Source organism: Pontibacter pamirensis (assembly GCF_010015475.1).
In the GTDB taxonomy this organism is placed as follows: Bacteria; Bacteroidota; Bacteroidia; order Cytophagales; family Hymenobacteraceae; genus Pontibacter; species Pontibacter pamirensis.
Map to the genome: position 1 here is coordinate 1 of NZ_SSNI01000037.1, position 56,026 is coordinate 56,026.

The 56,026-nt window shown below is 48.2% G+C and carries 43 protein-coding genes and 3 tRNA genes; 17 read left to right on the forward strand and 29 right to left on the reverse strand.

Features of this window, described 5'->3' with window-relative positions; translation table 11 throughout:
- Positions 1-231: 231 nt before the first annotated feature.
- Positions 232-588, forward strand: a complete 357-nt coding sequence (locus E1919_RS21785; protein WP_162055535.1) for an endonuclease domain-containing protein — start codon at positions 232-234, stop codon at positions 586-588.
- A 200-nt stretch (positions 589-788) separates the two neighbouring features.
- A complete protein-coding gene (thiL, locus tag E1919_RS21790; RefSeq protein WP_162055536.1) occupies positions 789-1,814 on the forward strand; it encodes a thiamine-phosphate kinase in 1,026 nt (341 codons plus the stop codon).
- A gap of 252 nt (positions 1,815-2,066) precedes the next feature.
- Here thiL and E1919_RS21795 read toward each other — a convergent pair whose 3' ends face one another.
- Together E1919_RS21795 and rlmD are read right to left on the reverse strand one after the other, a co-directional pair.
- Positions 2,067-2,435, reverse strand: a complete 369-nt coding sequence (locus E1919_RS21795) for a hypothetical protein (RefSeq protein ID WP_115564926.1) — start codon at positions 2,433-2,435, stop codon at positions 2,067-2,069.
- A gap of 188 nt (positions 2,436-2,623) precedes the next feature.
- Positions 2,624-4,033, reverse strand: a complete 1,410-nt coding sequence (gene rlmD / locus E1919_RS21800) for a 23S rRNA (uracil(1939)-C(5))-methyltransferase RlmD (RefSeq protein WP_162055537.1) — start codon at positions 4,031-4,033, stop codon at positions 2,624-2,626.
- A 438-nt stretch (positions 4,034-4,471) separates the two neighbouring features.
- Between rlmD and E1919_RS21805 the strand changes: the two genes are divergently transcribed.
- Positions 4,472-5,284, forward strand: a complete 813-nt coding sequence (locus E1919_RS21805; RefSeq protein WP_162055538.1) for an SDR family oxidoreductase — start codon at positions 4,472-4,474, stop codon at positions 5,282-5,284.
- Positions 5,285-5,463: 179 nt separating this feature from the next.
- On the opposite strand, the gene E1919_RS21810 is transcribed toward E1919_RS21805, so the two are convergent.
- Positions 5,464-6,087 (reverse strand): SH3 domain-containing protein, encoded by a 624-nt coding sequence (locus tag E1919_RS21810; RefSeq protein WP_237144751.1) that lies wholly within the window; start codon positions 6,085-6,087, stop codon positions 5,464-5,466.
- Between the two features lie 181 nt (positions 6,088-6,268).
- Between E1919_RS21810 and E1919_RS21815 the strand changes: the two genes are divergently transcribed.
- From E1919_RS21815 to E1919_RS21830, 4 genes are all read left to right on the forward strand, one after another.
- Positions 6,269-6,341: transfer RNA gene (locus E1919_RS21815), tRNA-Lys, on the forward strand.
- A 158-nt stretch (positions 6,342-6,499) separates the two neighbouring features.
- A tRNA-Lys gene (locus E1919_RS21820) sits at positions 6,500-6,572 on the forward strand.
- A gap of 140 nt (positions 6,573-6,712) precedes the next feature.
- On the forward strand, positions 6,713-7,330 hold the full coding sequence (locus E1919_RS21825; protein ID WP_162055540.1) for a DUF4403 family protein: 618 nt from the start codon (positions 6,713-6,715) through the stop codon (positions 7,328-7,330).
- 543 nt (positions 7,331-7,873) lie between these two features.
- On the forward strand, positions 7,874-11,677 hold the full coding sequence (locus E1919_RS21830; protein ID WP_162055541.1) for a DUF5689 domain-containing protein: 3,804 nt from the start codon (positions 7,874-7,876) through the stop codon (positions 11,675-11,677).
- 113 nt (positions 11,678-11,790) lie between these two features.
- Here the strand turns inward: E1919_RS21830 and E1919_RS21835 are convergent, their stop codons facing one another.
- Complete coding sequence (locus tag E1919_RS21835; RefSeq protein WP_162055542.1) at positions 11,791-13,155, reverse strand: hypothetical protein; 1,365 nt, start codon at positions 13,153-13,155, stop codon at positions 11,791-11,793.
- A 10-nt stretch (positions 13,156-13,165) separates the two neighbouring features.
- Entirely contained in the window at positions 13,166-13,924 is a 759-nt protein-coding gene (locus tag E1919_RS21840; RefSeq protein WP_162055543.1) for an ABC transporter ATP-binding protein, read from the reverse strand.
- Between the two features lie 298 nt (positions 13,925-14,222).
- Here E1919_RS21840 and E1919_RS21845 point away from each other — a divergent pair.
- Positions 14,223-14,304: transfer RNA gene (locus tag E1919_RS21845), tRNA-Leu, on the forward strand.
- A gap of 108 nt (positions 14,305-14,412) precedes the next feature.
- On the opposite strand, the gene E1919_RS21850 is transcribed toward E1919_RS21845, so the two are convergent.
- The 5 genes from E1919_RS21850 to E1919_RS21870 are packed head-to-tail and all read right to left on the reverse strand — an operon-like array spanning position 14,413 to position 22,646.
- Complete coding sequence (locus E1919_RS21850; protein ID WP_162055544.1) at positions 14,413-15,984, reverse strand: NFACT RNA binding domain-containing protein; 1,572 nt, start codon at positions 15,982-15,984, stop codon at positions 14,413-14,415.
- Complete coding sequence (locus E1919_RS21855; protein ID WP_162055545.1) at positions 15,985-16,746, reverse strand: MBL fold metallo-hydrolase; 762 nt, start codon at positions 16,744-16,746, stop codon at positions 15,985-15,987.
- A complete protein-coding gene (locus E1919_RS21860; protein WP_115564936.1) occupies positions 16,743-17,018 on the reverse strand; it encodes a hypothetical protein in 276 nt (91 codons plus the stop codon). Before E1919_RS21860 ends, E1919_RS21855 begins: the two co-directional genes overlap by 4 nt.
- Positions 17,019-17,399, reverse strand: a complete 381-nt coding sequence (locus tag E1919_RS21865; protein ID WP_115564937.1) for a response regulator — start codon at positions 17,397-17,399, stop codon at positions 17,019-17,021.
- A gap of 3 nt (positions 17,400-17,402) precedes the next feature.
- A complete protein-coding gene (locus E1919_RS21870; RefSeq protein ID WP_162055546.1) occupies positions 17,403-22,646 on the reverse strand; it encodes a PAS domain S-box protein in 5,244 nt (1,747 codons plus the stop codon).
- A gap of 330 nt (positions 22,647-22,976) precedes the next feature.
- On the opposite strand from E1919_RS21870, the gene miaA reads away from it, so the two are divergent.
- The gene (gene miaA, locus E1919_RS21875) at positions 22,977-23,897 is read left to right on the forward strand and encodes a tRNA (adenosine(37)-N6)-dimethylallyltransferase MiaA (protein ID WP_394351805.1); all 921 of its coding nucleotides are present in this window, start codon (positions 22,977-22,979) and stop codon (positions 23,895-23,897) included.
- A gap of 119 nt (positions 23,898-24,016) precedes the next feature.
- On the opposite strand, the gene tamL is transcribed toward miaA, so the two are convergent.
- From tamL to pfkA, 3 genes are all read right to left on the reverse strand, one after another.
- Positions 24,017-26,389, reverse strand: coding sequence for a translocation and assembly module lipoprotein TamL (gene tamL, locus E1919_RS21880; protein WP_237144753.1), 2,373 nt, complete (start codon positions 26,387-26,389; stop codon positions 24,017-24,019).
- A 21-nt stretch (positions 26,390-26,410) separates the two neighbouring features.
- Positions 26,411-31,519, reverse strand: a complete 5,109-nt coding sequence (locus E1919_RS21885; RefSeq protein ID WP_317168259.1) for a translocation/assembly module TamB domain-containing protein — start codon at positions 31,517-31,519, stop codon at positions 26,411-26,413.
- 206 nt (positions 31,520-31,725) lie between these two features.
- Positions 31,726-32,697, reverse strand: a complete 972-nt coding sequence (gene pfkA / locus E1919_RS21890; protein WP_162055550.1) for a 6-phosphofructokinase — start codon at positions 32,695-32,697, stop codon at positions 31,726-31,728.
- Between the two features lie 307 nt (positions 32,698-33,004).
- On the opposite strand from pfkA, the gene E1919_RS21895 reads away from it, so the two are divergent.
- Positions 33,005-33,433 (forward strand): TerB family tellurite resistance protein, encoded by a 429-nt coding sequence (locus E1919_RS21895; protein ID WP_162055551.1) that lies wholly within the window; start codon positions 33,005-33,007, stop codon positions 33,431-33,433.
- Between the two features lie 151 nt (positions 33,434-33,584).
- On the opposite strand, the gene E1919_RS21900 is transcribed toward E1919_RS21895, so the two are convergent.
- The 6 genes from E1919_RS21900 to E1919_RS21925 all read right to left on the reverse strand — a co-directional run bounded on the left by E1919_RS21900 (position 33,585) and on the right by E1919_RS21925 (position 40,477).
- The gene (locus E1919_RS21900) at positions 33,585-34,208 is read right to left on the reverse strand and encodes a hypothetical protein (RefSeq protein ID WP_162055552.1); all 624 of its coding nucleotides are present in this window, start codon (positions 34,206-34,208) and stop codon (positions 33,585-33,587) included.
- 52 nt (positions 34,209-34,260) lie between these two features.
- Positions 34,261-36,018 (reverse strand): SLC13 family permease, encoded by a 1,758-nt coding sequence (locus E1919_RS21905; protein ID WP_162055553.1) that lies wholly within the window; start codon positions 36,016-36,018, stop codon positions 34,261-34,263.
- A gap of 215 nt (positions 36,019-36,233) precedes the next feature.
- Positions 36,234-37,424: an aspartate aminotransferase family protein gene (locus tag E1919_RS21910; protein WP_162055570.1), complete on the reverse strand. Its 1,191-nt coding sequence runs from the start codon at positions 37,422-37,424 to the stop codon at positions 36,234-36,236.
- Between the two features lie 92 nt (positions 37,425-37,516).
- Positions 37,517-38,551 (reverse strand): tetratricopeptide repeat protein, encoded by a 1,035-nt coding sequence (locus tag E1919_RS21915; protein ID WP_162055554.1) that lies wholly within the window; start codon positions 38,549-38,551, stop codon positions 37,517-37,519.
- Between the two features lie 284 nt (positions 38,552-38,835).
- Positions 38,836-39,645, reverse strand: coding sequence for an SDR family NAD(P)-dependent oxidoreductase (locus tag E1919_RS21920; RefSeq protein WP_162055555.1), 810 nt, complete (start codon positions 39,643-39,645; stop codon positions 38,836-38,838).
- A 103-nt stretch (positions 39,646-39,748) separates the two neighbouring features.
- Positions 39,749-40,477 carry a Dph6-related ATP pyrophosphatase gene (locus E1919_RS21925; RefSeq protein WP_162055556.1) on the reverse strand — a complete coding sequence of 243 codons (729 nt, stop codon included), beginning with the start codon at positions 40,475-40,477 and terminating at the stop codon, positions 39,749-39,751.
- 326 nt (positions 40,478-40,803) lie between these two features.
- Between E1919_RS21925 and E1919_RS21930 the strand changes: the two genes are divergently transcribed.
- A complete protein-coding gene (locus E1919_RS21930) occupies positions 40,804-40,992 on the forward strand; it encodes a hypothetical protein (protein WP_162055557.1) in 189 nt (62 codons plus the stop codon).
- Positions 40,993-41,052: 60 nt separating this feature from the next.
- Here E1919_RS21930 and E1919_RS21935 read toward each other — a convergent pair whose 3' ends face one another.
- A complete protein-coding gene (locus E1919_RS21935) occupies positions 41,053-42,123 on the reverse strand; it encodes an MBL fold metallo-hydrolase (RefSeq protein WP_162055558.1) in 1,071 nt (356 codons plus the stop codon).
- A 288-nt stretch (positions 42,124-42,411) separates the two neighbouring features.
- On the opposite strand from E1919_RS21935, the gene E1919_RS21940 reads away from it, so the two are divergent.
- The 4 genes from E1919_RS21940 to E1919_RS21955 all read left to right on the forward strand — a co-directional run bounded on the left by E1919_RS21940 (position 42,412) and on the right by E1919_RS21955 (position 45,898).
- The gene (locus tag E1919_RS21940; RefSeq protein ID WP_237144756.1) at positions 42,412-42,642 is read left to right on the forward strand and encodes a hypothetical protein; all 231 of its coding nucleotides are present in this window, start codon (positions 42,412-42,414) and stop codon (positions 42,640-42,642) included.
- Positions 42,643-42,731: 89 nt separating this feature from the next.
- Positions 42,732-42,992 carry a hypothetical protein gene (locus E1919_RS21945; protein WP_162055559.1) on the forward strand — a complete coding sequence of 87 codons (261 nt, stop codon included), beginning with the start codon at positions 42,732-42,734 and terminating at the stop codon, positions 42,990-42,992.
- Between the two features lie 108 nt (positions 42,993-43,100).
- The gene (gene pepE / locus E1919_RS21950; RefSeq protein ID WP_162055560.1) at positions 43,101-43,835 is read left to right on the forward strand and encodes a dipeptidase PepE; all 735 of its coding nucleotides are present in this window, start codon (positions 43,101-43,103) and stop codon (positions 43,833-43,835) included.
- Positions 43,836-44,134: 299 nt separating this feature from the next.
- Positions 44,135-45,898 (forward strand): DUF885 domain-containing protein, encoded by a 1,764-nt coding sequence (locus E1919_RS21955; RefSeq protein WP_237144764.1) that lies wholly within the window; start codon positions 44,135-44,137, stop codon positions 45,896-45,898.
- A 72-nt stretch (positions 45,899-45,970) separates the two neighbouring features.
- On the opposite strand, the gene E1919_RS21960 is transcribed toward E1919_RS21955, so the two are convergent.
- The 9 genes from E1919_RS21960 to E1919_RS22000 all read right to left on the reverse strand — a co-directional run bounded on the left by E1919_RS21960 (position 45,971) and on the right by E1919_RS22000 (position 54,059).
- Positions 45,971-46,426, reverse strand: coding sequence for a hypothetical protein (locus E1919_RS21960; protein WP_162055562.1), 456 nt, complete (start codon positions 46,424-46,426; stop codon positions 45,971-45,973).
- A gap of 7 nt (positions 46,427-46,433) precedes the next feature.
- Complete coding sequence (locus E1919_RS21965) at positions 46,434-46,868, reverse strand: hypothetical protein (RefSeq protein ID WP_237144770.1); 435 nt, start codon at positions 46,866-46,868, stop codon at positions 46,434-46,436.
- Between the two features lie 44 nt (positions 46,869-46,912).
- Positions 46,913-47,452 (reverse strand): RNA polymerase sigma factor, encoded by a 540-nt coding sequence (locus E1919_RS21970; protein WP_162055563.1) that lies wholly within the window; start codon positions 47,450-47,452, stop codon positions 46,913-46,915.
- 129 nt (positions 47,453-47,581) lie between these two features.
- On the reverse strand, positions 47,582-48,541 hold the full coding sequence (locus E1919_RS21975; protein ID WP_162055564.1) for a transketolase family protein: 960 nt from the start codon (positions 48,539-48,541) through the stop codon (positions 47,582-47,584).
- Positions 48,542-49,894: a vWA domain-containing protein gene (locus tag E1919_RS21980; RefSeq protein ID WP_237144772.1), complete on the reverse strand. Its 1,353-nt coding sequence runs from the start codon at positions 49,892-49,894 to the stop codon at positions 48,542-48,544.
- Positions 49,895-50,013: 119 nt separating this feature from the next.
- The gene (locus tag E1919_RS21985) at positions 50,014-50,871 is read right to left on the reverse strand and encodes a transketolase (protein ID WP_162055572.1); all 858 of its coding nucleotides are present in this window, start codon (positions 50,869-50,871) and stop codon (positions 50,014-50,016) included.
- A 228-nt stretch (positions 50,872-51,099) separates the two neighbouring features.
- Positions 51,100-51,552 carry a thioredoxin-dependent thiol peroxidase gene (bcp, locus tag E1919_RS21990; RefSeq protein WP_162055566.1) on the reverse strand — a complete coding sequence of 151 codons (453 nt, stop codon included), beginning with the start codon at positions 51,550-51,552 and terminating at the stop codon, positions 51,100-51,102.
- A gap of 7 nt (positions 51,553-51,559) precedes the next feature.
- A complete protein-coding gene (locus E1919_RS21995; protein ID WP_237144774.1) occupies positions 51,560-53,488 on the reverse strand; it encodes a M23 family metallopeptidase in 1,929 nt (642 codons plus the stop codon).
- Complete coding sequence (locus E1919_RS22000; RefSeq protein ID WP_162055567.1) at positions 53,448-54,059, reverse strand: fumarylacetoacetate hydrolase family protein; 612 nt, start codon at positions 54,057-54,059, stop codon at positions 53,448-53,450. The genes E1919_RS21995 and E1919_RS22000 overlap by 41 nt, the downstream gene beginning before the upstream one ends.
- A gap of 367 nt (positions 54,060-54,426) precedes the next feature.
- On the opposite strand from E1919_RS22000, the gene E1919_RS22005 reads away from it, so the two are divergent.
- Positions 54,427-55,227: a M48 family metallopeptidase gene (locus tag E1919_RS22005; RefSeq protein WP_162055568.1), complete on the forward strand. Its 801-nt coding sequence runs from the start codon at positions 54,427-54,429 to the stop codon at positions 55,225-55,227.
- Between the two features lie 14 nt (positions 55,228-55,241).
- The gene (locus E1919_RS22010; protein WP_162055569.1) at positions 55,242-55,871 is read left to right on the forward strand and encodes a hypothetical protein; all 630 of its coding nucleotides are present in this window, start codon (positions 55,242-55,244) and stop codon (positions 55,869-55,871) included.
- Positions 55,872-56,026 lie beyond the last annotated feature (155 nt).

The window sequence follows — 56,026 nt, forward strand, 5'->3', positions numbered from 1 at the left end:
GCTGGGAGGATGGAAGCCACATGAAAAGAGAGCAGGTGTTATCACCCTCCACCGCGGATACATGGAATTCTGTAAAATCTTCGATGGGTGGATGCTCGCGCAGAAATTTGTGTCCTAATCGTAGCCTCGGAGGGGCAGGGGAGCCTGCTGTTCCTGATTCAGACTGCTCTCGTTTATTGCAGCCTTCATCCAGTTTATACACCTAATAGAGGTAAATTAGTATAATAGATTATGGCGCTGCATAACAGGAAATACTTAAAAGAGAATCGAAGAGAACTGAGAGGTAGTTTAACACCCGATGAGGCGGAACTTTGGAAATACCTAAAGGAGGGCCAGCTTTTAGGTCGCAAATTCAGGAGACAACATAGTATTGGAAATTATATTCTAGACTTCTACTGCCCATCTGAAAGAATAGCCATTGAACTTGACGGCCAGGTTCACCTAAACTCTAATGCTGAATACTTTGATGAGAAACGGGACCAAGCACTTAAAAGCTTAGGCATGAAGGTGCTGCGCTTTAAGAATAAGGAGGTGTTCGAAAATCATGATGCCATGCTACAGGAAATCAGCAGTAGCTTCAGTAAGTAAAACTCCCCTCCTTAGAAAATGAGGGGCAGTGGTGGTTGGACCCAGTACCGCAAATTATGAACTGTAGCAAAAGCGGCAACTAAAGCAATTGACTTCACAAAACAACTGGCTAACTTACAGAGGTGCAAATCCTGTAAACAACACCAAATTACTTCTTGCCTCAATTTCCGTATCTTTGCACATCCAAAAGAGATAATATTATGAGTGACTATACCCCGCTTAGCGAACTCGGTGAGTTTGGCTTGATTAAGCGAATAAAAGAGAAGTTTGAGTTACAAAATGCGTCTTCAGTGAAAGGCATCGGCGACGATGCCGCCGTGCTGGAGCCGCAGGAGAAGCAACTGGTGGTGACAAGCGATATGCTGCTGGAAGGGGTGCATTTCGATTTGACGTTCTGCCCGCTGAAGCACCTGGGCTATAAGGCTGTGGCAGTGAATGTGTCTGATATTGCGGCCATGAATGCAAAGCCAACCCAGATTACAGTGAATATTGGTTTAGGCGCACGCTTTACCGTGGAAGCCGTGGAAGAACTGTACGAGGGCATTCGCCTGGCCTGTGAAAACTATAAAGTAGACTTAATTGGCGGCGATACCACCTCGTCCAGAGCGGGGCTGGTGATTAGCGTGACAGCGATAGGGGAGGTAGCCAAAGGAGAAGCCGTGCTGCGCAGCGGTGCCCAGGTGAACGACCTTGTGTGTGTGACAGGCGATTTAGGTGCGGCTTACTTAGGACTTCAGGTGCTGGAGCGGGAGAAGCAGGCGTTTATGGCCAACCCCGACATGCAGCCGGAACTGGAGAACAAGCAATACATCGTGGGCCGCCAGTTGCGGCCAGAGGCCCGTATGGATGTGGTGTATGAGCTGAAGGAGCTGGGTGTTAAACCTACTTCCATGATAGATATTTCGGATGGCTTAGCCTCTGAACTGATGCACATCTGCAGCCAGTCGGGAGTGGGCGCTACGGTTTACAAAGACAACCTGCCTGCCGATGGGCAGATGCTGGAGACGGCTGTGGAGTTTAACCTCGACCCAATTACGTGCATCATGAACGGCGGTGAAGACTACGAATTGCTCTTTACTATACCACTAACTGACCATGACAAAGTGAAGAATCACCCCGACATCACCATCATCGGCAAAATAACAGAAGCCAGCGAGGGCGTGAACATTGCCAACAAGCACGGGCAGGCTTTCCCGCTAAAGGCGCAGGGCTGGAGTCATTTTTAAGGATTGAAAGATAAAGGACTGTTTGACAAAGTACTAAAGACTTCTCAAAAACAAGAAAAGCAGCCAGTGTGGCTGCTTTTCTTGTTTTACAGTTCTTGTAACAGGACAACAACACTAGCATCACACTACAGACTACTGCTATTCTGCTACATGAAGATTTAGCGTATGCCTTCGTTAAAATAATGTTCTTTGTCTTGTATCCTTCCTTCCTTCCTTCCTTCCTCCTTTGTCCAGTAGTCCTTCGTCTTCAAACTAATCCTCCGGAAAAGGGATAAACACGAAGTTCTGGAAGTCTTCGTCTACCACGAAGAGGCAGCAGTATTCATCAGGGTCTTTATAGGCGGCTTTAAAATCGTCCACTTTATCAGGCATGACCAGCTGCCGCTGCACGAAGTCTTCTAAGTAAGAGGCATTGATGTGCCACTCAAGCGCCGCTTCCTCTTTTGCCAGGAAGACAGAGCCCACCGGCACCTGTGTGCGGCTGAACACGAAAATCGGGTACTCTGATATTTTGCGTTTACGCACCTGGTATGATGCTTCTTTCAGCGTCTCGGCCACCACTACAAAATCTTTGGAGATGGTGCCAAGGTATTTACCATTTAATTCCGGATCGTTTTCCATATTTCTTTCTGCGTATCAGGTAGCTTTTATCACGTAGCTCAATACTTGTATCAGGTAGTTCGACTTTAGGGTTAAGGATTATGTATCAAAAGACTTTCATACCTTTTCCTGTAGTTTTCTGTCAGAAGTCTTTCAGTCAAGCGAAAGTATCGTCGTGCTACTTGTTACGTGCTTCGTGATACGCGTTTTTATTTAGCGGTTAACAATACAATATTTTCAACGTGGTGCGTTTGCGGAAACATGTCTACAGGTTGCACGCGCGCCACCTTGTACTTTGGAGAGAGCAACTCAAGGTCACGGGCTTGTGTGGCTGGGTTACAGCTTACATACACAATGCGCCCTGGGTGCACCTGCAATAGCTTTGCTATCACATCCTCGTGCATGCCGGCACGTGGTGGGTCCGTAATCACGACATTAGGGCGTCCATGGCGCTCCACCAGTTCATCGGAAAGAATATCTTTCATGTCTCCTGCATAAAACGTGGTATTGGTGATGTTGTTGATCTGGGAGTTAATTTTGGCGTCTTCTATTGCACTCGGCACATACTCAATACCGATTACCTCACGACACTGTCGGGCCACAAAATTCGCAATCGTTCCGGCGCCGGTATAGAGGTCATACACCAGTTCGTCTCCTGTCAAGCCTGCAAGCTCCCTTGTCAGTTTGTAAAGTTCATACGCCTGGTCTGCATTGGTCTGATAAAAAGACTTTGGCCCCACACGGAATTGAATACCCTCCATCTCCTCGTGTATATAAGGCAAACCATGGTAGCACACTACCTCCAGGTCGTGGTAAGTCTCATTGCCTTTGGAATTCACCACATACTGCAGCGAGGTAATTTCCGGAAAAGTCACCTTCAGGTGCTCCATAATTCCCAGAATCGCCTCCCGGTCATTTCGGAAAACCTGCAAAATAACCATCAGTTCTCCGGTATTGGCTGTCCGGATGATGAGGTTGCGCAGGAAGCCTGCCTGCTTCACCACATCAAAGAACTCCAGCCCATGCTCCCGGCCATACCGGCGCACTTCCAGGCGAATGGCATTCGACGGGTCCGGCTGCAGGTAGCAGTGCTGTATGTCCAGGATCTTATCGAAGCGGCCTGGTATGTGGAAGCCCAGCGCATTGCGGTCGAACTCTTCCACTGACTTTATCTGCTCGTTTGTAAGCCAACCGTTAGGGGAGAACGTAAATTCCAGCTTATTTCGGTAGTACCTGGTTTTGGCAGAACCCAGGATAGGGCCAAACTCCGGCAGCGCCACTTTGCCGATGCGCTCCAGGTTGTCCTTCACCTGCTTTTGCTTGTAGTGCAGCTGTGTGTCGTAGCCAATGTGTTGCCACTTACAGCCGCCGCATACCCCGAAGTGCTCACAGAAAGGTTCCACGCGCAGCTCTGAGTACTCCCGGAAAGCAACAGGCACGGCCTCTAGAAAGCTTTTCTTTTTGCGGGTAACGCGCAGGTCTACCACGTCGCCGGGAGCCACACCGGCCACAAAAATCACCATGTTGTTATGGCGCGCCAGGCATTTACCCTCCGCCACCATCTCCTCGATTCTTATATTTTCGAGTATCTCGAATTTATTTTTCTTCTGTTTTCTCACAATGCTGCAAAATTAATCAAAATAGAGGAGAAAAGGGCAGGAGTGTAGTTCTGATAATGAGGTAATCGCCTTTTGTGGCTGAACTTGCGCATAAGTGTCAGCGGAGCGAACTGTCGATAGATATAAAATTTATGGAATTTTTTAGCTCCAGAGGAGCGACCTATTGGAGGTATGTGTACAGGCCGCTCCTCCGGAGCTAAAGTCGTTCTGAGGACATTGGTCCATCAACAGGTCGTCCCGCTAGGACTTAAAACATTTTTTAAATAATTTTTTGTGATATCTGAACAGAGATGTATAACCATCTTCTGATGGCTTCAAAACTATAGGATTGCTTTAGAAGGATATACCAGTTACGGTAGTTCCATCACCTAACTATCAACAAAAAGCTATCAACAATAACCTTTATCTTTGTAACTCTAATTAAGTGATTTCATCAGTATGAAAGACAAGGTAGTATTAATCACAGGCGGCACGTCCGGTATTGGAAAGGCCTGTGCCTTTGCTTTTGGCAGGGCAGGGGCAAAAGTGGTCTTTACGGGGCGTAACCTTCAGAACCTGCAGCAGACTTCGCAGGAACTAACAGCGGCAGGCATCAACAACCTGCCTGTGCAGGCAGATGTGAGCGTGGAGGAGCAGTGTGAGCAAATGGTGCAGAAAGCTGTGAACAAGTACGGTCGCTTGGATGTGCTGGTAAACAACGCAGGAATCTCGATGCGCGCCCTTTTTGAGGATCTGCACCTGGATGTTATTCGAAAAGTGATGGACATTAACTTCTGGGGCACTGTATACAGCACAAAGTATGCGCTGCCTTATATCAAAGCAGGCAAAGGCTCTATTATAGGTATTTCTTCTATAGCCGGCTACCGGGGGCTCCCTGCCCGCACAGGTTACTCCGCTTCCAAGTTTGCGATGCACGGTTTCCTGGAGACACTGCGCACCGAATTGCTGCACCAGGGGGTGCACGTAATGGTAGCATGTCCGGGTTTTACGGCCTCCAATATTCGGAACACTGCGCTGGCAGCAGACGGGCTCCAGCAGGGGGAGTCGCCACGGGAGGAGGGAGACATGATGACGGCAGAAGAAGTAGCAGAACGCATCCTGAAAGCCACCCAACAACGCAAGCGCGACCTGGTGATGACCTTCCAGGGAAAGTTGACGGTATTCCTGAACAAGTGGCTACCCGGCCTTACCGATAAGTTGGTGTTCAATGTAATGGCGAAGGAGAAAGATTCGCCGCTGAAAAAAGGATGAAAGACAAAGAATTTTGGATAAAAGAGTATTTAAAAATAGGAAAAGCAGCCATATTGGCTGCTTTTCCTATTCTATAACTCATAATTACACTTCTGACAATAAGTACTGAGTTGTTAATGAATGTGCGTCTGTCTGTTTGTTAAGGTAGTCCTTTGTCCTTCTTCTTTCATCCAAAAGAACTAAGGCAACTCCAGCAGATTGCTTTTCCGGATAAAGGCTTTCTGGCCCTTCCATTCAATTTCGTACCAAATGTCCTGCTCTCCTCTGATAGGTACTTTGTGCCCTTCCGTAGCCGTAGCCAGCCAGGAGCCACCTGCAGAGGGAGCCGACATAATGGCTACGTGGTTTTTCGTGATGATACCTGCATCCCCTAAGTTCAGGAAGTTAATATAGTAGAGTATAAACAGCAAGTACAGTGTATAACTGATTTGAAAGGTTTTGCTGAACCGGTGACCCTTGCGCCATTTGAAGAACATGACTGTGGCCGTGACAACGGCAGCGAGCAGCATAAGCTCCAGCATACGCATATAGTGTTTACTGAACTGCGTTTTGAAGAACAGCAGGTCGTTGTACTCATAGCCCTGGAGACGATGCGCCTGCGCTAGTTCTTCCATCTTTCGCAGTACCGATCGGCTGGGTTCTTTCGTATAAAAAAGATGCAGGTAATACATAGCACCGGTATAGTCGTGCAGGCCTTCTTTGATGTAAGCCATTTTCAGGAGCATCTGGGGTGAATACAACTGCTCATGTAAGATTTGCTCGTATAAATCAAAAGCATCGGTGTAGTGCTGTTTTTGAAACAAAGAATCTGCCGTTGCCAGTGTTGTTTTATCTGCTTGAGCGTTAGCTGGTTTAACCAGAAACGTCAAAAAAATGACTAAAAATGCAGATATTTTAAACCAAAGGTTTTGCATTTAAGAACTTAGCTGTTAGTTTTGCATCGCAATTCAGGGAAACGCCCTGAGAAACGCAAGTTAATAAAAAGATTCTGTAGCTCAGCTGGTAGAGCAATACACTTTTAATGTATGGGTCCTGGGTTCGAATCCCAGCGGGATCACAAATAAAATAAAAAGCCTTTTCTGAATGAAAAGGCTTTTTATTTCTACTCTTGCTGAAGAGAAAGCAGGATGAATTTATAGCTAAAACGGAAAATAACTTTTGGCTGTTAAAAATTATTAACTACCTTTGCACTCCCAAATAACGGGAACTAGTACTGATTCTGTAGCTCAGCTGGTAGAGCAATACACTTTTAATGTATGGGTCCTGGGTTCGAATCCCAGCGGGATCACTTTTAACGCCTCAAACAACTGTTTGAGGCTTTTTTTTTCTACTTTTGGTAATATTAGTATATTGCTATAAAACTTAGGAAAGCATTCAGCAGGAAGCCTTATCTTTCCCTCACAAACAACTACACGGGTAGGTATATCTATGGAGAACGCTATTAAAATTCATCTGCCGGTATCTGTTTCATACCCAGCTTTGGAAGGGCTAATGCAGAAAAAAATGGTTGGTGACTTTATTCCCAGGCCAGAAGCAGGTGTAGACACACCACCATACGCCCAGATACTGGATGTTGGACTTGCAGGAAGCAGCACAGGTGACAATGATGTTATCCTCCGGATCAAACTGAAAATTCTCCGAACAGTTCTGAAGCGGGATCAGGTTGATTTATATGTTCTGGCAACACTCGGTTACGACAATGCGGCGCAGCAACTGTTTGTCCGGAAGTTTTCGATGGATGCCAAAACCTCCAGCGGTTTCTATAATACGGCTTTAGAGGTGCTGGTCAATAAAGTAGCCTATAATCAAATCATAAAAAAAGCAAGGGTCAACCTGAGCGAGATTATATCAGCAGAGCTGCTAAAAGCCAACGGCATGTTAGAAACAGGACTGGATCTGAAGGGCAATAAACTAGTGGGAGCAGTTCAGGAGGTTCGTGTACAGCATGTCATGCCTCAGCCCAAACAGGTTTCTCTTTCGTTTGAACTACTGGCGGATTTGAAGCTTGAGGTTCTTGATCTGATTAGCCTCATGCCACCAAAATAGGTGCTCATGCTTTTCCCTTAGCAAATTAAGATAGAATAAACTAACTCATATAGAAGCCCGGCTAATCACCCTGATTAGCCGGGTTTCTTGTATTCAAAGCTATTAGCGCTACGTTAGCTGCACTGTCCAGAACAGGCTGGAGTTAGAGAAACAGGTGAAAAATCTTCTAAGGGATAGCAGGTAGAGAGTTAATTCAAAAAGCGGTAAGTGTACCTGAAGCCTGATGAGGAATCTGTTGAAGCTGTGTTGGCTTTCAGGACCAGCAGATAAGAAAGCAGGAGAAAGTTAAAGGTGTTAAATATAATTATTATAATAAAAAAAGAAGTTTTATCACTGTGGAGTTACTTCAATGCAAAGGTACTAAAAATATGCAGCCTACCTCTTGACAAGCAAATAATGCCCATTTACATGCTTATTTGAAGCTTTGGCCTTGCTTTATTGCTGAACCGCCATAAATAAAGATTAGATAATACTTTCTATCCTAAGTTATTAGCTATAGTAGCTAATTTTGTACTTGTTCTATGTATTATCAAATCTTACAAAATGAAAAAACTTTTACAAAGTATGTATGGCTTTGGCATACTCGCTTGTCTGGGAATGACAAGCGAGGCGCTGGGCCAGGATGTATTTATTAATGAAATCCATTATGACAACGCAAGCGCAGACGTTAATGAAGCCATTGAAGTTGCCGGACCTGCCGGTACAGACCTCACAGGTTGGAGCCTTATGCTCTATAACGGCAACAACGGTGCGGCATATGACACCGAGGCGCTTACTGGTGTCATCCCGGACCAGAGCAATGGGGCTGGCACACTCTATTTCCCAGTAGCAGGCATACAGAATGGTTCACCAGATGGTATAGCTCTTATTGATGCTGCCGGAAACGTGGTGCAGTTCCTGAGTTATGAAGGAGCTTTTGCGGCAATAGGTGGTCCTGCTGATGGCATGAGCAGCACTGACATCGGTGTAAGCCAGCCAGGTACTGGTCCTGCCGACTTTTCACTTCAGTTAACCGGGACCGGCCGTACGTACAGTGACTTTACCTGGGCTGCAGAGACCTTAAACACTTTTGGAGCAGTAAACACAGGCCAAAGCTTTGGAGAAGGCGGTGGCACTAACCCTGAACCAGAGCCAGACCCAGAACCTGAGCCATCTACCACCATCGTTTTTATAAACGAAATCCATTACGATAATTCAGGTACTGACGAAGGAGAGGGTGTAGAAGTAGCTGGTTTAGCTGGCACTGACCTGACAGGCTGGCAACTGGTGCCTTACAATGGCAACGGTGGTGGTGCTTATAGCACCCTTACCTTATCCGGGACTATTCCGGACCAGCAGGCAGGTTTTGGGACCATTTTCTTTCCTATTAGTGGCTTGCAGAATGGAGCTCCGGATGGCGTTGCCCTTGTGGATGCCGCTGGAAATGTCATACAGTTCCTGAGTTATGAAGGGACTTTTGCAGCTACCAACGGTCCTGCCACCGGCTTAACCAGCACAGACATAGGTGTGGAAGAGGGTGGTAGCACGCCGGTTGGTTTCTCACTTCAGCTAACAGGTACAGGTTCAGCTTATGAGGATTTCACCTGGGCTGCCGAAAATACCGCAACGTATAGTGCAGTAAACAACGGACAGGTGTTTTTGCCTTTGCAGGACATTGTCTTCATCAACGAAATACACTATGATAATGATGGGGCAGACACTGGTGAGGCTATTGAAGTAGCCGGACGTGCAGGTACAGACATTTCAGGATGGAGTCTGGTATTGTATAATGGTAACAACGGTGCACCTTACAACACAACCGGACTTACAGGCATTATTCCTGACCAAAACAACGGCTTTGGCTTTGTAAGTGTTACCTATCCGGCTAACGGCATACAGAATGGAGCTCCGGATGGAGTAGCCCTAGTTAACGCCGATGGTGAGGTAGTGCAGTTCTTAAGTTACGAAGGAACGTTTACCGCTGTCGGTGGACCTGCCGACGGTCTTGAAAGTACGAATATAGGAGTGGAAGAAGCCAGCACAACTGCAATTGGCTACTCTTTGCAGCTTACCGGAACTGGTTTTACTTATGAAGACTTTACCTGGAGCGAACCAATCAACAGTACCTTTGGTGCAATAAATGCAAGCCAGGACTTTGGTGGCGGAACGACGAACCCGGAGCCAGTTGAGCCACAGGAAGTAACCATCGCAGAAGCACGCGGCCTACCTTTGGGAACACCGGTTATCGTGAACGGCACCCTGACTGCGACTGACCAGCTTGGAGGCCCTGCCTTTATCCAGGACGGCACGGGTGGTATCGCCCTGTTCGATTACCAGGTACAAGCCGAGGATGCCTTCAGCATCGGGGACTCTATACAGGTAACAGCTTCTATCGGGGCCTTTAACCAGCAAGTGCAGTTAATAGAGGTAACCAATATGGAGAGCTTTGGTGCGGCCACGCAACCTATAGCGCCTGTGCAGGTAACTATTGCAGAGCTGAACAGTGCGCTGGAGGGCCAGCTGGTGACAATTCCGAATGCATCATTTACTGACATCAGGGGCCTGCTTTTTCCGGAGAGCAATTACACCATCAAAGATGGCACCGCTACCATAGACCTAAGAATAGACGGAGACGTGGAAAGCCTGGTGGGCCGTGAGGTTCCGGATAACACCGTGAACATGACAGGTGTGGTCGGAAGCTTCAGAGGTACGCTGCAACTGCTGCCGCGCTTTATCGAAGACCTGCCGGGCACCACGCCTTATGAGCCTGCAGGAACTGAGATTCCTATCTCGAGAACGCTGGACGTCATGACCTGGAACATGGAATTCTTTGGTTCTACCATTCCTACCTTCGGGCCAACGGATGTGCAACTGCAGCTGCAGAACGCTGCCCGCCTGATAGACAGTGTGCATGCAGATGTAATAGCCGTGCAGGAAATATCAGATGAGAACCTGCTGCAGCAACTCGTGGACATGCTGCCAGGCTATGCCAAAGTATGCTCCGACCGCTTCTCTTATTCTTATAACGGGCCAGATCCTACCTTCCCTGAGCAGAAACTTTGCTTTATCTATAACACAGAGGTAATCACGCTTGTAGATGAGCGCGTTATTTTTGAAGAACTGTATGATGCTGCCCGCTCAGGTGTCAGCACCCCACTGGATATGTATCCTACCTCTCCTTCTTCTTTCTGGTCAAGCGGAAGGCTTCCGTACATGATTACAGTAGATGCTACCGTAGAAGGTGTAACGGAGCGGGTGCAACTTATTAACATTCACGCAAAGTCTGGCGCCGCCAGCGCCGACCTCATCAGGAGAAGTTTTGATACGCAGGCGCTGAAAGACACCCTGGAACAGTATTATCCTGATGCCAACATTATTCTGTTAGGTGACTACAACGATGATGTGGATGAATCGATTGGTGGAGGACCATCTACTTACAGCAACTTTGTGCAGGCGGAAGACTTTAGAGTGGTTACGTCGACATTAAGTGAAGCCGGCCTCCGCTCTTTCATTGCGCGGGATAATGTGATTGACCACATCACCATCAGTAACGAATTGTACGATGATTACCTGGTGGGCTCTGCTTCATTAGTCATACCGTTCAATTGGATTGAGAATTACGCCAGCACCACGTCCGACCACTTGCCGGTTTTCACAAGGTTCGAGTTTACGGAGCCACTTATGATGGATGCCGGTGCTGATAAAACAGTATATTATGGTTATGCTCCTGAAGCCTGCACCACGCTATCAGCCAGTGCAGCTACGGGCGGTGTGGCAGGTTATACCTATACCTGGAGCAATGGCCAAACAGGCCAGACAATAGAGGTTTGCCCGCAGGAATCAACTACCTACACCCTAACGGTGACAGATTCAAGAGGTGTTTCTGTTACCGATGAAGTGCAGGTGTGTGTGGTGAATGTTAGCTGCGGTGATACGAACAATCCGAAAGTGCAGGTATATTACAACCCGACTGGTAAAGAAGGAAAAGGCCATAGCCTGTGTATATCAGAAAATGCGGTTCCGGCGCACCTTGCCTTGGGCGCTGTTTTAGGAGACGGCACTGCAACTTCCTGCGATGGCAGCCTAGTTACACCTGGAGCGGTTAACCTGAAGGAACTGTTTTCGCTGGTGGTATACCCGAACCCGGTCTCAGATTACCTGAACATCATTTCAGATAAAGTAGCAGACTGTGCAGTAGAGGTAATGCTCTATGACATAAACGGAAACGAGGTGTATAAAAACAGCCACAGCATCCAAAACAGTAGCCTGAGCATCGACATCCGAAATGTGCGCCTGAGCAAAGGTCTCAATTACCTGAAAGTGAGCAGCGAGTACGGCACCCAAACCATGCGTATTATTAAGAACTAACTTAATACAAAACAGAATTACAAAAAGCCCCGGCCTCAGAAGCCGGGGCTTTTTGTTTATAGCAACAGGGTGTACAGCTGTCAGTAAAACATTTAAAACAAAATTTTAAGCGGCTAAGCTTCGGTCTTATATAAGGTTTCGAAGAGTTTGTGCTTGTAAGTGGAATATTCCTTCAGTACGGCAACCAAGGCAAACATCGCACCGCCTATCAGCAATGGATAGAGCAGGTACAGCAGCGGGTGTATGCGGGGCAGAAACAGCATGCTGAACAAAAAAATCGCAATGAAATTGAACAGGTAAGAGGTTTTTGTACTGAAACTGAACATGCCCCCTTTCACAGCTATCGGACTCACAATAGAGGCGATAATGCCGAGGGGCGTCAGCACCAGAATAGAAGCAACATACATTAGCACGATGAACAGCGCATTCTCATGGTTAAAGAAGGTGACATACATAAACGTCAGCACAGCATCCATTAGCAGGGGCACACGCAGCGGTAGCAGGCTTGCTTTGATGAAATCTTTATAACTGCCGCTGCTGCGCTCAATCGTTAACCACAGGTTGCGGTAAAAGCCCCACACGTTGTTGAACACATAAGAGAATATCACCAACGGCCCCACAAAAATCCACAGCGACAGTATATCGTCAAAGATGTGATTTCCCTTTTTTAGGTAAGACACTGCATCAACTGCTAAAATGAGGGCCTTGAACACCATTCCAAAAATAAGCATCTGCCTGGCCATCTTGTGGTTCTTAAAGAGGCGCCATCCGAGGCTACGGCGGGCATTGCTGCTGTCGTTTACTACCTTATGACGGGCATCTGCTGCGGCATGCTCTAAGAAATAACTGGCCGTGATAAAGAAGCCAAGTGCCGCAGCATGTACCACCAGCATCAGCCAGTATGAAGTGGGCCTGAACATGGGTACCCGCACCTGTAGCGCCACAAAAGCAGCCGCCATTACTGCAGCCATAAAAAAGTAGCTGTGGGTCCAGCGTATTCTGCGCTCCACAAACACCTGCAGCGAGCGGAGGGTGACGTGAGCTGTCAGCATGACCAGTAGACTCTGCAGGAGATGCACAAAGTCATAGGCCGGTGCCATCAGGAACAGGAATATCAGGAAGTTAAGTGCTATAAAGTAAAAAGGTGAAACCAGTTCTACTGCCAGTTCCGTCCAAAATTTCTGTAGCGGCGGAATAGGGTATATGCGCTGTATAACCCCCGACTTGGGCACATACGCCGGGAAGAAGCCCCGTAGGATAATGATGACCAGCAGAAACAGGTTAGCATACTCCAGCACTTGTTCTGGGCTTTGGCGTATGGTGCCGCCTTCCTGGGCCTGCTGCAGCAGATAAGAAAACATCAAACTGTAAATACCAGCTAACAAAATGCCTAAACCAAGCAAAAGTCCCCGCTGCTTTGGTTTCTGTCTGAAAAAACCATCAATTCTTGCGCGGCAGGAGAAAAGTATTAAATCCATCGGCATCGCCTCAGTTAAACATCCAATCCATGTTCGTGTCAGCGTTGTGGTGCGGCAGCAGTAACTGGAACAGGGCTTGGTCTATCAAATTGGCACCGTTCATGGTAAATTCCTGCACCGAGCCATTATACATGAGCAGGCCATCGTTGAGAACACCGATATGGGAGGCCACTCTCTCCACATAGTTCAGGTCGTGTGAGGATATCAGGATAATGCGGTTCATGTTGCGGTAGCTGCGGATCAGGTTTACCAGTAGTTGGGCTGCGATAGGGTCGAGGCCCGTAAAAGGTTCGTCCAGGATGAGCACCTGCGGTTTGTGCAGGATAGCAGCAGCAATGCCCACCTTCTTCTTCATGCCTGTGGAGTAGCCGGCAATATTCTTGTACAGTGAATTTTTGTCTGTGAAAAAGTAATTTGTGAGGCTGGAGATACGTTCTGCTGCCTCTTTAGAGGAGAGGCGGTAGAGCTTTGCTACAAAGTTTAGGTACTCTAATCCTGTGAATTCTTCAATTAAAGGATTGTCTTCGCAGAGCGCTCCAAGGTTCTGCTTTAACTCGAGTGGGTGGTGTTTGTAGTTTTTGTCGAATAAAGAAATGGTGCCTGCATCTGGCTTCATCAGGTCCAGGATGCAATTTAGTAAAGTACTCTTGCCAACACCGTTTTTGCCGAGCAGGCAATAGCACTGGCCTTTTTCTATACTTAGATGAAGCTCTTTTAAAACATGCTTTTTCCCGAATGCTTTCGTTAACCCACTTATCTCGATGCTCATATGCTTTCTCGTACGAATAAACCACCAAATTAATGCGCCACAATATGCCGCACCAGTATTAAGTTCGGTATAAATACTTTATAGTCCTAAACTAACAAAAGCAATACCTAACCAGCTTCCCCGACTCCAAAGCTATGGCTTCTTCATCAGGGTGTCTGTTTAAATTTAAACACAGATGCTGATTTAAAGTTCTGTTATAATGCAATTTAAGCTGAATTATAAAGTATTTATTAGTTTTTGTAGATTCAGCTTTGCAAATGTCCGCAACCCTCTTTACTTTTGCAACCACATTTTACCTGCGCACGTGGTGAAACTGGTAGACACGCCATCTTGAGGGGGTGGTGCCTTCGGGTGTGGGAGTTCGAATCTCCCCGCGCGCACTTTTCAAAACTGATAACCTCTATCAGTTAAACACAAAAAGCAGCTTTCGCTGCTTTTTGTGTTTATAAGTCCTTCTATTTTCTTCTGAAGTCAGTAACATAAAGCTATTACGGCAGGCTGGCAAACGGATTTTCCGGCTTCACCAGCAGCACTTTTTCACGCTCTACCACCACGGCGCCGGGAGCCGAGCCTTTAGGCTTGCGAACCCACTTCTTAGGGGTATACATAACGGGGCAGAGGGAGTCGTTTTTGCGTTTGCTATAGTAGGCTGCCAGCTGCGCGGCTTTTTCCAGAACGCTGGTGGGAATGGTTTTCCCAGCCTGGTGCTTCACAACCACATGCGAGCCGGAAACGTCTTTGGCATGCATCCAGATATCTTCTTTGTAGGTATGACGCTGCGTGAGCACGTCGTTGTTTTTGGCGCTTTTGCCTACCAGGATTTTATACCCTTCTGATTCAAACACCCGGAAAGGAATCTCCTGTTGCTCCTGCTGCTTTGTGGAGAGCAAGTGGCTATAGTCGCGCAGGAAGTTCTTGAGCTGCTTGTTGTCCTGCATTTCCGACAGGGCTTGCAAGGCATCTTCCAGTACAATTAACTCCTCTAATTTGCGCTCTGTTTTCTGCTCCAGCTGCTTTACCTCCACGTGCTGGTTTTTTGCTTTGCGGTAGAGGCGCTCCGCCTGCTTCTGCGGTGTCTCGTTTTGCTTTAGCTGATACACACGCTGCTGGTCTGTGTAAAAATCGTATAACGCTACCTCTGTTGCACGGGGCGGAATATTGCTAAGGTTGGCCATCAGCACGTCTGCCGTTTGGGAGTAGGACCTGTCGTGACGCAGCTCCTGCAGCTTTTGCTCCGATTTCTCCAGCACGGCTTGTGTTATGTGCCGTTTACGTTCCAATTGCTGCTTTGCCTGCTCATACTGCCGCTCAAAACCAGTTTCGGATAAGTAGAAGCGGGTATAATTGTTCAGTGTCTCTAAAGGGTCTGCGTATGTATGTAGTATTTCTCCAATAGTTAGTAAAGAGAGACGGAGTTTGCCAGCCAACCGGATAATATAATATTGTGCGGGCGCTTCCAGCATCTCCAGCATGTCCTGCACCAGTTCCCACTTTGCCTCCAGCGGAAGTTGGCTGTAGTTGCGTTCCTCAAGATAGGCAGCAGGAATGTCGCCGAAGGTAGGGTATACTTTCCTGATATTTCCCTGGGCAGCGACAAAGGCCTCGTAGTCCTGAGCCATGGGACGGTCCATTTGCAGCGGGTCCAGGTCTGCGTCGCTGCTAAGCTTGTTGTGCAGCAGCTCCAGAGGCACAGAATCCTGATACAGTATAATGTTAGACCGGTTTCCGAACAGCTTAAACAGTAACAGCAGCCCACCGGAAAGCTTCAGGCAAAAGCTGCGTTCGTTCAGGTGTTGCACCACGGCCTCTACGGTATGCCCCTGCAAGGGCTGCATCAGCTCTACTGTATTGGCACGGGCTCTTCTAAAATCAGTAGGGAAGGAGAGGGAGGCGAAATGAGACGTGAGTAAAGCACGGATGTAGAACTCCTGGTTTGCCTGGGTAAAACCAAGGACAAGTTCATCTTTGTTCTGGCTGAATGCCGTGGCAGCCTGCATGCCGATGAGCCTGGTGCGCAGCGCCTGTGTCAGTTGCTTTAAAAAGTAGTAGTTCTGATGCACTTATAATTCTATCTGCAAACCGTCGTAGCCTAACCGGATAAACTCTGGCAGTTGCTGCTCTACCTCGCGGTGGAGCCCCATCAGGTGACTGATGTGCGTCAGGTAAGCCCGCTCCGGCTGCAGTTCCTCCAGTAGCTCCACAGCCTCCTGCAAGGAGAAATGGGAAATATGCTTTTCAATCCGAAGCGCATCTAAAACAATCACCCTGGAGCCTCTGATTTTCTCCTTTTCCTCTTCAGAGATATAGTTGGCGTCTGTAACATAGGAAAAGTCGCCGATGCGGTAACCAAAAACAGGCAGCCTGTAGTGCATCACCTGTATGGGTGTAAAGAGAACTCCCTCTACCTCAAATGGCTCGTTGGTGATAGGGTGTAGCTGCACCTGCGGAATGCCCGGATAGTTAATGCCGGAGAAAATATAGCCAAACTCCTGCTTCAGCTGGTTCAGCACGCGCTCCTCGCCATACAGCGGCATGTCCCGCTGCTGCATAAAATTGAAGGCGCGAATATCATCAAGCCCGGCGGTATGGTCTTTATGCTCGTGCGTAAAGACGAGAGCATCTAACGATTTGATACGCTCGCGCAGTACCTGCTCCCGGAAATCAGGGCCTGAGTCAATGATGATACTTTTATCAACTACCTGCAGGTGCACCGACACGCGTAGTCGCTTGTCGCGGTAGTCTACAGAACGGCAGACCTTGCAGGTGCACCCGATAACGGGGACGCCCTGCGAGGTGCCTGTACCTAATAATGTAACTTTCAAAGGTTGCTTTCCTGATTGCGTATTTGGAGATAAAGCTGCTTGTTCTTGTCACTTAGCCTGCTTTCATCTACTGAAATAGTACGCAGGATATCGTAAAGGCAATTCACTTTGCCTTCAAGGCTATAGTATTTGTTTACTACAGCCACTTTCATATCCTTCAATAAGCAGTATCCTGCTTTAAAATTCCCTTTTTCGTAGCGCAGCACAAAGTCAGACTCTGCAAAAATATCCTCCAGCTTGTTTAAGAATGGCCGCGTGTACTTTAGCTCCATTTACTGTGCCGTGTGTTTTTTTACTGTTAATACCAACGCATCAAAGTCCAGCGGCTTCGGCAGGTAGTCGTTGATGCCGGCTTCTTTGAAGTCTTCCATGCTGTAGTTGTTGGCATTACCTGTAACCGCTATAATTGGGATATTGGCAATCTCCTTGTTCTCATGTGCACGGATTTCGCGGGTACAATCCATACCGCTCTTCACGGGGATGTTCAGGTCCATCAGAATTGCATCGATCTTGTTGTTCTCCACTTGTTTAATTACCTCACCACCGTTTTTGGCAGTCAGGATTTTATATTTTTGGAGTTCCAATATCTTTTTTGTCAGGTTGAGAATGACGGAGCTATCCTCAGCGATCAAAATAGTCTTGCTTTCAGCCATGTGCTAACAGAGTATAATTTCTTTATATAATTTTCTATAGTTTTCGTAATGAGACTGCAATTTGGAGAAATTTTCATCTATATGCTCCAAATGGTTTTGTTTAATGTCATGCTCCAGTTGCTTGGCAACTTCAGCGAGCAAAACAATACCTAGTGTGAAGCCAGTGCCCTTCAGTTGATGCAATGTACTTAAAATACCATTGTAATGTTGTGACTCCAGGTCTTTTTTGACCTCGTCGAGCAGTAAGGCAGCCTCTTCTTCGAATTCGGAGTACAATTGATGCACAAAATCCGGCCCTCCAATCTGTTTTAGCTGATCTACCACCTCTAAGTCGATAATAGACTCAACTGCAGGCACTTCCTCAGGTGCAGCATCGTGTTCTGCCCCTGTGTTCTGCTGATCATACCGGCCGTGTTGCTCCCATTTCACGATGATGGCATGCAGGTCGGCACCCTTCACCGGTTTCGAAACATAATCGTCCATTCCCTGGCCCATGAACTTCTCAGCGTCGTCTTTCATAGAGTACGCGGTCATGGCTACGATAGGGGGGCAGGCTTTGCCTAACTTTTCCTTGATAATCCTGGTAGCCGTAACACCATCCATCTCGGGCATCTGTATGTCCATGAAGATGATATTGTAATGGTTGCTGGTAGCCATTTCAATGGCTTCGTAACCGTTAGAAGCGGTATTGATAATACAGCCCAATCGCTCCAGCAGCTTTTGTGCCACTCTCTGGTTTATCTGGTTGTCATCCACCAGCAATACAAATGGAGGATTATTCAGGGTTTTAGGTTCAGCACTTTCATTCAGCTGCTGGCGCTGCTGCTGTTCTTTTACCTCCGCTGCATTGGCCTGGCGCACCTTAATATCAAACCAGAACACACTGCCAGCCTGGCCTTCAGATTCTACCCCAATGTCGCCGCCGAGTAGGTGCGTCAGTTGTTTTGAAATGGCAAGGCCCAGGCCAGTGCCTCCAAAGGTTTTGGTGGAGGTATTGTCGAGCTGCATAAAGTCATTAAACAGCAGTTGCTGGTCTTCCGGGGAAATGCCAATACCGGAGTCTTTTACACGCACGTGCAGCCTGTAATACGTTTGGTCGAGCTGCTCGGCATCCACGCTGATACTTACATTGCCGGCATTTGTAAATTTGATGGCGTTGGATGTAAGGTTGGAAAGGATCTGCGTCAGACGTGTTTCATCTGTATAAACATACCTTGGCGTATCCGGGCTGATGGTGTAATTAAAGCTCAGGTCCTTTTGCTGCGCCCTGTTCACAAAGAGTGAATGGATTTTGTCCAGCGTCTCGTGCAGGTCTACGCCGCTATCGTGTGTTACGAGTTTGCCCGCCTGTATCTTGCTCAGGTCCAGGATATCGTTCAGAATAGCCAGCAGGGCGTCTGAAGACTTGCGCAGGGTGTCGATGTACTCGCTTTGCTCCGGATCGGTGTTTACCTGGTTGAGCAGGTCAATCATACCGATGATACCGTTCATAGGCGTGCGCAGTTCATGGCTCATGTTGGCAAGGAACTGGGTCTTCACCTTTAGCAAGTTCTCTGCTTCTTCTTTTGCCTTCAATAAGGCTTTCTGCGTACGCTTTAGCTCCGACACGTCGCGGGCTACCCCTTCAAGTGCAGTTGGCTTTCCGTGCTCATTATAGGTAAGGCGTGAGTCAATAAGCACAGTTTTAAGTTCTCCGTCTTTGCAAATCAGTTCTACCTCCATGTCACGGAAGCTCTGCTCCTCCAGCACACGATGGCGCAAACGTGCCAGGTCCTTTAAATTGGCGAAGAAGTTAATTATTTTCTTTTGCAACACCTCTTCTTCGGTATACCCCAGCAACTGTGCAATAGAAGGACTCACCAGTTCGATGACACCTTCCAAAGAAATACGGTAATAAACGTCCTGGAACGACTCAAAAATACGGCGGAACTTCTTCTCGTTGTTTGCGAGTGCCAGCTGCGCCATTTTCTTGTCTGTCATGTCAAGGGCCATGCCGGAGATCTCTTCAAAGGTGCCATCCGGCAGGTAGATCGGGCTCAGGAACACTTCGCGCCAGATGCCGGTTGGCTTTATGTATACTTCGAAGTGCTGGGGATGCCCATGAAACACCTGCTTATACTTTTCTACCCAGAATTCATAGGTGCTCTCATGCACAGCTACAATAGAGCTATCATCGATGCGCGTGTAAGGCTGCAATACCTGTCCACTGCGGCTTTCGAAGCTATCTGCGAAGTTGCGATTAAAGGATGTCAGCTCATAATGGCGGTTCATCGACCACATATGGTGCGTACCACTTTCGAAGATGGCATTTAACCTGGCGTTCTGGTTGTTTATCTGCTCCTCGTTTCGCTTGCGTTCGATTGCCAGGGCCACCTGGTTTGATATGAAGTGCAGAATCTCGATATCTGTCGGCACATACGCATCCGCATTCTGATAATCCTGGAGCATAATCACTCCGATGATGCGGTCACCGATGGCCAGTGGCGAGCAGAGGATTACCTCAGGTGTGGCCCCGAACAGCGTCAGGTTTTCCCGCACCTCCAGGTCCAGCAGCGCCTGCTTCTGCATGTAAAGCGGCTTGCCCGTCTGGATGATGTATTCTGATAAGCCGGTGGAGAAAGGCCGCCCCAGATGTGGCCTTTCGGCTTTATCAATGTACTGGTCTACGAGGTAAACAAAGTTGAGGTATTTCTGCTCGTGTTCTACCAGCGCAATGCTGATATTGCGTGTTTCTATGATCTTACTCAGTTCCCGGTGAATGGCCGAGTAGAGCGAGTTCAGGTCTTTGCTGCTGATGGCAAGGTTGGCGATACTATAGTACACCTTCTGCAGCCGCTCCGCTTTAATGCGGTCGGTGATATCGTGCAGGATAGCGCGCGTAGCCACAGGCCGCCCGTCCTGCCAGCTGCAGGTAATACTGCCGATGAGGTGAACGGGCTTTCCGGCCTTCGTCAGGAATACGGTTTCAATTTTATTAACATTCTCACCTTTGTATAGGTTGCGCAGCTGATAAATGAGCTTGGCCTTGTAGTAGGGGTGTACAATGTCGTTCAGCGTGAGCGACTCAATATCCTCATCGGTATAGCCGAGGCGGTCTTTCCAGGCTTTATTTACAAAAATGAACTTGTTGTCGACAGAGATATTCTGGATAAGGTCATGCGCGTTATCGAACAGGTCCTGTAACCGGATTTTATTGTCCTTCAGGGCCTCCATCGCAATACGCTTATCTGTCATGTCCTTCCCGACACTGGTCACGCCCGTTACCTTGCCCTCCTGATTGTACTCGAACATGCTGTTCCAGCGCAGCGTCTTCAGCTGCCCGGATTTTGTAATGATGTCGCGTTCGTAGTAAGAATTCAGTTGCTTTGTTTCGAGCCTGTTGAAGTGGTCCTGTAGCCGTTGTGCTCTTTCATGCTCCGGCACCAGAATATCGAAAAAGCTTTTGCCTATTAGCTCCTCGTGTGAGTACTCTACATACTTCAGGAAATAGTTGTTAGTAAAGGCAATGTTGCCGTTGTTATCGAGGCTATAGTAGATGAGGTTAACTTTATCCAGGAAGTTACGGAACTGGTCCATCGACTCCCGCAGCACCTCTTCCCGCCGCTTGGCCAGCTGGGCTTGTTTGCGCTGCGTGATGTCTCGCTTGAAAGCCTGAAGATAATATTCCCCGTTTAAGAGAAGCCTGCTGACACTTATTTCCGTATCCAGAAGGGTGCCATCTTTGCGACGGTTTTTCCACTCAAATGTTATAGGCTTGCCCGTTGAGAGTACCTCCTGCATCAGTCTTTCAGCTTTCTGAGCGGAGTTGGTGCCGTCCGGCTGCAGTTCCGGAGAAAAAGCGGTAGGGCTGTGCCCGATCAAATCTTCGCGGGTGCAGCGGAAAAACTCAATGGCTTTCTCGTTGCATTCCACCACTACCCCGTTTTTGAACAGCAGTATAGCATCGTAAGACGATTCAAACAAGAGCCTGTACTTATCTTCACTGTACGTAAGTTGCTCCTCTAACTGGTGACGGGCAATATATTGGCCGATGGCAGTACCTATAAAATCAAGCAAGGCCACAAAAGAAGGTGTCATCCGGTGCTGATCGCCTGTCCACACAAGTATAAGCGCCAGTACTTCCTTCTCTGTTGTAATGGGAACCAGGGTAATCTGGCGCTGCATCGCTGTTTTCAGGTGCTCCTGCAGGCTTGCCAGTGCTTTAGGTTTGTCTTTTGTCAGCAACTGGCTCATGAGCGCTTGGTCTACTACCAGTTCATCTGGTAAGGTGTGGCTGCCCAATTCTCCGGCAGAATACGACAGTGTGAATTTTCCCTCATCAGGCACACAGGTAAACACACAGCCGCCGGATGCATCACTTTTCTCTAAAAGCTCATTCAGCGTATTATGAAGCACTTCATACTGGCTATCGGAGGAAGAGAGGTTTGTGATCAACTGGTTTAAAAATTCCAGCTGATGGTTACGGAAACGGATATCCTGCTCCGAGACAATCACCTCGTTCAGATTTTTTACCGCACCATAAACTACTTCCTGGCTTTGGAACATGCCTTTCTGTAGTGTTATCTCTACAGGAAGCAGGTCATTATCGGTCTCATGAAGCCACCATTCAAACTTCTGTTTTGCTCCCTGCAGGGCCATCTGTACTTGTTTCTTCAGGGCTACGCGTTCAAACAGGTTCAGCTCAAAGCAGTTGGAAAGGGATTTGCCAATCAGGGCTTCTTTTTCCTGCTGTAAGAGGTTGAGCGCATTCTGATTGACATCAATAAAGCAACCCGCGCTGTCGAGTAGGAAAAGGGGCTCCGTGCTGCCATCAAAAACAAGGTGGTAACTATCATCCGAAACAAATTCAGCAGGCTGCGTTATCAAGGCCAGTTCCACATACACAAAATCTTCCTCCTGGTAATGCATCAGGCGTGCATAATAGGTAAAGGCAGGGTATGTTGGGGTAGGTGTGTGCTGTATCTTTCCTGAAAAAGAGCGTTGCTGCATCAGGCTTTCCAGCATCATGTCATAGTCCTCTTGTGTCAGGTGTAATAAGTCCTGCAGGTTATAAGCAGTATTGCCGTGGCCGTTTAAGCTATTGCCCGCGATGTTTTTGACCTGCGCATTAACCACCAGTATACTGCCATCGGGCTGTGCTACGGCTAAGCCGTGCGTTGGCTCGGTAAGTTGCTCCAGTACATGAAGCAAATCATTTGCGTTTTGGGTAGGAGTGGCGCCTGTTTTCTGGTCTGGTAATAAGGGCATGCTGTCTTAAACTAATGGTAAAATACGTACTGTGTTTGTTGCGCCGGTAACCGCTTATTTGTACTATTTATGAAATAAGCGATAAATTAGCAAAAATTTGCTTCTAAGGCTATTGTTGCAGCATATAAACATTATAGTTAAGCTGTAAATGCCGTTTGTAGCCAAATTTAAGTCATTTGTTTCGATTAAAAGTACTTTTTACGCATACAATCAGCTCAAAGAATGGCGACTGCGTCAGCGGAAGTCTAGTGCAATAACACGTAAGTAGAATTGCATAGAACTGTCGACGGTCGAAATACAGGCTTATGCATCTAAGAGAAAATGGCAAACATGAACATGCAGAAACATTTGGTAGTGGTGGTGGGGCCAACGGCTGTAGGTAAAACTGACCTTTGCGTACAGTTGGCAAAGCATTACCATACTGAAATTATCTCGGCTGATTCCCGCCAGCTATTCCGGGAGATGAGCATCGGTACTGCCAAACCAACGCAAGAGGATCAACAGGGGGTGCCACACCATTTTGTAGATTCGCATAGTATAGCCGATGAGTATAATGCCGGTGCCTTCGGGCAGGATGTGCTGGCGCTGCTGGAGAGACTTTTCCAACAGCACAATGTCGTTATCCTGACTGGCGGCTCAGGCCTTTACGTGCGGGCGGTACTGGAAGGTATGGATGAAATGCCGGATGCTGACCCTGCCGTGCGCGAGGCACTAAGCCGGCAATATGAGGAGGAGGGGCTGCAGCCGCTGCTTGATAAAATGCAGGAACTGGACCCCATTTACTTTGCCCAGGTCGACAAGGCCAATCCGCAGCGGGTAATCCGTGCGGTAGAAGTGTGCCTAACCAGCGGGTTCCCTTATTCCTCCTTTCGCAGAAGTGAGAAGCTGGAGCGCCCATTTAATAGCATAAAAATAGGCTTAAACCGGAACCGCAGCGAGCTGTATCAACGCATAAACCAACGCATGGACCTGATGCTGCAGCAGGGTTTGCTGCAAGAGGCAAAAGCCTTATACCCTTACCGGGCGCACAATGCCCTGCAAACCGTAGGCTACAAAGAGATATTCGATTTCCTGGAGGGCAAGTATGATTGGGAGGAAGCGGTGCGCCTGCTAAAGCGCAACAGCCGCCGCTATGCTAAGCGCCAGCTCACCTGGTTTACGAAGCACCCGGAAGAGTATACCTGGTTTGAGCCACAGCAATGGCAGGAAATTGTGGCTTGCATTGATAGTGAAATGTCTAAGCAATTATAAATAATTAAATACTGAATAACTGAATTCTTGAAGAATGGCAACGAAGAATTTTCCCTTTCCATAAAAAGTCGTTCTCCCAGTTTATTCAGAAGCCAATTATTCAGTCATTCATAATTAAATTAGAACGGGTAGCCGATTGCTATGTTCAGCACCATGCTGTTTTCGCCGCTAAAACTGCCATTAAATTCATTGAGCACGAAGCGTTCGCCCTGGGGCAGGTAGGGTACGCGCACAGGTATACCCAGGTCCAGGCGGATCACGAAGAACTCAATGTCTATCCGTAACCCAAATCCAGTACCTACTGCCAGTTCATTTACGAAGTTATTAGCGTCGAAAACTCCACCTTCTCGTAAAAGTTCTCCGGCGTCGTTAAACTCCTCCTGAAACGTCCAGATATTACCTGCGTCCACAAATACCGCACCTTTAAAAAAGCCTGCAATCGGAAACCGATATTCGAGGTTACCAACCAGCCTGATGTCACCGACCTGGTCGAAGAAGGAGAAGGAGGAGGCTGCATTCTCGTCTCTGAAAGTGCCGGGGCCTATGCTGCGGGCTCTGAAAGCACGTATACTGTTAGGTCCGCCAACAGAGAATTGTTTTACATAGGGCAGGGTGGTGGAGTTACCGTAGGCATAGCCCGCTCCCGCCACCAGGCGCGTTACCAGTTGGCTCTCTTTCCCAATATTCAAATAATGCCTGAAGTCATTGTCAAGCAGTACGTACTGTGAGAATTGGCTTCCTGCAATGGTGCGAGGCTCATCGGGAGTTGGCGGAGGAAAGCCAGTAAGAGATTGAAAGGCATTAAGGGAGTTTCCGGATAAATCCAGAATAACCCTGTCGAAGAACTGGTGTGTTCTGTCTTCAAACACCTGCGTGCTATAGGTGAGCTGGTAAATAGAGCCGATGATAAACTGATTCTCAAAACTGCGTTGAAGGAATGGGTTGCGCTCTAAATAAGTTTCAAAAGCATCTGTGGTGTTACTCAGTTGCACATACTGCAGGTTGATTGGAGTCACATCAAATGTCAGTGTCTGTGTAGGCCGATATGTATAGCCGTATGTGGCACTGTAGGAGTTCATCCGGAAAAAGCCCACGCGGTTTAGTAAGCTAAACCCAGCGCCTATACGCGTTTGTGGTGCAAACTCTGTCCGTAGGTTTCTTATATTGAATGGTGATAAAATGCGCGGGAAGGTGAGCGAGGCTCTGGCACTGATCTCGTATGAGGTGAGATTCTGATTGCCTACCTGTTCAACGCCTTCAGGCGCCTCACCTGTGCCCCTGCCTCCTACAAAAGACTCAAATGTGCCTGAAAGCTCCAGATTCAGCAGTTCAGAGCCTCTAAAAGTGTTTCTGTTACGGAAAGAGATATTCAGACCGGGGCCGGCAAAGCCGTTCGATTTGTTTACCATCTGCGCCTCAGCCCGCAAAGACTTTTTCAGGGCAGGTGTGAGATATATAAAAGCATCAAGGGCGTCGTTGTTTACTGTGTCTACCTTATAATCTATGTTAACAAATTTATAGGCCGGGAACGCTGCCAAACGCTTCGTTGTGAGCAGGTGCTCTTCGCGTGTATAAAGGCTGTCGTGCTCCAGAAAAACGCTACGAAGCAAATGCTTTGCCTGCACATAGTTTTCGTTTGGTATGTAATGGTAGCCTCTATAGTTAATAGTGTCGTTAAGGGCTAAGCTATCTCCGAGGGAGTAGTTAGCAAAAATGTATATATCATCCAGCGTATATTGCCGAAGGGCCTTGGGAGAGGCTGCGTTTTTTACGCGTAACAGTACATCCACCAGCCTTTCTCCAGCTTCTCCTACAGTTGTATCGGCACTGAAAATGAGCAGCTCGGGGCCAAAGAAGTAGTAGCCTTCGTTCTTGAGAATGCCTGCGATTCGGAGTCGCTCCGCAGTCATCGTTTCAAGGCCGTAAGTCTCTCCTGTTTCTAACAGCGACTCGTCTATTGTTTGCTCAATGTCTTGGTAAACGGGCAACGAATCATTCAGGATATAGGCTATTTTACGGTAACGGTACGGTTCGCCTACCTTGGCCGTCCAGCTTACGGCAGCTTTTTGATTTTCTATAGTGGTGGTGCTGCCCACTGTGTTGTTAAAGTAGCCTTTGTTGTGCAGGTAGTTGCTCATGAGCTCGCTTACTGTTCCGGTATCCAGCTCAGTGTACAGCACTGGTGGCTCCCCAAGAGTTGTCATGATCCAGTGCTTCACACCTTTTTCTTTTTCGGTGTAGAAGGCGTTGTAGATGGCAAGCTTTGGGCGAAGCCCAAGAATAGAGGCATTGGGATCCGGCCTTACAATCTGACTTAGGGTAGTCTCCAGTTCTGCGGAGCGGTCACTGCTGTCGTTTTCACCTTTTACCTTTACATCATATTCCCAGAACAGGGCTTTACCTTCGGGTACCACCTTTGTAACGCTGCAGCCTGAGGTGAGCAGGAGCATCAGCAGTAGTGGTAGAATACAAATGCCTTTAATTCTTTTCAAAGGTTGCGTGTGTAACATATACTATCGTTCTGTACCTTCTTCTTTAAGTTGATTTTCTTCTTCTTTTAATGCCTGTTCCTGCTGAAGCTTTATTTCTTCTTCCTGTTTACGCTCTTCTTCCTTTCTCATTACCTCTTCCAGGCTTCGGAAGAGGTCCGAGAAGTTGTTATACTCCCGCATATAAATCAGGGATACTCCTGTGGCACGGACATCGCCACCCTCCAATACACCCTCATATTGGTTGCGTTGGAAACCACGCACCCGCAAACGGCCATCTTCAGTAAGAGAGTACTCTACTGAAATGTCTCCGCCAAAGCCACTCATGGTCTGGTTCGAGCGGTTACCCCCTTCCAAGCCTATGTCGGTACCAACACGCACGGTAAGTCTGTCGTCGAGGAACTGCTGGCGCAGGGCAACGTTCAGGTCCGTGCGACCTTCCGCTGAGCCGGTTGAATAGTCCTGGTAGGAATCTACTCCCACTTCCAGGCCTAAACCGCCCGCGTAGCGGTTAGTAAGTGCGTTAAGCTGATCTGTTAACACGCCGCTCAGGCTGTTTCGGGCTGAGGCTTCAAGGCCGCCGCCAGAGCTAGCCAATGGGTCGGGCGCCAGAAAGCGGCCAAGAACAAGAAGTGCGAAAACCTGCTTGTTTAGCTCCGACTCATCCTGGCGCAGGTTACCCAGGCTGGTGACTACCTGGTCGGGTACGTTTCTTTCCTCTCCCTCTGCCAGCTGTATATCAAAACCAATGTCTGGTGTCAAAAGGTCACCCTCTACATTTACCAGCACCTGAAACTCTGCCTGGTTCTGCAAAGCCGGGTCTTGTACCCCAGCAGCCTGTGAAGCTACCAGTTCTTGAGGTGCTGCTTCCACATTATAGATTGCCGTGATATCCATGGTAGCCTGCAGCGGGTCTCCTGACCAACTGATGTAGCTGTCTTCGGCTATTTCTAATTCCCGTGATGCCAGGTCATAAAAGTCCATGCTATAGCGGCCACTTGAAATGGTATAGCGGCCGGTCATGTTAATTTCGCCACTCGGCCTCATCCCGATGTACAATGGGTCTGCTGTTCCACGCACCACCAAATTATCACCGGTAATAGGGTCAATCACAATGGTGATAGGAGTCTCATCCGTTACGGTAATTTCTGCTTCTACATCAGCGCCAACAAAACCGGTAACTTCTACTGAGTCTTGTTCTTCAGGTCTGCTGATGATCCTGGTCATGTCCTGATTCAGGTTCACGAACTCCACGATGCCCTCGCGTTCTGCGGCACCAACCTGATCTGCGGGAATAACGGTGGTAAAATCAGAACCCTCCAACACCCGCACATCTACATCTACTTCCGGCACTTCCAGGTTACCGCCAATGGTAGCATCTGCAGCCACGAACAACGTGCCGTAGAACAGGTCGTTATCCTGCGAAGTAGAGTTCAGGGCAAGGAACCGGTCTGTTTCTACATCCAGATCAAATTGGAAGTCGGTGAAGGTTTCTGTTCCAATCAGGCCTTCAATTCTAAGGTCGTTCCCGAGAGTATCGGTAATGGTGAAGTCAGGGAAAAGAATACCTTGTTCGTTAAACACCAGCCGCTCATCTTCCAAAGTGAACAGAGAGCCAAACATGGTGATGTTGAACTGTGCCTGATCAAAGTTTAGTTCTCCGATTATATCAGGGTTAGCTACGGTACCGCTGATGCGGAGGTCACCGCTTGCCTGTCCATCCAGCTGATTCACCATACCTGCTGTAAAACCTTCTAGCGAGGCTATATTCAGGTTAGCTATATTCGCAGTCAGGTTGAGCAAGGTGGCATTGGGCTGAGTTTCCACGAAGCCATCTACGATCACTTGATTGCCATTGTCTGTCAGCTGCGCATCAATGTTATACCGGTTGTCGCCTATGCTGCTGGCCTCCAATGCTAGGTCGCCTACAGGAGTGCCTTCATAAACAAGATCGGTAACAGCAAGATCTGAGGTGAAGCTTAGCGTGCCGGACATAATGTCATTCAGCGTGGCCTCTCCATTGATTGTTCCGGCAATCAGGCTGTCCTGCGGGTCCTGGAAAGTGCTCATGATGTAGCCGATGTCAACGTTCTCGAAACCGACATTCAGCGGTGCTTCAGGACTCACAGGACCTGTGCTGTTCAGGGAGATGGCCTGGTTGTCATGCTGCAGTACAATGTTATTGGCGTAAAGCAGATCCGTGTCAAACTGCAGGTAATTATCCTGTGGCACGTCCCAGTCATCACCATTAATAACCAGTTGGTCCGGATTGAAGGAGAAGCGGTAGCCTTGCCCCTCACTGTCGAGCTCGCCTCCAATCACAAAGCGCTCCTGCTCTGCTGTGTCACCTGCTATAGCCAGCCGTACAGTCAGCGCATCATCCTGGGCGGCGCCTTCCAGTGTAATGTTCTGCATTTGTAGAGAGGGTGATATTAACCGCTGTAAGTCAAGATTATAGGCTAGTTCGTTCTGGTCTCCGCGTAGTCGCAGGTCCAGGTCACGTAAGGTATAGTCGGTGTACACAATAGAATTGATATGCCCGTCCACTACTAATTCCTGTCCCTGTGCATCATAAGCTCCGGTAATGGTGCTGTCAATTTGCAGCTGCGTCAGCCCTGGCACGAAAGCGGTAATCAGGTTCGTTTGTTTAATGTCCAGCGCAAATCTGAAATCTTCTAAGTTAACATCGGCAGGATAAGGTGGGTCCGGCTGCAAATCAAAGTAGTCTGAAAAGTACTTCTGCAGTGCCGTAGGCAGTGTTGCCAGCGAATTCTCAAAATGTATTTCAGCATCCACTATGTCTGACGTTAGCTCCAGTTCTTCCATCTCCCCGGTCTGCTCCAGCGTGAGTAGCAAGGTATCTATAGGATAGGCTGTTCCATCATACTGAATCACTAACTCATCTCCCTCCAAAGTGCCACTTATAGTAGTGGCATCAGCACCCGTGAACTCACCTTGCAGTTGGCCTTGTATGGCCAGTGGCTCAGGGTACAGGTTCAAAGCCTGAAGGTCTGCTTCCTGTAGATTTAGGTTAAAGGCATAAGCGGGTTGCAGCGTGTCGCGCAGATTAAAGGTGCCTGCGAGGTCAAAGTTAAGATTTTCATCCGCAGCAGCAGCCTCCACCTCATACAAGCCGCTGTTAATACGGGCCTCTATGTTGATGTCATTATAAGTATAGTTGTTGTAATCAAACCGCTGCACATCTGCCTCTACCGTGGCCTCCATTGTTTCAGGATCAAGCCCGTTGCCACTGGCTCTGGCCTCGAGCGCCACCTGCCCAAGCCCCAGGCTGTCCGTAAACAACTGGCCCAGGTCAAAGCCGCCGGAGCTCACAGTGGCGGTAAAGTTCTCGTTGGCATCCATGTCTACAACGGCATTCACATTGCCATATGAGCTGCGTAAATCTAAATTGGTATCAAATGCAGTCAGGGTGCCAGTGTAATTGCCTTCCAGGCTTATCTGGCGCGGTATTCTGAAGTCAGGAGGAATAGTGCCGGCAGGAGCAAGGGCAAGTATATCTGTTCTAGTAGTGGTAAAGCGGTCAATGTTGAGGTCCATGTACAGGTTGTCAGGGTCCATAGCATTGCGCACATTGCCACTAATATCCACGTAAGTGTCTTTCAATCCAGCCAGTTGCAGGTTGCTTATCCTTAGGTTATCCAGTTGGCCTTCTGCCTCGGCTTCAAACCTGATCGTGCTGTTGGCTATATTCTGGAAGGCAGGGTCTTCTGCCAGGTCTGGTGCAAAGTACATCACATCCTGCATACCAACGTAGCTGTTGTTGATGTCAAGGTCCAGGCCCACCTGGGATGGGTTCTCCGTTATCGCCTCTAAAGAAGGGTACGTCATTTGAAGGTCGTTTTGCAGATGGCTGTTACCTGTTTTTAAATCCAGGTTTGTCAGGCTGGCGCTGGTGGAGTCCACCACAATATTGGCTTCAAAGTTTTGCAGTGCAAATCCGCTTTGCTCCTGGAGTGTGAACTGGTTCAGGTCTACCCGAATGCGGTTAAGGCTATACAGTATGTCCTGGGCGTCGAGAACGATATCCGTAAACAGCAGGTGATTAAAGTCCATCCCTTGCGGTTGCTTTGGTGCATCAGCGTTATCAAAGAGCACATCTAGGTCTGTTACATCTAACTCACCCAGCGTTACCACCCAGTTCATGGGCTGTCCGCTTGCCTCTTCCACCGACTGATCTAACTCTTCTGCTGTTCTGGCAGGGTTCACGGTCAGCGAGTCCGCAGGCGTGTACTGCTTCTGTACATACTTCAGGTCTGTGTTGCGCAGGACGAAGCTCTCCAAATCAATCCGGGCTTCATCTATGTTGATGTTTTCCGCCACCATTTCCGACTCTCCCAGAGCCAGTTCAATGCGTTGGTCAGATGGATAGCTCAGATAGCTGACGCGTATGTTTTCCAGTGCCACCCGGTTTAGTCCAAATTCCATCTCCAGTGGCTCCGACTCACTTTCAGGCGGCAGCTTTGTCTGTTCGTAGTCTACCCAGGTATTGGCCAATTCAATTTCATCAACAAGATAGCGTTGGGCATCCAGGTCAACTTCTTCCATCGTTGTTTCCAGCTCCCCTACACGGGTCTCTACATAATTTCCTCCGGCCTCATCCCGAAACACCACATATACATTGTTCAGGATTACGGTGCCTAAGGAAATTTGCATGGCAGCAGTAGTATCTGCAGGCTGTGGAGCAGCTGTGGTATCCGTGGCAAAGGCCTCTGTAATAAAGTCGAAATTGGTGGTGCTGTCCTCTTGTATGTGTAGTTTGAGTGTAGCGTTCTGCAGGTTCACCTCCCCGATGTTCAGCTCGCCTGATAGCAGCGAGAAAATACGCATGTCCACACCCAGCCTTTCGCTGTACCACAGCGTGTCCTGTTGCTGGTCCTCTACATACACCTCCGTTAGCACCAGCGTATTACGCCAGTCGGTGGTGAAGCCGCCGATTTCCACCCGGGTGTCGAGGGTGTCAGCGAGGTAGTTGGCACCTTTGTCAGCAGCCCAGTTCTGTACCTGCGGGAACTGCAGTGCAATAACAATAAGTATAAGAAGTCCTACAACAAAGGCGAGGGGCCAGAGTATGATCTTCAGGATGATACGTCCGATATGTTTGGCAGAAGCGATAGCAGTGCAATGTTGGTTAGTGCTCTGCTTTTACGGAATAATATCAATATGGATAGATAAAAAGGAATGTTTGAGAATAAATCCTTTACGAACAAGGATTTATGTTATTATTCAGGGCTCAGAACAGGAGGGGAATTATTTTATACTCCTGGGCGCGCTGGCCACAGAAGTATAAAACAGTAAAATGCAGTAAGCTTTGCGAAAAGCTATACAGAAAGGATATTTACCATGTTGATAAACTCCGGATTGATGGGCTTGTCTTTGGTGATGGTGTCAATGAATGGGGTATAGGTCAGTTTGCCGTCAATGATACCGGCCATCTCGTTCTGGCGTCCGGATATCAGGCCTTCCACACAGGCAATACCCAGCTGGCTGGCCAGCATGCGGTCGGCGGCGGTAGGGGAGCCCCCACGCTGCACGTGGCCCAATATGGTTACGCGGGCGTCCATATGCGGCAGTGCCTCCTGTACCTTGCTGGCTACGTCAGTGGCGCTGCCTTCTGCGTCTCCCTCGGCTACTATCACGATGAACGATGTCTTAGAGCGGCTCCAGCCGGTACGCAGGGTGTCTACCACATAGTCTATGCTGGTGTCTGTTTCCGGGATCATCACGATCTCGGCACCGCCACCGATGGCACATGGTATGGCGATGTAGCCTGAGTCGCGGCCCATCACTTCTATAAAGAACACGCGGTCGTGGCTGTCAGCGGTATCCCTGATTTTGTCGATGGCATCTAAGGCTGTGTTTACAGCGGTGTCGTAGCCAATGGTATAGTCAGTGCCGTACAGGTCGTTGTCTATGGTGCCGGGGGCACCGATGGTTGGCAAGCCGTATTCCTCAAAAAATATGTTGGCTCCTGTAAAAGTGCCGTCCCCGCCAATTGCTACGAGGCCTTCGATGCCTAACTTCTGGAGCTGCTCATACGCTGTTTTACGACCTTCTTTGGTCATGAAATCTTTGCTGCGGGCAGACCGGAGTATCGTGCCTCCCTTCTGAATGATATTACTCACAGAGTAAGACTCTAATTTAGAGATCTCCCCCTTGATCATGCCATTATACCCGCGACGAATTCCGTATACTTCTATACCATGATATACAGCAGTTCTTACGATTGCTCTTATGCAGGCATTCATGCCAGGAGCATCACCGCCTGAAGTAAATACGCCAATTTTTTTCATGGAAGAGTGATGTGTTAAGTTTAAATATTTATCCTTGATTATCAAGTGAGTAATCTCTAAATTACGCTTAGTGAGGGGAGGCAATTTTCGTGACGTCAGCTGCTTAAGTCTGTTTATAAAAAAAGGCACAAAAGCACGACTAAAAATATAGAAAATCGTATGCATTATCGAAATACCTGGTCTGAAACCTGAGGTGTTTTCTGCACGACATCCTTACACGGTGCGCGTAAGACTGCAAATTTAGCAGAAAGTAGAGTTTTAGCACAATATCAAAGCAATTAAATAATTATTAATTTAAAGGCAGTATATGTTCGGTTTTTTTGAGAGCGAAGAAACAAAGAGAGTAAAGAGCCACATCACTAACCTGAGTGCGCTGGCTAAGATTGATGGGCACCTGGATCCGACAGAGATGAATTTCATCGTTTCTATCGGTAAAAAGCATGGTATGAAAGCTGAAGAGGTACGCGACCTTGTTTCGAACGCTGCCAGCATGGAGGCGCAGTTGCCTGAAAATGACTCTGAGCGTTTCGACCAGATTTATGACTTGGTGGAGATGATGCTGGCTGACGGCATTGTGGATGAAAGTGAAATGGACTTCTGCATTAACATGGCTGGCAGGCTGGGGTTTAAGAAAACGATTGTGGGGGTGCTGGTACGTAAGATCTCCATGGGTGTGAAAGATGGCCTGGGGCGTGATAACATCAAACGTGATGCACAGTCTTTTCTCAATTACTAAACATGCTTATTTAAAATTTACCTGCTAGTGCAGGCGTAAATGAAGTGCCTGCTGTTTTCTGGCATCAGGCGCATTCCTCTATAACAAGAGAGGCTGAGTAAATCTTTTACTCAGCCTCTCTTGTTTATATGAGTAAGGTATAGTACGGTTACTATTCGATTGTATATTCCTCAAATTCTCCATCCTGAAACAGGTAAACGCTGGTATCTCCTGTAACGCCTACCGCTATAGCGTCGTGTGGAGCCTCTATGTCTTCGTTTGTTGCATCGTGATGCAGTTCTTCGCCCTGATCGATGCTGTATAGATAGTAGAGGCTCTTGAGTGTGCCCCGATCATTAAATAAGATGTCCCGTTTCAGTTCGTATAGTTCATAATTTTCTTCATCTTCCTGTAAGGCCGCTACAATTACAACATTGTTGCCCTGCCTTAGCTGCAAGGCTAAGTCTTGGTAAGTATCTCCGTTAAAGTCGCCGCGCACAATCATGGGGCCCTGCGTATAATTCTCTGCCTGCGCAGAAGCTTCTTGTGCCAGGGTAGGCTTCTCCCAACCTTCATACTGTTCTGTGAGTAGTTGCATCACGGGCTGGGGCATAGGCAAAGTGGGGTCCGTTTCGTTTTCGTCTGTTTGCACAGCGTCTTTCCTGGTGCTAGTGATCGTGTCAAGCGCCTCCGGAATGGGAGCTACCTCCACGTACTCATCCTGCACTTCTTCATTTACTGGTGAGCAGGCATAAGCAGCCAGCGATAAAGTTAATAGGTACAGCGTCTTTTTCATATATTAATGTTTATCACATGTATGTATGCTTACTGCTGCAGGCGCAAAGCTGTTACATTGGCCAGAAAACCGGGACCAGCAAAAGGATGACTATTATCAGCAGCAGTGTTAGCGGCGAACCAATCCGGATAAAGTCCCAGAACTTGTATTTGCCTGGGCTATACACTAAAATACAGGCAGGCTCGAAAGGCGTAACCAGCGACACGGAGGCTGCCAGCATAATGGCAATGGCAAAGGCCCGAGGGTCTGCTCCCATTTCTACAGCTGCCCGCAACGCAACCGGTACCACCACCAGTGCCGCCGCCGCATTCGACATAGGCTGCGTCAGTAGCACAGTCAGGATGACGAACCCTGACAGCACGGCCATTTTGCCCAGTGAACCCAGCAACTCCACTATGCCCTCTGCCAGAAAGTCTGCTGCACCGGAATTTTCCATGGCTGTACCAAAGGCCGTCATACCTCCAATCAGAATAAGCAGCTTAAAATCAATTGCGGAGTAAGCTTTTTCGGTACTAATGCAGCGGAAGAGAATGCTGCAGATGGCAGCCAGCAGGAAGGCAATGGAAAGCGGGAGGATCTTTAGGGTGCCCAGCAGTATGGCTACGGCAAAGCAGGAAAAAGCAATGATGCCTTTCCGTTTCCTGAACAGGATAGGCTCAAACTCACCCAATAGGGCCACATTGTTAGAGGTACGCAATTGCTTCAGTCGTTCGGAGGAGCCCTGTACTAATAAAAGGTCGCCGAGCTGTAGCTGAATACTTCCGATCTTGGTGCGCAGTGTTTCGCCGTGTCGGGAGATAGCTATCACCACCAAGCCATAGCGTTGCAGGAAATTAACTTCTTTTACGGTATTCCCGATGAGGTTCGACTGGCGGACCACCAGCAGCTCCGCCAGCCGGATAGCCTCTGTCTGCAGGTCTTCCGCCAGGATAACATCCGCCATAATTTTGATCCCTTTCGTTTCCTTCACCTTTATCAGGTTATCGAGATCTCCTTCTACTAACAGTACGTCTTTTTCCTGAATGCGCGTGCGGAAGTCGGGGAGGAAGTTGTCTTCGCCCCGGATGATGTTCAGAATCCGGAAGTTCAGCGAGGTGAGGTCGGAGGCAAACACCAGCTGGCCAACTAAGGGTGAATCTAATAGTACCACAATCTCGGACAGGTACTTCTGAAGCTTGTATTCCTCCGTAAGTTCCTGGTCGCCACGGTCAGGCATCATGCGCTGCCCGATAGTCATCATATAAATAACACCTACCAGGAAAATGGCAAAGCCGATGCCTGATATCTCAAAAAGACCGATAGGAGGGAGCCCTGATTTAGCAATGTAACCGCTCACGGCCACATTGGTAGAGGTGCCAATGAGCGTGCAGGTGCCACCTAAAATGGCTGCAAATGCCAGGGGCATCAGTAACTTTGAAGCACTTGTGCTGGTGCGCCTTGATAAACCCACAAGCGGTGTTACAAACATAGCCGTAACGGTGGTATTATTCATAAAGGCTGAAACGACGCCTGTTACCATCATCACGATAAACAGCATCAGATTAGTGCTCTTGTGTGCCAGCCGCACGAGCCGCACTACGGCAAAGTCAAGAATACCTGTCTCCTGCAAGGCGGCACTGAGTATAAAAATAGAGGCAATGATGATAATGAAGTCGCTGCTTAAGCCGGCAAAAGCCTCCTCGGGAGAAATGATGCGGGCGCTCGCCAGTATGATGAGCATGATCAGCGTCACGATCTCAACGGAGAGTTTTTCAGTAGCGAAAAGCACCACTGCAATGACCAGTAGTGTTAGCACAAGTGCTATTTCCATAATATCCTGATTGAGCGGACCTTTGGCTTAAGGTGCAGCTTCGGCTTTTACGTGCAAGTGCTCCTGGCGGTGGTCATTTAGAGTGAAAATTTGATGACGGACAGGTATCAAACTGTTAATGTACGATACAGCAGGAACAGAGGTGCTGTGTCCGGTTCATCTTTTCTCCTGAAGTTGCTGTCGGGTAAGGCATCGGCTTGTAACAGCTCGTTACATTAAGCTCCTACAGCTTCATCAATAGAGCGCAGAATTACTTCACATGCTTCTCTTATCTGCGCCTCCGAAATAACAAGGGGAGGCGCAATCCGCATGGAGTTGTCGCAGAAGAGGAACCAATCGGTAAGCACACCATTTAAAATAGCACGGTCAATCACTGCCTTCAACACTTCGAAAGACTCAAATTCCGCCGCCATTAATAAACCGCAGTTCCGGATTTCTTTGATGCGGGGGTGCACGAGCAATTGCCTGAACAGCGCTGCCTTCTGCTGTACGTCTGCAGTTAGCTTTTCTTCCTGTATCACCTGCAGGGTAGCCAGCGATGCTGCGCAACTGACCGGGTGGCCCCCAAACGTAGTGCAGTGGCCTAGGATTGGATCCGTTTTGAAGGCGGCCATAATTTCCTGAGGAGCTATGAAAGCCCCGATCGGCATACCGCCACCCATTCCTTTGGCGCAAACCAGAATGTCGGGCACAATGCCAAATTGTTCGAAGCCCCAGAAAGTGCCGGTGCGGCCAAAGCCACACTGTATCTCATCGAGTATCAGCAAGGTACCGGTTTGGCTACAGCGCTCTTGCAGGCGCTGCAGGTAATTGTTCTCCGGCACACGCACTCCGGCTTCGCCCTGCACTGTTTCGATGAGCACAGCGGCCGTGCGCTTCGTGATTTGCTCCAGGTCTTCGATGGCGTTATAGCGGATATGGCGCACATCAGGAAGCAGCGGCCGGAAGGCATTCTTGAAGCTCTCACTGCCATTCATGGAAAGTGCTCCCTGCGTGGAACCATGGTAGGCGTTGTAGCAGGAGATAAGCTCGGTGCGGCCGGTATAGCGTTTTGCAAGTTTAAGCGCTCCTTCTACTGCCTCTGTGCCTGAGTTAAGAAAATAAGTGTTGTTGAGTTGCTTCGGCAGTGTGGTGTGGAGAGCGTGGGCCAACTGTGCTTGTGGTGCCTGCACAAACTCGCCGTACACCATCAGGTGCATGTACTTGTCCAGTTGGTCGTGTATGGCCTGCAGCACACGCGGGTGGCGGTGCCCCACGTTGCTCACACCGATACCTGAAATCAGGTCGAGGTAGCGTTGGCCCTCCTGGCCGTACATGTACACGCCCTCCGCCTTCTCTATCTCAATCATCAACGGAAAATCCGATGTCTGTGCTACGTGCTGTAGAAACAATTGCCTCTGTGAAATCATAGGGCAAAGGTAATAATAATGGCCGAAAGAGACAGAAACCTGTTTTGCTTCTGTTTCTCCCGGCCATGCCAGACGTTATTTGTTTGCGCTTACCGCTTGTAGTTCCTGTACCAGGAAGTTAGTTGCTCTACTTTCTCCGGGTGTTTCTGCAGCCAGTTTAGGGACGCCGGGCTTTTGCTTTGGCTGATGTAGTAGCTGAATGTTTCTACATTTTTATCCAGTGCCATCTCATGAAAAAACTCAACGTAGTAGCTCCACCAGAAATCCTGCTTCTCTTCTCTCAACTCACCGAGTATGTTGAAGAAAGACTCGGTGTTTTCATAAAACAGTTGCTCAGGCGTTTTGACTTCCTGTGCTTCTATAGAGTGAGAGGCCTGCGTCATGGATACCATCAACTCAGCTGCCGAGAATGGGTTGTCGACCAGTTTGTCTGCGCTAACGGTAATATTGATGGCATTCCCATTACCCTTAGAAACACCCTCTTGTTGCATTTGCTGCAGAAGCTCATATGCAGCCGGGGCTCTCTCTGAGGCTGGCTCCAGCAGCAGGAAGTTGTAGAGTGCCAGCAGGCTTTGTACCCGTTGCTTCTGCGCCTGTTTAATATAAGCCAGCAACAAATGGCTGCTGCCGTGCCCCTGATTAAATTGAAGGGCTTTGGTCAGGTATTGCTCCGCTTCCTTGTAATTCTTCTGGTTGTAATGCGTCAGGCCGAGGTTGTAATAGGCCAGGTGATGTCTGGGAGCAAGCTTAATGGCTCTGTAATACTCTTTTATGGCTTTTTCAGGCTTACCCGACACATCAAGCGCGCTGCCTTTGTTCACGTGGGCCTGCGCTCTCAATTCAGGCTCTGCTACTCTGGTCTTGATAACCGCGTTGCTGTAAGCGATGGCGTTGGGCATGTCCTTTAAAGCAAAATAAGTAAGTGCCAGTTCATAGTTTGCCTCCGGGTTTTTTGCATCTAATTTTAGTGCCTCTTTGTGCTGCTCTATGGCGGCTTTGTAATTGCCTTCTTCATACAAACGAATGCCCTCTTCAATGATGTCTACGACGTCAGTTGAGGATTGTGCCTGACTTGTGACAGCTATAGCCAAACAGAACAGGAGGGAACACAAGAGCTTTTTCATAGAGAATTTCAATTTGAGAGTTTAGTGAACCGTTCTCACAAGAGATATATTTAAACAAATATATGAATTCCCCTATTTATAATAACAACTTTAAGTGAAATAAATTTTTGAAATAGTTATGATGTATGATAAAAGTTGGATTTGGTCTTTAATCGAATTCAGTTTTGATAAATGACTTATCAACTAAAACAAAAAAAAGTACATTGATTCAGGTCCTGAAGTTATAGTTGCTTATCTAAAGGAAGAGGTTGGAAGAAACAGAAGAATTACTTTAACAAATGCCATTACCGCACCATCGCACTCATACCACCATCAACAATAAGGGTATGGCCTGTAACATAACTGGAGCTTTCGGAACAAAGCCAGGCAATGGCGGCAGCGGCTTCAGAAGGTGCTGCAATGCGTTTTTGGGGTATCAAGGAAAGGTACATTTGCTTTATCTGCTCCAGTTTCTGTGGATCGCCTCCGGCCTGGCCTTCCATTACCCCTTGCAGCATAGGTGTTTGATGGGCTCCCGGTGCCAGCACATTTACCCTGATGTTGGCCATGGCTAGCTCTTGCGCAGCAGATTTAGTTAAAGCGATTACGCCCGCTTTTGCTGCAGAATACAGTGCTCCGCCCGGCGCGCCTCCCAGCCCGTTGATGCTGGATACATTGACAATGGCGCCACCCGATGGCTGCTGCGCCAGCATTATCCTGATTTCCTGCTGCATGCAAAGCCATACCCCCTGCAGGTTGGCATTCATCGCCATTGAAAACTCATCGGGTTCAAATTCATGCAGCAGCTTGCCTACTCCTTTTTCGTTTGCCGCATTGTTTACAGCCACATCTAACCTGCCAAATTCGGCCATGATTTTCTGGAAAAGGGCCAGGATTGATTCAGGTTCACTGTTGTCGGTTTTAATAAAGCGAGGCTCCTTTATCAAAGCTCTTAAAGATGAAATGGCTGCCTCGCCTTTTGCAGCATCTCTGCCCGTGATGATTACTTTTGCATTTGCCTCTGCAAAAAGCAGTGCTGTCGCTAAACCAATGCCGGAGGTGCCACCCGTAATCAGTACCACTTTTCCGCTGAAATCATACTTTACCTGTTCCATGGATTTATGCTTTTATCTAGGTGTATACTACATTGTTATCAATTTGTATACATCAATTTGGGTACACCGGCTTTCTGCTTCGGAAAGGCATTTTGCAGGCTAGCTACGCCGGGAGCAGATCCCGGAACCAGAAGGCGTTGTCAAAAACCGGCTTTTCTACCTGCTTGAAACACTCGTCGTCAGGGGCAGCAGCAGGAGCGTAGGTTTTGCGCACGGTTTCACCTAGCGTGTAGGGAACAGGTTGATGGAAGATGGGCCCGTCATAAACAAACGTGTGGAATTCGCCATTCTCGCCGGCAGCGTCTACGTTTGCTGGTAAATCCTGCAGAAAGGTATTATCCAGACGCCTGCCGGCAAAAGATGCATCAAGCAAACGCTCGTTCACACAAACCACCACGGCTTTAAAACCCAACTGCAGAAACTCCTGTACCAGTTCTTTCGTCGGTCTGTTCCATAGCGGGAAGACAGCCTGAAGGTATACCTTTTCCAGTTGCTTCTCTCTGTAGGCGCGAAGGTCTTCTAAGTTGATATCCCCAAAAATAGCATGCGTTATACCTTGCTGCTGTTGCCTGCGCATGCTGCTTTCCATTATTTCATCGTAAGTGCTCATACTGGCATGCTCAGGCAGGAAAATCTGCTGCAATGGCAGACCAATGCTTTGAGCCTGTTGCTGCAATAACTCCTGCCGCACACCGTGCATGCTCACGCGCTGGGTAGGGCCACTCAGGGTGGTAAGCAGTTTTTTTACTTTGTATTTATTGCCCTGCAGCACATGGTGCAGGCACAGTGACGAGTCTTTGCCGCCACTCCAGTTAAATATGCTTGGTATCAATTGATTACGTTGTTTAATGAACAATGACCTTTTATTTATGGAAGGTATAAAATTACAAATTGAGACAAAACCGCCCATGCTGTGTCTTTTCAGGTAAGTTCTTGGTGAGACGCAACAGCGACGGTGTAATCTGCTATAGCTTCAAACTGCTTGCATAGGTATAGGTTCTGAAATTAAAAGAAAGATAACCAGGGCTGCAGTATACTTTGAGACCTCCTACGCAGGGTTTCTTTCTCTTTTCACCATTCTGTTGAATTTTTTTCGTAAAAAGAGCAGGAACGAAATGTTCCCGAATACTATGTTTCATTAAACAAAAGGAGGAAAAGATGTCACAAGGAGATAAGTCTGCTTATACAGACAAGCAAAAGCGGAAAGCACAACATATTGAAGATAGTTACGAGGAGAAAGGTGTCAGCCACGAGGAAGCTGAAAAGAGAGCCTGGGCCACCGTGAACAAGCAAGATGGCGGCGGTAATAAAAGCGGCTCCGGAAGAAAGAACAGCAAGAGCAAGTAATTTACGAGAGTAAACGATAAAGTAACGGCCAGAAGTTTTCTCTTCTGGCCGTTCTGCTTTTCATGGATAATTATTGGTATGGATTGTCGGATCGTCATAGTCTGGGTTCACGGTAGGAGGCAGGCCTGACGCTACGCGGTTATGGGGTAGAGGCCTGTCCTTCTTTAAATGGCTGTTTTGCTTGCTGCGCCTGTTAATGGCGGAGTAGGCAAATCCTGCCAGTGTGAGAGCACCTGCTATCGCCATTAACTTTGGCATTGAGCTACCCACCTGTGGCGGCACTGATATCACCCCGCGCTCATCGGCTACAGCAGGCTCATGTACATAGCGCCCTTTGGTTGGCACCGCTATTACCCAGAAGTTCTTCACAAGGTTTTCTAATCCTCTGCGTAATTCTTCGCCCTTCATAGGCATACCATGACCTGATGCAGCTATTTTAGGATTGAGGCTGGCCAGAGCATCTACAGAACGATGAGCCGCAGCCCAGTCAGGAGTGAAATAAGCCGGAGGACCATGTACTTCCCGCTTCTCCGTCATCACCGCTATCGCCGATTCTGCATCACGCGTCGTGAAAGCGTCTCCTGCAACTAAAACACGGTCTTCTTCCCGGAACAAAGACACATGGCCGGGGGTGTGACCAGGTGTATGAATCCAGTGCCAGCCCGTGAGGCCGGGCACAGATCCATCCGGAGGAAGCAGCTCTACATAATTTGTGATGTTGATAGGTTTTTTTGGATAGGCAAAGGCCATATACGCCATGCCGCCGCCGCCCACGCTGGAATCAGGTGGCGGATAACTGGACCGCCCGGTCAGGTAAGGCAACTCCAGGGGATGGGCGTACACTGGCACATCCCATTCCTCTGCTAAGTCTTTTACAGCGCCTATATGGTCAAAGTGACCGTGGGTGAGCACAATAGCCTTTGGTCTGGCATCTTCGCCAAATATTTCTTCTGCTGCTCTCTTTATCTTATGGGCGCAGCCTGGCACACCAGCATCTACCAATACCCAGGTGCCATCCGGTTCAGCGATAAAAAATAAATTTACGAATATAGTTTTGAGGCCCCACACCTGGGGCGCTACGGCGAAAGTTTGCCTGTTGCCTGAAAAATAACTGCTCTTAGATGCCTCCATACGCAATGATGATTTAAGGTCGGGATATAGCTTTGGCTATAACGTACGAAGCACAACGGAAATAAGCTGTCATTAAGAGAATAACCCTGTCACTTTGCCTGTCTTTTTTTAGTTAAAGTTTAGTATAACTCATGTTTTTTGTTTTTATTTAAACAAGGCATGTCTTTTGCCTTTATACCAATAGCATCGAAAATATTTAATTGTGCTCGGTGTCCTGATTAACAGGAATTATTTATCTTACTGGAAAGTTATTCTATTATGGTTAATTTATTTGTACCCCCAAGCTATATGGCTGTTTATGCAAAATGCGTAGACGCGTCCATGCCTGCCTTTGAACCGGAAGAGTGGATAGAGGAAGGAAAGGTGTATCCTGTGAAGCATTTTACGGAGCCCCTGAACCAGGGCGAAGGGTTTGCTGTCACGATTATGGATGAGGATGGCATAGAGATTCACCCGTCTCCGTCGCATTGGAGCTTTGCCTCCGGGCGCTTTGAAATGTACACCCTTCACCTGAATTAGACCAAAATCAGAAATTTATCGTTAAATCTACAAGGCTGCCGCGCGCAGCCTTTTTTACTATATTGGGTAGCAAAAGAGTAGGAAGAAGGATGATTAGTGCTGAAGAATTTAATGAGCTTCCGCCGCACCTGCAGGCAGAGCTTGTGCTGGACCAGGGCCACTACCTGCACCACCGCATACAGGGCTGGTGCAAAATAGATCTCTACTGGCTGCACGATTTTTATGTGGAGATTTGGTTTCTCTATGACCTGAAGAGCATTGGCCTTATTCGGGCGCTCACCAGCTACACCCACCTCGAGCCTTACCTCGAAACCATTAAGCTTAAGCTGTCTCTTATCAGAAAGGAATAGTTTATAGAAGGCATGCATTCTGAGTTATGAATTTGAATAAAGCGGATGGGTGAAATAATGTTGCAGTATAAGCTCATCCACTCGTTTTATTTTTTTCTAACTTTGAGCATGAGCAAAAATCAAGTTTTTGAGAATCTACTTTTAATAAGCACTTCTACCACCTACGGCACCGGCTACCTGGAGCATGCAGAAGAGGAAGTGAAATCCCTTTTAGCAGGCAAATCAAGCTTGCTCTTCATTCCTTACGCCCGCCCGGGCGGCATATCCCATAAAGATTACACAGCCAAGGCGCGGGAGGCGTTTGAGAAATGGGACATTCGCGTAACAGGCGTTCATGAATATGACGATGCGGTAAAGGCGGTAAATGAGGCAGAAGCTGTCTTTATCGGCGGCGGTAACACCTTTGTGTTGCTTCGTAACCTGTATGCGAATCAGTTGGTGAAGCCCCTGCAGGAGCGGGTACAAAAAGGTATGCCCTACATGGGCACTAGTGCGGGCACAAACGTAGCCGGTAAGTCCATCGGCACTACCAACGATATGCCGATTGTGCATGTAAAGACATTTGATGCGCTGCAACTGGTGCCCTTCAACATTAACCCGCATTACCAGGACCCGGTGGAGGACTCGCAGCATATGGGCGAGACCCGCGAAACACGTATTGCTGAATTCCACCACCACAACCGCCAACCTGTAATTGGCCTGCGCGAAGGCAGCATGCTGCGCATCACTGGTGATAAAATCTCTTTGAAAGGACCGCTTGCTGCACGCGTGTTTTTGCAGGGTGAGAAACCAATGGAGTTTAAGCCTGGTGATGATATTCAGTTTCTGCTGGAGGCTTATTAGCTTCAAAGTTAAACTATGAGTTGGTTTCTGCTTTTAGCTTGTGAGGGATATAGAAAGGCAATAGCAGAAGTATTCTATACAAGAAACATCAGAGGAGGTGAGGCAAATAGCTTCACCTTTTTTATTTGAGGATGAGGTATACAAGGCGCTAAGAAAATGTGTGCTTACCTGCATCAAATTCATATTTCAGCATTCATAATTCTTTATTCACCAGTAATGCTTTATCTTGAAGTATGAACTCAAACCACTGACGAATGAATACGCATCAACTAACCTTTTGTGCAGCCCTTGCCGCAGCGATGTTAATTACTGCAAGCTGTACCCGCACGTCGGAGCAGGAGCAGCGCACGGAGGCTGTGCAGGCTGGCCAGAACCTGAGCCAGCTGTTTGAAAATTATTTTGAAGAACGGCTGAAGCTGTTCCCTTTGGAGGCTACTGCCATCGCCGACGCCAGGTACAATGACCAGCTGCCGAACGACCTGAGCCAGGAACATACAGCGCGTGTGCGCCAGTTATACCAGAGCTACCTTGATCAGATTAACCAGATAGACCGCAGCGGGCTCAGTGCACAGGAGCAGGTTAGCTACGATATCTTTAAGTATGAGATGCAGATGTCGCTGGAGGGGCTGGAGCAGCCTTCTGAGCTGCTACCGCTGAACCAGTTCTGGGGACTTCCGATTACGATGGCGCAACTTGGCTCCGGCTCCAGCAATCAGCCTTTTAACACGCCGGAAGACTACCAAGACTTTCTGGGCCGGATCAAAGGCTTTTCTGTATGGGGAGACACCGCTGTCGCGAATATGCGCAGAGGGATGAGCATGGGTATTATACTGCCGCGTGCACTTACTTTAAAGGTAATGCCACAGCTGCAGGCCATGGTGGTAGACGACCCGACAAAAACTATTTTCTGGGCACCCGTAGAAAAACTGCCCGAAACATTTACTCCTGCACAGAAAGACAGTATCCGCCAGGCTTATACCAAAGCTATACAGGAAGAGATAATACCAACTTACCAAAAGCTGTATGACTTTATGCAGCAGGAATACTTGCCTGCAAGTCGCAGCAGCACCGGCATCAGTGGCATAAAGGGAGGAGACGAGTATTATAAATTTCTGGTGCGCTACTGGACTACTACTGACATGACGCCAGACCAGATATTTGATATCGGGCAGCAGGAAGTGGCACGCATCCGCAGCGAAATGGAAAAGGTGAAAGAGCAGGTAGGTTTTAAAGGTACCTTGAATGAGTTTTTCCAGTACGTAAATGATAACCCAAAATTCACTCCGTTTGAAACGCCGGAAGAGGTACTAAGCGCTTATCGCCAGGTGGAGCAGCGTATGCAGCCACAGCTGGATAAGCTCTTTGGGATAACTCCCGAGTCTAAGTTTGAGGTGCGGCAGACGGAGGCGTTCCGGGCGGCATCTGCAAGTGCGGAGTATAACCCGCCGGCACCGGATGGCTCCCGGCCGGGCATTTTTTATGTGCCTATTCTGGATGCAAGCACTTATAATGTGGTAGGAATGGAGTCTTTGTTCCTGCATGAGGCTATTCCAGGCCATCATTACCAGATTTCGATACAGCAGGAGCAGGAGGGGCTCCCCAGGTTCAGGCAGTATGCCTGGTATGGCGCATTTGGCGAAGGCTGGGCACTGTACTCCGAGAGCCTTGGCAGAGAACTCGGCCTGTATACAGACCCATATCAGTACTTTGGCCGCCTAAGCGATGAGATGCACCGTGCCATCCGGTTAGTAGTGGATGTGGGAATGCACGCCAAAGGCTGGACCCGGGAGCAAGCCATACAGTACTCGCTGGACAATGAGCTGACAAGCCGGGAAGCAGCCGTAGCCGAAATAGAACGCTATATGGCCATACCGGGTCAGGCCCTAAGCTATAAGATAGGGGAGCTGAAGATAAAAGAACTACGCCAGCGGGCAGAGCAGGAGCTGGGCGACAAATTCAGCATCAGTGCCTTTCACGACGAAATTCTGAAAGGCGGGGTGATGCCGCTTGCCGTGCTGGAAAAGAAAATGGAAGAGTGGATTGCGGAACAGAAGAATACCTGAACTAAGCTTGATAGGACAAAATAAAAGAAGGCGCGACTCTCAAGTCGCGCCTTCTTTTATTGATTTATTAGGTTACTGGTTCTCATTTTTATGGTCCAAGCGCTTAAGCAGCAGTTTTGTGAACTCACGTTCGCCACGGTAAAGCTTAACTAATTGCTTTACAGAGATTACGTTCTGGTAAATGCTCGCATATTCTTTGTCCAGGGCCAGTTCCTTTTCTTTCAGGTCAAATATTTTAGATACACGGGCTTCAACCTGTGCGTCTGTCAGTTCATCAATGTTTTGCCTGAAATTGATGCGGTAGCCTTTCACAAGCGCACGTCGCTTGGCTTCATGTTCATTGTAAAGTGGCCAGAACTTCTGCGACTGCTCTGGCGTCAGACCCATTTTGTCTGTGAGAAAAGCAATCTTCGCGGCCTCCACATTTTCCTTCCGTTCGCTGTGTGTGTGTCTGTCTTGCGACAGGGCAGCGGTGCCACTAAAGGTGAAGGCACAGATAAGGATGAATAGTACAAGGTATTGTTTCATGGGTGGTTTAATAGTCTATATCATTAATTCGGTAGTATTCCAGTTCTTCTTCAGCAGTAGTAGCACTTACATTCAAAAACTCTGCCGTAAGTTCTTGATCTGCTACAGAATACTCTTCGAAGTCTGCGGTCTCTACCTGGGCATAAGTGTTGAGATAATTCATGATCTCATCGTTTGTAAGCGAGGCGATGTTAACAGGTAGCACCTGTTGCTCCTGCTGCATGCTGAAAAAGTAAACACCCACAAACAGAAGCAGCAGGATAAGCGGAGCTATCGCATACCGTACCGGTTGCCACCATGGCGTTGACCGCGCAGCAGTTACCTGCTCACGGGCAGCGGTGCGCTCCATAATCTGCATCGGCAGGCGGTCGAAGTATTTCTCCGGTACCTGGTGCACATTGCGCTTTGGGATGTCACTTAATTTCATATCCTTCATCATCATGTTCCTCGTCTTCTTTTTGTTAGATAGAAAACTCAGGTTATAGTTTAATCCTGTTTCAGATATTCTTCAATTTTTTTAACGGCAATGTGATACGAAGCTTTCAAGGCACCTACGGATGTTCCCAGTATTTCGGACATTTCCTCATACTTCATTTCATCAAAATACTTCATGTTGAACACGAGGCGCTGTTTATCGGGCAGCTTTAGTATCGCTTTCTGCAGCTTTAGCTGTACCTCGTCACCGGCAATGTCGGGGGAGGATTCTATCTTCTCCATTAACTCAGCAGTGACGTCATTCAGAGGCAGAAAGAACTTTCTTTTTTTGCTGGACAGGAACGAGAGGCACTCGTTGGTGGCAATGCGATAAATCCAGGTATAGAGTTGGGCGTCGTTCCGGAAGTTCTCCAGGTTCTTCCATATTTTAACAAATACTTCCTGGGTAAGGTCATCGGTATCGTCATGGTCGATCACCATCTTGCGGATGTGCCAGTACACTTTCTGCTGGTACTTCCGGACAAGCTGGTTAAAAGCCATGTTGCGGCTCTCAGGTTGGGCGAATTTTTCTAAAAGCTCTTTGTCTTCCACTTTACAAAATCACGGAGCCGCAGCCAGATGCAGGATTAGATGAGAGCATGTTTATCAAACATACTCTAAATATAAAGAGGCTGTACTACATCAGCACAGCCTCTTTATAAAAAATGTTTCTGATTATGCTTACGCTTGCTTTCTGCTGATAGCACGCTGAGCAGCTTCCACAATATCGTTTTCTGTTAAACCATATTTCTCCATCAGTTCTTCAGGTGTTCCGGACTCACCGAAGGTATCGTTCACGGCTACATACTCCATCGGAAGCGGTATGTTTTTTACCAGCACCTGGGCAATGCTGTCGCCAAGGCCACCCAGGCGGTTATGTTCTTCGGCGCTTACCACGCATTTGGTTTTAGCCACTGATTTCAGGATAGCTTCTTCGTCGAGTGGTTTGATGGTGTGGATGTTGATGATTTCGGCAGAAATGCCTTTCTCAGCCAGTATATGCCCAGCTAAAATCGCTTTCCAAACCATGTGGCCTGTTGCGAAGATACTGACATCAGTTCCTTCATTCACCATCCAGGCTTTGCCTATTTCAAACTTCTGGTTTGGGTCCGTAAAAATAGGAATTACCGGTCGGCCAAAACGCAGGTACACAGGTCCTTCGTAATCAGCAATAGCCATGGTGGCAGCTTTTGTCTGGTTATAGTCGCAGGGGTTAATAACCGTCATGTGCGGTAGCATTTTCATCATGCCGATGTCCTCCAGGATCTGGTGCGTGGCACCGTCTTCACCCAGCGTTAAGCCAGCATGGGAGGCGCAGATCTTTACGTTTTTGCCTGAGTAGGCAATAGACTGTCGGATCTGGTCGTACACGCGGCCAGTAGAGAAATTGGCAAACGTACCAGTAAATGGAATTTTACCACCAATAGTAAGACCGGCAGCAATGCCCATCATGTTGGCTTCGGCGATACCAATCTGGAAGAAACGCTCTGGGTTCTCCTTAATAAAATCGGCCATTTTAAGTGAGCCTACTAAGTCGGCACAAAGGGCTACAACATTGGGATTTGTGCGGCCAAGCTCAAGCAAACCAGCTCCAAAACCAGAGCGTGTGTCTTTTTTCTCAGTATACTTGTATTCTTTCATCTATCTGTTGAATATTTTTACGGTTGTAGTTGCGCCCGATCTGATAGTAAAATCTCTTACATCAGTGAATTTACTCGCCTGGGCTGTTTTCATGCGGTAAACTAATCTATAATTCCCCGGCTGCAAAGCCATCGTTATTTTGCTGTTATTTTCCGGCAGGTTGTAAAGCCAGCGCTGCCTGCCGTTTTCTTCCATCAGGTATACGCTGCCAAAGCCTTTCATCTGCGAAGGGATTGCCAGCTGCCCCGGCGGCGGTATAGAGACTGTATGTGTTTGCCCCTGCTTCAGTTCTACCCCTTTCAGGTAGATACGTGGCATGGTCAGAATCTCCAGGTCATACATTCCCGCCAGGTACCTGTGCTTCTCCCCGAACTGCTGCACATGGAGTGTCTGCTCCTTTTCATGCGGCCTTACGATAGCGCTCAACTGACCATAAGGGGAAGGTCCATCCTGCTTCAGGTTTAGTACACCCTGCGGCGACTTTACTTTTATGACATTGTGCTTGCCGGGCCTGATGCTGATATTGCGTTCCACAACAGCAGGTGTCGTGTTCACCACCAAGTCGTAAGGTAGCAGGGCGTCAATGTCCAGCATGTCGGCTTTCCCCTCACCGCTTTGGTAGTGTACGTAGTTATACTCTGGTTGCCCGGTCAGGGAGTTGAGGAACGTCATGTTCACGTCGCTCTCCACCGCCTGTCCCTGCTCATTCAGTAGTTCCACGCTCACTGTTGTCTGACTCAGCGCCTGAGTCACAATCTCTGTCAGCACCGTTTCGAAGGTCTGCACGTCGGCAGCATTAAAATACTGGCCAATGCAGCTAAGCTGTTTCTCATACTCCGGGTCAATGCCAATGCCTATTACAAATGGGCGCAGGAAAATACGCTTCTTCTGCAGGGCCAGCGACATGGCGCATGGGTCACCGCCACAAGACTCCAGTCCATCTGTAATCAGAATAATGACGTTGCGCGCTTTATCTTCCGGAAAATCCTCAGCCGACTGCTGAAGCGAATATGTTATCGGCGTATTGCCGCGCGGTATGATCTCTGTCAACTTCTTCTGGATGGCCGCCGTGCTGTTTTCAGAAAACGGCACTTCCAGTCGCGTGTCTTTGCAATCGTTGCGCTCACGGCCAAACTGATGCCCATACACCCGCAGCGCCACCTCTACATTGTCGTAGCGCTCCAGCGAGTCTACGAGGTGGGCGAGCAGGTTTTTGGCAACCGTCATACGGTCACTGCTTTCCCATTTGGCCAGCATACTTCCTGAAGCGTCCAGCAGGAACAGAATCCTTGTTGTAGGCTGCTCCTGCTTCTCCTGGCCTAACACGCTGCTGCTTGCCGTAAGTATCAGCAATAAGGTTAATGCTGCGAAAATATAACGCCAAGGGGCCATGTTAGCGGGTACTAAAACGAGTCGGGTATCAGAAAGAGACAGCACAACGCAGCACAAAATCCTGCATTGCTCTGTATTTTTTAGTAGTCAGCGGCTTCGTTTACAGCTAACTGCTGCAGGGCAATTTCCAGCTGCTCATCGTTTGGTGCTACGCCATGCCATTTGTGCGAGCCCATCATGAAGTCTACGCCATACCCCATCTCTGTGTCCATCAGGATCATGATAGGTTTTCCTTTGCCTGTAGCGGCTTTTGCCTGGTCTAAAGTTGGCAGCAGTGATTCGAAGCTGTTTCCGTTTGCCTCCATCACATTCCATCCGAAAGCCTCAAACTTAGCGCGCAGGTCACCCAGCGGCATTACTTCTTTTGTGGAGCCGTCTATTTGCTGGCCGTTTCTGTCTACAGTTGCAATCAGGTTGTCTACTTTTTTACCACCGGCATACATTGTTGCCTCCCATACCTGACCTTCCTGCAGTTCACCGTCACCCATTAGCAGATAAACAAGGCTATTATCCTTGTTCAGTTTCTTCGCCTGGGCGGCACCAATAGCAACAGACATGCCCTGGCCCAATGAGCCCGAAGCTACGCGGATACCTGGCAAACCTTCTTCTGTGGCAGGGTGGCCCTGTAACCGAGAGTTTAACTTGCGGAACGTGGCGAGTTCTTTTGGTTCAAAGAAGCCTGCGCGGGCCAGGGTGCTGTAAAAAACAGGCGAGATGTGGCCGTTTGACAGGAAGAAAAGGTCTTCGCCTTCACCATTCATTTTAAAATCAGTGCTGTAGTTCATTACCTTGAAGTACAGCGATACAAAGTAATCGGTGCAGCCCAGGGAACCGCCAGGGTGGCCGGAGTTAACGGCGTGTACCATGCGCACGATGTCGCGGCGCACTTGTGCTGCAACTTCCTTTAGTTCATCAATGCTCTTGTTGTGTGGATTCACTTTCAATAGAATTATTAGTTAATAATTGGGAATATTAAACAAATATGTAGTGTGATACAAGTAATACTACGAGAATCACAGCTTTTTAAGGCTTTTGTTAGGAAATTTAGAGGCTTCTCGTGTGGTTGCCAGATTGCAGGACCAGCCTTTTGCCAGCATATTGCTGTAGCTTTTTATAAATACGCAAAACGCAGCTGCCCGGTCGGGCAGCTGCGTTTTGCAATCTGCTTACTTCGCCAAAATCTGGCCAGTATGTTCTTTTGTTTTTACTTTCCGGATGATGTCCTGAATCACCCCGTTCTCATCTATCACAAACGTAAAGCGCATGGTGCCCATATACTTACGGCCGTACATCGACTTCTCCTGCCACACTCCGTACTGCTCCACAATCTGCTTGTCTGTGTCGGCTATCAGCGTGAACGGCAGCTCAAACTTGGAGATGAAATTATGGTGCGACTTCTCATCGTCTGTGCTTACTCCAATCACTTCGTAGCCTTCCTGCTGCAGGTCGCTGTAATTGTCGCGGAGGTTGCAGGCCTGGGCGGTGCAGCCAGGGGTATTGTCCTTCGGGTAAAAATACAGGATTACTTTTTTGCCTCGGTAGTCGCTTAACTTAACGGTTTTTCCGTTCTGGTCTTTTCCCTCAAATTCAGGGGCTTTGTCTCCGATGTTCAGTTCCATACGTTTATCAGATGGTGGTAGTATAGGTGGCTTCGTTGCCGGCATTGTCCTTCACCTTCAATACAACTTCACCAGACAAAGGTATGTTATTATCCAACTTTTCAGACCAGATAGTGGCAGTTTTATGCTCATACTTCATCAGCAGCCACTCTCCGTTCAAGTAGGCGTTATAAGAACGAAGCCCTGACAGGTCGTCTGAAATCTTGAATCGGATCTGGTTACGGTTCTTGCTCACCAGCCTGATATAAGGCTTTTTTGTGTCTTCCAGCACCTTGTACTTACCCATGTTTTTGGTGGTAAACGTAATGGTGTTGTTCTCATTCCAGGCGCCTCCTACATAGCCTTTGCTGCGCCCCGTGCCTAAAAAGTAAACAGCTGCTTTTGACCTGTCTTTCACGTCAGCGGTATCAGGTTTTATCGTTACCGTCATGGCCTGGTGCAGGGGCGTGAAGAAGTCTCCTATCGAATATACACCTTGGTCCAGCTGTGTCTGCAGGTATAACGTGTCGTACAGAGACTGCTGGTTGAACTGTACTCTCAGGTAGTTGTTAGTAACAGTTACATCCTGCCCGGGCGGTACCAGTTTCTGGAAATTGAACGGCACCGTAACACCACAGAAACGCATGGAGTCTGGCAGGCCGGCGCGCAAATCGAACAGACCTACGGAGTGATTCTCCTTCATATAACTTGGTACCAGCAGGAGCGTCTTTCCGCCTTTCAGCAGTTCAATATTCTGTGGTGTGCTGCTGGTGTCGCCGGCACTCACCTTCAGTACATTACCAATAAGCTCATAATCAAGCGAAGGCTTTTTTACTTTATTAGACAGTGTCTTCGTGAAGGTTGGCTGCTGCCCCTGTACCACGAAACTCAGGGTGGAGGTATTATCGTAAGAGTCACGCGCCACCAGTTTTACCTGGTACGTAGAGTCCGGGTGCACACTCAGCTTACCCTGGCGCTCGTTGGCCTTGTACAGCGGCAGGTCGTTACCATAATCTATAAAGGCTTTCTGGAAAGTGCGCCCTTGACGCTTATACATGTTGTAATTAATATGCTGCGATACCTGCCGCGACAACTCAAACGGCACCTGGTCGATGTAATGGGTGTAAACCTGCTTTCCGTTTACGTACAGCGTTACCTCCTGTGTGCCGTTTTTGTTATCAGCACCGTCCAGCCTATCTATTGTCTGCAGTTCCAGCCCAAGCAGCCCGTTGGCGAAAACAGTATCGGCAATGGTAAAGTCGTTGTTTTTCTCCTTTGTACGATACTCCACACGGCTAAACTCATTGTTGATGCGGGTATGGATGTTCAGGGGCGTTATACCCAGGCTATAGATTTCGGGAGGTGTCGTATCCAGCACTTCCTGAAATTTATACTTCAACGGGTTGTACAAGCGGTCCTCTGTGTCCCGGATTTCGAAGTGCAGGTGCGGGCCACCTGAGCCTCCGGTGTTGCCGGACAAGCCAATCACATCGCCCTGCTTTACCGGAAACTGGTTCGGTTCCGGGAAAAGCTCAAGGTCAAAGGCCTTCTTCTCATACTGCTTCTGCAACATAAAAGCAGCCAGTGGCTCATTGTAAGCAGAAAGGTGGGCATAAGTCGTGACAAGGCCATTCGGGTGCGTCACGTAAATGATGTTGCCATACCCGTAGGTTGACTGCTTTACACGTGAAACATACCCATCTGCAGCAGCATGCACCGGAAGCCCGATACGCTGTTCGGTTTTGATATCAAGCCCCCCATGGAAGTGGTTGGAACGTATCTCACCCATTGTACCTGAAAGGTAATTGCGCTCTCCCGGTTTTATCGGGAACAAAAAGTATCCTGGCTGTGGGGCTATCTGTGCTGCCGCACCGAATGTGGTAATAAAGGAAAGCAATGCGAGCGAGAGCCGCTTTTTATTTAACTTCGAAATCAAGTAATTTTTTATCTTCAACATACCCTTCTAATCTGTCTCCTATCTGTACTGGGCCTACACCTGCAGGTGTGCCTGTAAAAATAATGTCTCCTGTTTTTAGTGTTATAAATCGTGAAATGTAGGCGATGATGTCATCAAACGTGTTCAGCATCATTTTAGAATTACCCTGCTGCTTTGTCTCGCCATTTACCTCTAGTTTAAAGTTAATGTTCTGCAGGTCGGGGAACTGGTTTAGCGGCATAAAGTCCGAGATAGGAGCGGAGCCGTTAAAACCTTTCGCCAAAGCCCAGGGCAATCCCTTCGCCTTTGCTTTCGACTGCAAGTCGCGTGCCGTGAAATCTATTCCAAGGCCGATGGAGTCATAATATTTGTGTGCAAATTTTTTGTCGATGTTCTTACCCTCCCGGCTGATGCGCAGAATCAGCTCTGCCTCATAGTGTACATCGTTGGTGTATTCCGGGTAGTAAAACGGTTCATTGTTACGGAGGATGGCCGTATCAGGCTTGAAAAAAATGACAGGCTCCTCCGGCACTTCGTTTTTCAGTTCAGCGATATGTTCTGCGTAGTTTCTGCCAATGGCTAATATTTTCATAAGGGGTGTAGGTCGATGTTCTGTTCTCCAAAATTAGGGTTTCTAATGTTGCTGGATAGTGAATTTGATAAAAAACTTCACCATTTTTTCTTTTGTGCATCCCGCATATACTGTGCCTTTTTATTTAGGTTTTACCCGCTGGCTTTTCCATTATTGCCACCAGCGGCTGTTAATAACATTTTATAGCGTAGCAGACGTATAAACGGTGCAATTATATGCGCTTGTTTTTTAAACCAGATTGAGAGGATTATCCTTTATCTGGCTCAAAAGTATAGCGTTTTACAAATTTAAAATGTATTATATTTGAGTCTGATTGAAAATGGTTCAAAATTTGAAATCATTCTCACATCACTAAAAATCTATGACAATGTATAAGAAAATAGTTGCTTTCGCTGTAGCTGCGGTTATGATGGTTGCCTGTACGACAGTACCCATCACAGGACGCCGACAGCTTAGTTTAGTGTCTGACGCAGAAATGCAGCAGCAGAGTTATGCCGCTTACCGGCAGTTCTTGAGTGAACACCAACTTTCTAGAGATGCACAGGCTACGGCCATGGTAAAGCGGGTGGGGCAGCGCATACAGCGTGCCGTGGAACAGTACATGGCTGCTAATAACATGAAGGATGAACTGGCAGGCTTTGACTGGGAATTTAACCTGGTGCAGGACGACCAGGTAAACGCTTTCGCGATGGCTGGCGGTAAAACCGTGGTATATTCCGGTCTTTTGCCAGTGGCACAAAATGAAACAGGTCTTGCCGTGGTAATGGGTCACGAAATAGCCCATGCCATTGCCAAACACGGTAACGAGCGTATGAGCCAGGCGCTGGCACAGCAGTTCGGTGGGCAAACACTCTCTGCACTAGCAGGGGCACAGCCAGGCGTTACCTCCAACCTTATTAAGTCTGTGTATGGGGTCGGTTCACAACTGGGCCTGCTAAAGTATGGGCGTAATCAAGAGTCTGAGGCCGATAAATTAGGCCTTGTTTTCATGGCCATGGCCGGTTATGATCCGCGGGAGGCTGTCCCGTTCTGGCAGCGCATGGAGCAAGCAAGCGGCGGCCAGCAGGCTCCACCTGAGTTCCTGTCGACCCACCCAAGCGCAGGAACCCGCCAAAGCACCCTACGCGACTATATGCCTGAGGCGCTTAAATATTATAAAGGAAACTAACTTCGATATCAAGCATGATTGAAAACAGTTTTGCCCGCATCCGCTCTGTTGTGTTAAGCCAGACCAGCCTTTTATTTTTGCTTCTTTTTTTTGTTGTGGCAACCTCTGCCTGCTCCAGGCGTGAAGCGATAAGGGAGGAAAGCGAATTAGGTGAGGAAGGGGAAGGAGAGGTGCCTGCGGCGCCTTATGATGGCAGGTTGTTGGGGCAGGTTGTGTTTGATACAGTAGAATATATCGTGTCCCGCGAGGAGTTGCTGCAGCCTTTTATCCGTGAGTTCGGGGATGGTACAGTGGTAAACCAGGTGATGATACGGAAGGTGCAGGAGACAAAGGATGATAAACCAGCCTATTATCTAGTCGGTTTAGGCATGCGTAGCGGTGCCTTCCGGTCAATGGCGCTGGAGCTGGATGTGGCCGCTGATAAAAGTTTGTACCTGAGTAGCAGTGGTGCTAAGCATATGTGCCAGTCCGGTGCTGGCTGTGGTTTCTGCTACTTCACTTTCTCAGGCAACAGAATCACCGGTTGTGAGTGCGAATCGCGTGCGCCTGGTAATAATTGTACCCATAAGTTCTCTGAAAGGAACAGCCTGTTAAAGGATGTTACATTAAGAAGCGAGCGACGACGGTCTGATAGTAGAAAGTGATAGAAAATTGTAAAACAGAAGCGGCTGCTAAGAGCATGTTTAAATTTAGAGGATTAGCAAAAAAGAGCGAGTCAGTGCGTAAGCAATGGGTAACCAAACTCAAAAGCTTATGCAATCTCAATACAAGAGACTCACTGACTCGCAATGGGACATTG

Excerpts from the sequence above, each read along its gene's own strand:
- E1919_RS21785 (WP_162055535.1), top strand. The coding sequence starts at position 232 with ATGGCGCTGCATAACAGGAAATACTTAAAAGAGAATCGAAGAGAACTG.
- thiL (WP_162055536.1), top strand. The coding sequence starts at position 789 with ATGAGTGACTATACCCCGCTTAGCGAACTCGGTGAGTTTGGCTTGATT.
- E1919_RS21795 (WP_115564926.1), bottom strand. The coding sequence starts at position 2,435 with ATGGAAAACGATCCGGAATTAAATGGTAAATACCTTGGCACCATCTCC.
- E1919_RS21805 (WP_162055538.1), top strand. The coding sequence starts at position 4,472 with ATGAAAGACAAGGTAGTATTAATCACAGGCGGCACGTCCGGTATTGGA.
- E1919_RS21825 (WP_162055540.1), top strand. The coding sequence starts at position 6,713 with ATGGAGAACGCTATTAAAATTCATCTGCCGGTATCTGTTTCATACCCA.
- E1919_RS21830 (WP_162055541.1), top strand. The coding sequence starts at position 7,874 with ATGAAAAAACTTTTACAAAGTATGTATGGCTTTGGCATACTCGCTTGT.
- E1919_RS21835 (WP_162055542.1), bottom strand. The coding sequence starts at position 13,155 with ATGGATTTAATACTTTTCTCCTGCCGCGCAAGAATTGATGGTTTTTTC.
- E1919_RS21840 (WP_162055543.1), bottom strand. The coding sequence starts at position 13,924 with ATGAGCATCGAGATAAGTGGGTTAACGAAAGCATTCGGGAAAAAGCAT.
- E1919_RS21860 (WP_115564936.1), bottom strand. The coding sequence starts at position 17,018 with ATGGAGCTAAAGTACACGCGGCCATTCTTAAACAAGCTGGAGGATATT.
- E1919_RS21865 (WP_115564937.1), bottom strand. The coding sequence starts at position 17,399 with ATGGCTGAAAGCAAGACTATTTTGATCGCTGAGGATAGCTCCGTCATT.
- E1919_RS21870 (WP_162055546.1), bottom strand. The coding sequence starts at position 22,646 with ATGCCCTTATTACCAGACCAGAAAACAGGCGCCACTCCTACCCAAAAC.
- miaA (WP_394351805.1), top strand. The coding sequence starts at position 22,977 with ATGAACATGCAGAAACATTTGGTAGTGGTGGTGGGGCCAACGGCTGTA.
- pfkA (WP_162055550.1), bottom strand. The coding sequence starts at position 32,697 with ATGAAAAAAATTGGCGTATTTACTTCAGGCGGTGATGCTCCTGGCATG.
- E1919_RS21895 (WP_162055551.1), top strand. The coding sequence starts at position 33,005 with ATGTTCGGTTTTTTTGAGAGCGAAGAAACAAAGAGAGTAAAGAGCCAC.
- E1919_RS21900 (WP_162055552.1), bottom strand. The coding sequence starts at position 34,208 with ATGAAAAAGACGCTGTACCTATTAACTTTATCGCTGGCTGCTTATGCC.
- E1919_RS21905 (WP_162055553.1), bottom strand. The coding sequence starts at position 36,018 with ATGGAAATAGCACTTGTGCTAACACTACTGGTCATTGCAGTGGTGCTT.
- E1919_RS21915 (WP_162055554.1), bottom strand. The coding sequence starts at position 38,551 with ATGAAAAAGCTCTTGTGTTCCCTCCTGTTCTGTTTGGCTATAGCTGTC.
- E1919_RS21920 (WP_162055555.1), bottom strand. The coding sequence starts at position 39,645 with ATGGAACAGGTAAAGTATGATTTCAGCGGAAAAGTGGTACTGATTACG.
- E1919_RS21930 (WP_162055557.1), top strand. The coding sequence starts at position 40,804 with ATGTCACAAGGAGATAAGTCTGCTTATACAGACAAGCAAAAGCGGAAA.
- E1919_RS21935 (WP_162055558.1), bottom strand. The coding sequence starts at position 42,123 with ATGGAGGCATCTAAGAGCAGTTATTTTTCAGGCAACAGGCAAACTTTC.
- E1919_RS21940 (WP_237144756.1), top strand. The coding sequence starts at position 42,412 with ATGGCTGTTTATGCAAAATGCGTAGACGCGTCCATGCCTGCCTTTGAA.
- E1919_RS21945 (WP_162055559.1), top strand. The coding sequence starts at position 42,732 with ATGATTAGTGCTGAAGAATTTAATGAGCTTCCGCCGCACCTGCAGGCA.
- pepE (WP_162055560.1), top strand. The coding sequence starts at position 43,101 with ATGAGCAAAAATCAAGTTTTTGAGAATCTACTTTTAATAAGCACTTCT.
- E1919_RS21955 (WP_237144764.1), top strand. The coding sequence starts at position 44,135 with ATGTTAATTACTGCAAGCTGTACCCGCACGTCGGAGCAGGAGCAGCGC.
- E1919_RS21960 (WP_162055562.1), bottom strand. The coding sequence starts at position 46,426 with ATGAAACAATACCTTGTACTATTCATCCTTATCTGTGCCTTCACCTTT.
- E1919_RS21965 (WP_237144770.1), bottom strand. The coding sequence starts at position 46,868 with ATGATGATGAAGGATATGAAATTAAGTGACATCCCAAAGCGCAATGTG.
- E1919_RS21975 (WP_162055564.1), bottom strand. The coding sequence starts at position 48,541 with ATGAAAGAATACAAGTATACTGAGAAAAAAGACACACGCTCTGGTTTT.
- bcp (WP_162055566.1), bottom strand. The coding sequence starts at position 51,552 with ATGGAACTGAACATCGGAGACAAAGCCCCTGAATTTGAGGGAAAAGAC.
- E1919_RS21995 (WP_237144774.1), bottom strand. The coding sequence starts at position 53,488 with ATGTTGAAGATAAAAAATTACTTGATTTCGAAGTTAAATAAAAAGCGG.
- E1919_RS22000 (WP_162055567.1), bottom strand. The coding sequence starts at position 54,059 with ATGAAAATATTAGCCATTGGCAGAAACTACGCAGAACATATCGCTGAA.
- E1919_RS22005 (WP_162055568.1), top strand. The coding sequence starts at position 54,427 with ATGTATAAGAAAATAGTTGCTTTCGCTGTAGCTGCGGTTATGATGGTT.
- E1919_RS22010 (WP_162055569.1), top strand. The coding sequence starts at position 55,242 with ATGATTGAAAACAGTTTTGCCCGCATCCGCTCTGTTGTGTTAAGCCAG.